The sequence below is a fragment of the Streptomyces sp. NPDC003032 genome (assembly GCF_053591415.1).
Genome location: NZ_JBSFTT010000021.1, coordinates 113,486 through 160,899 on the forward strand (window position 1 = coordinate 113,486; position 47,414 = coordinate 160,899).

At 71.1% G+C, this 47,414-nt stretch carries 35 protein-coding genes (1 of these 35 cut by a window edge); 19 read left to right on the forward strand and 16 right to left on the reverse strand.

What is annotated here, in order from left to right; all coding sequences use genetic code 11:
- From ACWDZ7_RS27110 to galE, 3 genes are all read left to right on the forward strand, one after another.
- Nucleotides 1–286, forward strand: partial view of a hypothetical protein gene (locus tag ACWDZ7_RS27110; protein ID WP_451800502.1) — the 3' end only. The gene continues 1,292 nt to the left of window position 1, outside the view; 286 of the gene's 1,578 nt are visible here — the last part of the coding sequence; its start codon lies off the left edge, out of view; the stop codon is at nt 284–286.
- A gap of 36 nt (nt 287–322) precedes the next feature.
- On the forward strand, nt 323–1,993 hold the full coding sequence (locus ACWDZ7_RS27115) for a glycosyltransferase family 2 protein (RefSeq protein ID WP_451800550.1): 1,671 nt from the start codon (nt 323–325) through the stop codon (nt 1,991–1,993).
- A gap of 126 nt (nt 1,994–2,119) precedes the next feature.
- Nucleotides 2,120–3,103 (forward strand): UDP-glucose 4-epimerase GalE, encoded by a 984-nt coding sequence (galE, locus tag ACWDZ7_RS27120; RefSeq protein ID WP_451800504.1) that lies wholly within the window; start codon nt 2,120–2,122, stop codon nt 3,101–3,103.
- Nucleotides 3,104–3,481: 378 nt separating this feature from the next.
- On the opposite strand, the gene ACWDZ7_RS27125 is transcribed toward galE, so the two are convergent.
- On the reverse strand, nt 3,482–4,102 hold the full coding sequence (locus tag ACWDZ7_RS27125) for a TetR/AcrR family transcriptional regulator (RefSeq protein ID WP_451800505.1): 621 nt from the start codon (nt 4,100–4,102) through the stop codon (nt 3,482–3,484).
- A gap of 159 nt (nt 4,103–4,261) precedes the next feature.
- Here ACWDZ7_RS27125 and ACWDZ7_RS27130 point away from each other — a divergent pair, with 159 nt between their 5' ends.
- From ACWDZ7_RS27130 to ACWDZ7_RS27150, 5 genes are all read left to right on the forward strand, one after another.
- On the forward strand, nt 4,262–5,182 hold the full coding sequence (locus ACWDZ7_RS27130; protein ID WP_451800506.1) for an ABC transporter permease: 921 nt from the start codon (nt 4,262–4,264) through the stop codon (nt 5,180–5,182).
- Nucleotides 5,175–5,981 (forward strand): ABC transporter ATP-binding protein, encoded by an 807-nt coding sequence (locus tag ACWDZ7_RS27135; protein WP_451800507.1) that lies wholly within the window; start codon nt 5,175–5,177, stop codon nt 5,979–5,981. The genes ACWDZ7_RS27130 and ACWDZ7_RS27135 overlap by 8 nt, the downstream gene beginning before the upstream one ends.
- A gap of 83 nt (nt 5,982–6,064) precedes the next feature.
- Entirely contained in the window at nt 6,065–9,703 is a 3,639-nt protein-coding gene (locus tag ACWDZ7_RS27140; RefSeq protein WP_451800509.1) for a CDP-glycerol glycerophosphotransferase family protein, read from the forward strand.
- Nucleotides 9,704–9,726: 23 nt separating this feature from the next.
- A complete protein-coding gene (locus tag ACWDZ7_RS27145) occupies nt 9,727–11,964 on the forward strand; it encodes a CDP-glycerol glycerophosphotransferase family protein (protein ID WP_451800551.1) in 2,238 nt (745 codons plus the stop codon).
- Nucleotides 11,961–13,637 (forward strand): glycosyltransferase family 2 protein, encoded by a 1,677-nt coding sequence (locus tag ACWDZ7_RS27150; RefSeq protein ID WP_451800510.1) that lies wholly within the window; start codon nt 11,961–11,963, stop codon nt 13,635–13,637. The genes ACWDZ7_RS27145 and ACWDZ7_RS27150 overlap by 4 nt, the downstream gene beginning before the upstream one ends.
- Nucleotides 13,638–13,717: 80 nt before the next feature.
- Here ACWDZ7_RS27150 and ACWDZ7_RS27155 read toward each other — a convergent pair whose 3' ends face one another.
- Nucleotides 13,718–14,122, reverse strand: coding sequence for an ATP-binding protein (locus ACWDZ7_RS27155; protein ID WP_451800512.1), 405 nt, complete (start codon nt 14,120–14,122; stop codon nt 13,718–13,720).
- Between the two features lie 154 nt (nt 14,123–14,276).
- Between ACWDZ7_RS27155 and ACWDZ7_RS27160 the strand changes: the two genes are divergently transcribed.
- Nucleotides 14,277–14,819, forward strand: a complete 543-nt coding sequence (locus tag ACWDZ7_RS27160; protein ID WP_451800514.1) for a GntR family transcriptional regulator — start codon at nt 14,277–14,279, stop codon at nt 14,817–14,819.
- The gene (locus tag ACWDZ7_RS27165) at nt 14,816–15,595 is read left to right on the forward strand and encodes a GntR family transcriptional regulator (protein ID WP_451800516.1); all 780 of its coding nucleotides are present in this window, start codon (nt 14,816–14,818) and stop codon (nt 15,593–15,595) included. Before ACWDZ7_RS27160 ends, ACWDZ7_RS27165 begins: the two co-directional genes overlap by 4 nt.
- 20 nt (nt 15,596–15,615) lie before the next feature.
- Here ACWDZ7_RS27165 and ACWDZ7_RS27170 read toward each other — a convergent pair whose 3' ends face one another.
- From ACWDZ7_RS27170 to ACWDZ7_RS27185, 4 genes are all read right to left on the reverse strand, one after another.
- On the reverse strand, nt 15,616–17,133 hold the full coding sequence (locus ACWDZ7_RS27170; protein WP_451800517.1) for a hypothetical protein: 1,518 nt from the start codon (nt 17,131–17,133) through the stop codon (nt 15,616–15,618).
- Entirely contained in the window at nt 17,117–17,662 is a 546-nt protein-coding gene (locus ACWDZ7_RS27175) for a GtrA family protein (protein ID WP_451800519.1), read from the reverse strand. Before ACWDZ7_RS27175 ends, ACWDZ7_RS27170 begins: the two co-directional genes overlap by 17 nt.
- The gene (locus ACWDZ7_RS27180) at nt 17,659–18,444 is read right to left on the reverse strand and encodes a polyprenol monophosphomannose synthase (protein ID WP_451800552.1); all 786 of its coding nucleotides are present in this window, start codon (nt 18,442–18,444) and stop codon (nt 17,659–17,661) included. Before ACWDZ7_RS27180 ends, ACWDZ7_RS27175 begins: the two co-directional genes overlap by 4 nt.
- Before the next feature lie 463 nt (nt 18,445–18,907).
- Nucleotides 18,908–23,851 (reverse strand): NAD-glutamate dehydrogenase, encoded by a 4,944-nt coding sequence (locus ACWDZ7_RS27185; protein ID WP_451800520.1) that lies wholly within the window; start codon nt 23,849–23,851, stop codon nt 18,908–18,910.
- A 577-nt stretch (nt 23,852–24,428) separates the two neighbouring features.
- Between ACWDZ7_RS27185 and ACWDZ7_RS27190 the strand changes: the two genes are divergently transcribed.
- Nucleotides 24,429–24,995, forward strand: coding sequence for a DJ-1/PfpI family protein (locus tag ACWDZ7_RS27190; RefSeq protein WP_451517770.1), 567 nt, complete (start codon nt 24,429–24,431; stop codon nt 24,993–24,995).
- Nucleotides 24,996–25,098: 103 nt separating this feature from the next.
- Here ACWDZ7_RS27190 and ACWDZ7_RS27195 read toward each other — a convergent pair whose 3' ends face one another.
- Together ACWDZ7_RS27195 and ACWDZ7_RS27200 are read right to left on the reverse strand one after the other, a co-directional pair.
- The gene (locus ACWDZ7_RS27195) at nt 25,099–25,770 is read right to left on the reverse strand and encodes an HAD family hydrolase (protein WP_451800521.1); all 672 of its coding nucleotides are present in this window, start codon (nt 25,768–25,770) and stop codon (nt 25,099–25,101) included.
- Between the two features lie 265 nt (nt 25,771–26,035).
- Complete coding sequence (locus ACWDZ7_RS27200; protein ID WP_451800523.1) at nt 26,036–26,611, reverse strand: DUF6912 family protein; 576 nt, start codon at nt 26,609–26,611, stop codon at nt 26,036–26,038.
- 315 nt (nt 26,612–26,926) lie between these two features.
- Between ACWDZ7_RS27200 and ACWDZ7_RS27205 the strand changes: the two genes are divergently transcribed.
- Nucleotides 26,927–27,397, forward strand: coding sequence for an Rv3235 family protein (locus ACWDZ7_RS27205; RefSeq protein WP_451800553.1), 471 nt, complete (start codon nt 26,927–26,929; stop codon nt 27,395–27,397).
- A gap of 170 nt (nt 27,398–27,567) precedes the next feature.
- On the opposite strand, the gene secA is transcribed toward ACWDZ7_RS27205, so the two are convergent.
- Nucleotides 27,568–30,426: a preprotein translocase subunit SecA gene (gene secA, locus ACWDZ7_RS27210; protein WP_451800525.1), complete on the reverse strand. Its 2,859-nt coding sequence runs from the start codon at nt 30,424–30,426 to the stop codon at nt 27,568–27,570.
- A gap of 272 nt (nt 30,427–30,698) precedes the next feature.
- Here secA and ACWDZ7_RS27215 point away from each other — a divergent pair, with 272 nt between their 5' ends.
- On the forward strand, nt 30,699–31,271 hold the full coding sequence (locus tag ACWDZ7_RS27215; RefSeq protein ID WP_451800526.1) for a GNAT family N-acetyltransferase: 573 nt from the start codon (nt 30,699–30,701) through the stop codon (nt 31,269–31,271).
- A 52-nt stretch (nt 31,272–31,323) separates the two neighbouring features.
- Nucleotides 31,324–32,487 (forward strand): winged helix-turn-helix domain-containing protein, encoded by a 1,164-nt coding sequence (locus ACWDZ7_RS27220; protein ID WP_451800528.1) that lies wholly within the window; start codon nt 31,324–31,326, stop codon nt 32,485–32,487.
- On the opposite strand, the gene ACWDZ7_RS27225 is transcribed toward ACWDZ7_RS27220, so the two are convergent.
- The 7 genes from ACWDZ7_RS27225 to mtnA all read right to left on the reverse strand — a co-directional run bounded on the left by ACWDZ7_RS27225 (nt 32,484) and on the right by mtnA (nt 41,361).
- A complete protein-coding gene (locus ACWDZ7_RS27225; protein ID WP_451517763.1) occupies nt 32,484–33,227 on the reverse strand; it encodes a response regulator in 744 nt (247 codons plus the stop codon). The genes ACWDZ7_RS27220 and ACWDZ7_RS27225 overlap by 4 nt on opposite strands.
- Nucleotides 33,228–33,423: 196 nt before the next feature.
- Nucleotides 33,424–34,116, reverse strand: a complete 693-nt coding sequence (gene hpf / locus ACWDZ7_RS27230; RefSeq protein WP_451800529.1) for a ribosome hibernation-promoting factor, HPF/YfiA family — start codon at nt 34,114–34,116, stop codon at nt 33,424–33,426.
- A gap of 314 nt (nt 34,117–34,430) precedes the next feature.
- Nucleotides 34,431–35,231: a ComF family protein gene (locus ACWDZ7_RS27235; protein WP_451800531.1), complete on the reverse strand. Its 801-nt coding sequence runs from the start codon at nt 35,229–35,231 to the stop codon at nt 34,431–34,433.
- A gap of 104 nt (nt 35,232–35,335) precedes the next feature.
- The gene (locus ACWDZ7_RS27240; RefSeq protein WP_451800532.1) at nt 35,336–37,084 is read right to left on the reverse strand and encodes an LpqB family beta-propeller domain-containing protein; all 1,749 of its coding nucleotides are present in this window, start codon (nt 37,082–37,084) and stop codon (nt 35,336–35,338) included.
- Between the two features lie 97 nt (nt 37,085–37,181).
- Nucleotides 37,182–39,263, reverse strand: a complete 2,082-nt coding sequence (gene mtrB / locus ACWDZ7_RS27245) for an MtrAB system histidine kinase MtrB (RefSeq protein ID WP_451800534.1) — start codon at nt 39,261–39,263, stop codon at nt 37,182–37,184.
- Between the two features lies 1 nt (nt 39,264).
- On the reverse strand, nt 39,265–39,954 hold the full coding sequence (gene mtrA / locus ACWDZ7_RS27250; RefSeq protein ID WP_189176211.1) for a two-component system response regulator MtrA: 690 nt from the start codon (nt 39,952–39,954) through the stop codon (nt 39,265–39,267).
- Nucleotides 39,955–40,203: 249 nt separating this feature from the next.
- Entirely contained in the window at nt 40,204–41,361 is a 1,158-nt protein-coding gene (gene mtnA / locus ACWDZ7_RS27255) for an S-methyl-5-thioribose-1-phosphate isomerase (RefSeq protein ID WP_451800536.1), read from the reverse strand.
- Between the two features lie 140 nt (nt 41,362–41,501).
- Here mtnA and ACWDZ7_RS27260 point away from each other — a divergent pair, with 140 nt between their 5' ends.
- The 5 genes from ACWDZ7_RS27260 to ACWDZ7_RS27280 are packed head-to-tail and all read left to right on the forward strand — an operon-like array spanning nt 41,502 to nt 47,292.
- The gene (locus ACWDZ7_RS27260; RefSeq protein WP_451800538.1) at nt 41,502–42,815 is read left to right on the forward strand and encodes a glycerophosphoryl diester phosphodiesterase membrane domain-containing protein; all 1,314 of its coding nucleotides are present in this window, start codon (nt 41,502–41,504) and stop codon (nt 42,813–42,815) included.
- A 4-nt stretch (nt 42,816–42,819) separates the two neighbouring features.
- On the forward strand, nt 42,820–43,548 hold the full coding sequence (locus ACWDZ7_RS27265; protein WP_451800539.1) for a DUF4129 domain-containing protein: 729 nt from the start codon (nt 42,820–42,822) through the stop codon (nt 43,546–43,548).
- Complete coding sequence (locus tag ACWDZ7_RS27270) at nt 43,545–44,993, forward strand: DUF4350 domain-containing protein (protein WP_451800541.1); 1,449 nt, start codon at nt 43,545–43,547, stop codon at nt 44,991–44,993. Before ACWDZ7_RS27265 ends, ACWDZ7_RS27270 begins: the two co-directional genes overlap by 4 nt.
- Nucleotides 44,993–45,982 (forward strand): AAA family ATPase, encoded by a 990-nt coding sequence (locus ACWDZ7_RS27275; RefSeq protein ID WP_451800542.1) that lies wholly within the window; start codon nt 44,993–44,995, stop codon nt 45,980–45,982. The genes ACWDZ7_RS27270 and ACWDZ7_RS27275 overlap by 1 nt, the downstream gene beginning before the upstream one ends.
- Complete coding sequence (locus ACWDZ7_RS27280; protein WP_451800544.1) at nt 45,982–47,292, forward strand: DUF58 domain-containing protein; 1,311 nt, start codon at nt 45,982–45,984, stop codon at nt 47,290–47,292. The genes ACWDZ7_RS27275 and ACWDZ7_RS27280 overlap by 1 nt, the downstream gene beginning before the upstream one ends.
- The last annotated feature ends 122 nt before the right edge of the window (nt 47,293–47,414 follow it).

A 47,414-nucleotide genomic window follows, 5' to 3' on the forward strand; every position in this document is an offset into this window, starting at 1 on the left:
CGCCCCCGCCTGGCCGGACGCCTCGCTCGACGAGGCCGTGCGGGAGCGCCGCCTCACGGCCGTGCGCACCTACCTCTCCCCCGCCTCCAGCCGTGCGCAGCGCTCGGCGATCGCCGGCCGCTACGACGTGCGGTGGCTGCTGCTCGCACCCGGCCAGAAGGCACCGCCGGAGGCCGTGGTCGTCGACTGGAGCCGGCATACGGGTGAGGTGCTGGCGCGGGTCGGCGACCCAAAACGCCCGCATCGGGACAGTTCCGCGCCCACGAATGCCCCACTAATCGGATAATTACCGGCAACCACTAAAATTTCCCCCGTGGACCGCATCCTGCCTCACCCGACTGCCCAGAACACACCCGCCACTAACCCCTCCGCCTCCCGGATCTCCGTCGTCGTGATCGGCTACAACGACGCGGCCCACGTCGCGGACGCGGTGCGCTCCGCGCTGGCCCAGGGCCCCGTCGTCCGCGAGGTGATCGCCGTCGACGACTGCTCGACGGACGGCAGCGGCGAGACCCTGGCCGCCCTCGCCGAGCAGGACCGGCGCGTGAAGGTGATCCGCCGCGGGAGCAACAGCGGCGGCTGCGGCACGCCCCGCAATGAAGGGATCGACGCCGCTTCATCGCCGTACGTGATGTTCCTCGACAGCGACGACGTCCTGCCGCCCGGCGCGGCCGCCGCGCTGCTCGCCGCCGCCGAACGGCACGGCTGCGAGGTCGCCTCGGGGCTGTGCCTGCGCCGCGAACTGCCGTCCGGACGCGAGGTGCCCTGGCAGCCCGAGCTGTACACCAAGGCCCGCCTTGTCGCCCGCCCCGAGCTGCGCACCCGCCTCGTCCACGACACGCTCTGCGTCAACAAGCTCTACCGCGCGGACTTCCTGCGCGAGCACGGCATCCGCTTCCCCGAAGGCCCTTTCATCTACGAGGACTTCGTCTTCACCGCGCGCGTACTCGCCGCGGGCCCGCGCATCGCGCTCGTCCCCGACACCGTCTACATCTGGCACGTGCGGCGCGCCGCCGCCAAACTGTCGATCTCCCTGGACCGCTCCGGGATCGCCAACTGGCAGGCCCGCATGGAGGCGCACCGCCAGTCCGTGGAGATCCTGCGGGACGCGCGCGGCACGGGCGGCAAGCGGCTCGCGCGTGCCGCCCGCGCCAAGTTCGTCGACCACGGGCTGCGGATGTACGCCCGTGAACTGCCCGCGCGCGGCCAGGAGTACCAGCGCGAGTGGTGGGCCCTCACGCGCGCGTACCTGACGACGTTCGACGCCGCCGACCTCGACGCGGCGCCCGCCCCCGGCCGCGTCATCGCCCGCGTCATCCTCGCCTCCGAACAGCCGCGCGACCTGGTCCGGCTGAAGCAGGTGGCGGCGCGCCCGGCGCGGCTCGCGCCGCCCTATCCGAGGACGGCCGACGCCACACCGGTCTGGGCGGCCGACCTCCCCCAAGTCACCCTCGACCATCTGCTCGTACGCCCCATGCGCCTCCTGCCCCTCGCGGTCGACGGCGAGCTGCGTCCGCGCGCCGGCGGCACCCGGCTCACGCTGCGGCTGCGCGAGCTGTACGGGCGGGTGGCACAGGCCGGCCCCGCCACCGTCGACGTCGAACTGGTCCACCGGCACAGCGGCCTGCCCGGCCTGCGCAGGACGGCGGCGTTCACCGTGGAGCGGCCCGGCGAGACGTGGACCGCCACGGCCCTGCTCGACCTCGGCTCGCTGGAGGGCGCCGTGTGGGACGTACGGCTGCGGGTGCGCTTCGACGACGGAACGTCACGCGACACGACCGCGCACGCCGTCGCGGGGCCCGGACTGCTGCGCCGCACCGTGGTGCCGAGCGCCCGGCGCGGCATCCTCCTCGTCCAGCCGTACGCCACCCAGGCGGGGAACCTCTCGGTGCGGCTCGCGCCCGGCGTGGGGGGCGTCGCCGGGGTCGCGAAACGGCGGCTGGCCCGGCTGGCCGGGCTGGTCCGCGCCGCGGTGGGCGGTTCAGGGCGCTGACGCGCCGCGTACACGCCCTCTGGAAGACTGCAACGCAATCACCCTCACAGAACACGCGAACACGGCACACCGCACAGCGAACACCGCACAGCGAACACACGCACGACAGGACGGGACACGACGACCATGACCTGGCTGATCACCGGCGGCGCCGGATATATCGGGGCGCATGTCGTCCGCGCCATGACGGAGGCGGGCGAGCGGGCCGTGGTCTACGACGACCTGTCCACCGGCATCGTCGAGCGCCTCCCCGCGGGCGTCCCCCTCGTGACGGGCTCGACCCTGGACGCGGACCTCCTGGCCCGCACCCTCAAGGAGCACGAGGTCACCGGCGTCGTCCACCTCGCGGCGAAGAAGCAGGTCGGCGAGTCGGTGGAGCAGCCCCTGCGCTACTACCACGAGAACATGGAGGGCCTGCGGGTGCTCCTCGAAGCGGTGGTGGCGGCCGGGGTCCCCTCCATCGTCTTCTCCTCTTCGGCCGCGGTGTACGGCATGCCCGACGTCGACCTCGTCACCGAGGAGACGCCGTGCCTGCCGATGAGCCCGTACGGCGAGACGAAGATGGCGGGCGAGTGGCTGGTGCGCGCCGTGGGGCGCGCGCACGGCCTGGCGACGGCGTCCTTGCGCTACTTCAACGTGGCGGGCGCGGCCTCGCCCGAGCTGGCGGACACCGGCGTCTACAACCTCGTCCCGATGGTCTTCGAGAAACTCACCGCCGGCGAGGCCCCCCGCGTCTTCGGCGCGGACTACGACACGCCCGACGGCACCTGCGTACGCGACTACATCCACGTCGTCGACCTGGCCGAGGCCCACGTGGCGACGGCCCGCAAGCTGGCATCGGCCGCGCCCGGCACGGACCTGACCCTCAACATCGGCCGCGGCGAGGGCGTCTCGGTCCGCGAGATGACGGACCTCATCAACGAGATCACGGGCTACGACACCCCCGCCGAGGTGGCCGCCCGCCGTCCCGGCGACCCGGCCCGCGTGGTCGCCGCGGCGGACCGCGTCACGGCGGAACTGTCCTGGTCGGCGAAGCGGGACATACGCGACATGATCGAGTCGGCGTGGGCGGGCTGGGTCCGGCTGCATCCGGAGACGGGACGGGAGTAGAACGGATCCTGGCGCGCGGCCCGGGGCGGGGCTCGGTGTAGCAGGCAGCCGGTCGCACCGAGCTGAGCGGGACGAGCGGGCGAGCTGAGCCGAGCTGAGCCGAGCGGGGCGAGCCGGGCGAGCCGGGCGAGCTGAGCCGAGCCGAGCGCGCCAAGGCGCACGCGCCGAGCCGGGTGCGCCGACCCGCACGCGCTGAGCCGCACGCGCCGAGCCGGGTGGTGTGCGTCACGGTGTGGTCGGGCCGAGCCCCCCGCATGGACGAACTGGCCCCCAAATACACGGGCCCGACCTACGCCGAGCACAACCCGGAGGCGGCCGCCACGCTTCCTGGCACGCCGCCGGGACGCCTGAACGCCCAGGGGCGCGAGCGCGCCCGCCTCAGAGCGCCCGCAGCCCCGCCGCCGTGGCCGCCGCGAGCCTGCCCAGATATCCCTTGGGCAGGTCGGCCCGCACCACCACCGAACGCCAGTAGAGCGGCCCCGACACCAGGTCGAGGGCCAGCTCCTGGTCGGCGCCCTCGCGCACCTCGCCCCGCTCGACGGCGGCCCGCACGATGCCGCTCGCGGCCCCGTGCTGCCCTTCGCGCAGCGCCTTCTGCAGGGCCTCGGCGATCTCGGGGTTGCGGGCCGCCTCCGCCTGGAGGTCGGGGATGACCTGCGAGGCGACGGGATGCCGCAGGGCGCGCGAGGTCACCTCGTACAGCAGCCGCAGGTCCCCCTCCAGCGATCCGGTGTCCGGCGCCGGGAGCCCCTGGACCGCTATGGCGGACACCAGGTCCAGTACGAGATGGAGCTTGGACCGCCAGCGGCGGTAGACGGCCGTCTTGCCGACGCCGGCGCGGCGGGCGATGCCCTCGATGGACATACGGGCGTAGCCGACGGAGGCGAGCTCTTCGAAGACGGCGGCCCGGATGGCCTCCGTCACGTCCTCGCGGAGCACGGCGGCTCCGGCGGGGGGCCTGCGGCGCGGCTTCTCGTCCTGTGGCCTGCTCGTCGTCATGCGGACAGCATAAGGCGTCACGACGATACGGTTGCGTTCCGACGTGGGGAGGTTCTACGCTCGGCGTTGCGACGATACGGGTCCGTCCCGACGTACGCCCCAGCCTCTTCGAAGGCCCCGGATGCCATCCCCCCGCCTCCCCGAGCGAAAGCCACGGACGTGAGCCAGGTCCTCGACGCACCACCGCCGCCCCGCACCGCCACGGCGGCCCCCCTCTCCCCCGCCGAACTCGCCGCCCAGTACGGCCTCACCGTCAGCGGCGCCCGCCCCTCCCTGCCCGCCTACGTCCGGCAGCTGTGGCAGCGCCGCCACTTCATCACCGCCTTCGCGACCGCCAAGCTGACGGCCCAGTACAGCCAGGCCAAGCTCGGCCAGCTCTGGCAGGTGATGACGCCGCTGCTGAACGCGGCGGTCTACTACTTCGTCTTCGGCGTCCTCATGGACACCAAGCGGGATGTGGAGGACTACGTACCGTTCCTGGTGACCGGCGTCTTCGTCTTCACGTTCACCCAGCAGTCCGTCATGGCCGGCACCCGCGCCATATCGGGCAGCCTCGGCCTGGTCCGCGCCCTGCACTTCCCGCGCGCCTCGCTGCCCATCTCGTACTGCCTGCAACAGCTCCAGCAGCTGCTCTTCTCCATGTGCGCGCTGATCGCGATCCTGCTCTGCTTCGGCGTCCCGCCCGCGCCGGCCTGGCTCCTGGTGGTCCCGGTCCTGGTCCTCCAGTTCACGTTCAACACCGGCCTCGCGCTCGTCATGGCCCGGCTCGGCAGCAAGACGCCGGACATCGCGCAGCTGATGCCGTTCGTGCTGCGGACCTGGATGTACGCGTCCGGGGTGATGTGGAGCATCGACGCGGTGCTCAAGGACCAGCGTCTGCCGCACGCCGTGCGGGTACTCCTGGAGTGCAATCCGGCCGCCGTCTACATCGACCTGACGCGGTTCGCGCTGATCGACAGCTTCCGGGCGGAGCAGCTCCCGCACCACGCGTGGGCCTGGGCGCTGGGCTGGGCGCTGCTCGCCGGGACCGGCGGGTTCATCTACTTCTGGAAGGCAGAGGAGACGTACGGCCGTGGCTGATCCGCGATCGACCGCACCCCCCACCGTCATCGTCGACCAGGTCGACATCGTCTACCGCGTGCACAGCGCGGGCGCCACGGCGGGCCGCGGCGCCGCCACCGCCGCGCTCGGCCGCATCCTGAAGCGGGGTGGCTCCGCGAGCGGCGTACGCGAGGTGCGCGCCGTCAAGAACGTGTCGTTCACCGCTCGCAAGGGCGAGGCGATCGGCCTGATCGGCACCAACGGGTCGGGGAAGTCCACACTGCTCAAGGCGGTCGCCGGGCTGCTCCCCGTCGAGCGCGGGCGCATCTTCACCGACGGCCAACCCTCCCTCCTCGGCGTGAACGCGGCCCTCATGAACGACCTGACCGGCGAGCGCAACGTCCGCCTCGGCGGCCTCGCGATGGGCATGTCGCGGGAGCAGGTCCAGGAGCGCTACCAGGAGATCGTCGACTTCTCCGGCATCAACGAGAAGGGCGACTTCATCACGCTCCCCATGCGCACGTACTCGTCCGGCATGGCGGCGCGCCTGCGCTTCTCCATCGGCTCCGCCAAGGACCACGACGTGCTGCTCATCGACGAGGCCCTGGCCACCGGGGACCGCTCCTTCCAGAAGCGCTCCGAGGCCCGCATCCGGAGGCTGCGCGAGCGCGCGGGCACGGTCTTCCTGGTCAGCCACAACAACAAGTCGATCCGTGACACCTGCGACCGGGTGCTGTGGCTGGAGCGCGGCGAGCTGCGGATGGACGGCGCCGCGGCGGACGTACTGAAGGAGTACGAACGGTTCACGGGCGGCGGCGGTCAGGAACGGACGAGATAGACCTATCCCTTACCTATCCCTTTTGTCGCATCAATACTCGCATCCCTACACTATGGGAGCGTTTAGCAACAGAAGGAGTGCGCGTGCAGCCACGGCTGAGTGTTGTCGTCCCCGTCTACAACGTCGAGCTCTACCTCGACGAGTGCCTGGAGTCCCTGGCGGCCCAGACCTTCAAGGACTTCGAAGTGGTCATGGTCGACGACGGGTCGACGGACGGCAGCGCGGCCATCGCCGAGCGCTTCGCGGCTGCCGACCCGAGGTTCCGGCTGATATCCCAGGAGAACAAGGGCCTGGGCGCGGCGCGGAACACCGGGGTGCGGGAGATGTCGCCGGACAGCGAGTACCTCGCGTTCGTGGACAGCGACGACACGCTGCCCGCGACGGCGTACGCGCTGCTGATCGAGACGCTCGACGAGACCGGATCGGACTTCGCGGCGGGCAACGTCACGCGGTTCCGCTCCGCCGGGTACGTGCAGTCGCCCGTGCACCGCGTGCCGTTCGCGGCGACCCGGCTGCGCACGCACGTATCCAGGTTCCGCCCGCTGCTGACGGACCGCACCGCGTGGAACAAGGTGTACCGCCGCTCCTTCTGGGAGAAGCACCGGCTCGCGTACCCGGAAGCCATGCTCTACGAGGACGCGCCCGTCAGCGTCCCCGCGCACTACCTCGCGGACTCCGTGGACGTCCTGAGCGAGCCGATCTACAACTGGCGCGAGCGGGAGATCGGCGAGCGCTCCATCACCCAGAACCGCACCAACCCGCAGGGTCTGATCGACCGTGTGAAGTCGATCCGCATGGTGCGCGAGTTCCTGCTCGCACGCGTCGGCGACGACCCGATGTACGCCGAGCACCTGCGGGTCTACGACCACAACGCGCTCGCCGAGGAGATCCCCCTCTTCTGGAAGGTGCTGCCCGGATCGGACGCGGCCTACCAGGAGGCGTTCCTGGAGCACGTGGGCCGCCTCGTCCGCGAGATCGGGCAGGACGCGGTGCGGGCGCTGCACGTGCCGCACAGGCTGAAGCTGTACCTGACCGTGCACCGGCGCCTGGACGAACTGATCGGCCAGCTGGAGTTCGAGAAGGAGCATCCCGGCTCGATCCCCGTCTCCGGGACGCTGCACCCGAAGGCCGACTACCCCTTCCTCGACCCGGCCGACCCCGTACCGGACGCGGTCCTGCGCCTCGGCCCTGAGCTGCGGCTGCGCAGCCGGCTCGACGAGGCCGCCTGGCACGACGGCAGGCTCTGGCTGTCCGGCTGGGCGTTCGCCCGCCAGCTCGGCGCCGAGTCGCGCGGCAAGGCGCTCAAGTCGCTGATCCTGAAGGAGAAGGGCAGCCGCCGCACGGTGCTCGTGCCGGCGCGCAGCCACGTCGACCCGGAGGCCACCGTGGCCTCCGGCGCGGAGTTCCGGCACGCCGACTGGGCGGGCTTCGGCGCGCTGGTGAACCCCGCGCGGCTTCGCCACCGCGGCAAGTGGGTCGATGGCCTGTGGTGGGTACGGATCGCCGTCGCCGGCACGGGCGCCACGCCCCGGCGCGGCCCGCTCCACGGCTCGGGCACGGGCTCCGGGCAGGCGCCGCCCGCGCACTGGGTCACCGAGGACGTCCGCGTGGCCCCGCAGATCCAGGACGGCGAGCTGGCCATCCGTGTGGAGACGGCGCACGCCCGCGCGCTGGAGGTCCGCGCCGATGGCCCCGACCGTCTCCTCGTGCGCGGCATCCTGCGCACGGCCCCGACGGGCGAGGCCCGCCTGCGCATGCGCCACCGCGAGTCCGGCACGATCCTCACGACTCCCCTGGACCTCGACGCCCCCGTGGACGGCCGCGTCCCCTTCACGGCCCTCGTCGACATGGCGACCCTGACGACCACCCGCGAAGACCACGAGCGCCTGCGCCCGACGCAGGCGGAACGCTCGATAGGCCGCTGGGACATGTCGGTGGAGGTCGTCGACGCCACCGGCGACGAGCCGAGGGCGACCCGCCTCGCCCTGATCCTGGACGACCGCGAAGGCTTCTCCGGCGCCCAGTTCCCCCACGCCGACCGCGCGGTCTACGCGCGCCGCAGCCCCGGCGGCTACCTCCAGCTCTGCGACCAGCCCGTCCAGCCCCTCGTCGACCGTGTCTCCGTACGCCCCGACGACACCGGCACCGGCACCGTCACCCTCACCGGCAGCTACCCGGCGCAGGGCGTCCACGACCTGGAGCTGGTCCTGCGCCAGACCTGGTCGGGCCACGAGTACACGTTCCCGGCGAAGGCGGCGGACGGCCGGTTCGAGGCGAGCTTCGTCCCCGCCCCCACCCACCGCTACGCCGGCGAGACCCCGCTGCGCGCGGGCTTCTGGTGGCCGTCCATCCAGAAGCCGGACGGCTCCCGCACCGCCGTCCAGCTCGCCCCGCCCGTCCACGCCCACCTCCCCCTGGAGATCACGGCACACGGCAAGCGCGTCGAGCTGCAAGCACGCCAGTACGACCAGCTGGCCCTGATGGCCCACTCCGAACTGCGCCCCGACGAGCGCAGCCGCTACCGCCAGACCCGCCTGCGCACCGAGGCCTACCCGGCCGCCCGCCACGAGCCGCTGCGCGAGGCCGTCCTGTACGACGTCTTCGGCGGCCGCATGTACGGCGACTCCCCGCGCGCCATCCACGAGGAGATGGTCCGCCGCGGCCTGCCGGTCGAGCACCTGTGGGTCGTCAAGGACGGCCAGTGCGAGGTCCCGGCCACCGCGAGGGCGGTCCGCGTGCACAGCCCCGAGTACTACGAGGCGATGGCCCGCTCCCGCTACATCGTCGGCAACACGCACTTCCCGCGCTGGCTGGAGCGCCGCGAGGGCCAGCAGATCATCCAGACCTGGCACGGCACCCCGCTGAAGCGGATCGGCTTCGACTTCGACAACGAGCACTTCGCGAGCACCCAGTACCTCACGGACCTGGACCGCGAGCGCCACCAGTGGACGATGCTGCTCTCGCCCAACCGGTTCAGCACGCCGATCCTGCGCAGCGCGTTCCGCTTCGGCGGCGACGTGGACGGCGAGCTGCTGGAGGCGGGCTATCCCCGCAACGACGTACTGATCGCCCCCGAGCACGCCGAGCACGCCGAGCACGCCGACCGCGCCGACCGCGCAGAGCGAGCCGCACGGGTGCGCCGGACCCTCGGCCTGCCCGACGGCAAGAAGGTCGTCCTGTACGCCCCGACCTGGCGCGAGGACAAGCAGCGCCACCGCGGCGGCTTCCTGCTGGACCTCCGTATCGACCTGGAGAAGGCCCGGCACGAGCTGGGCGACGACCACGTCCTCCTGGTCCGCCCGCACGCGCACATCGTGGAGCCGGTGCCGGGCGCGGGCGACGGCTTCGTGTGGGACGTGGCGGGCTACCCGGACATCATGGATCTCCTCCTGATCGCCGACGTCCTGGTCACCGACTACTCCTCGGTGATGTTCGACTTCGCCGTGACGGGCCGTCCGATGCTCTTCTTCACGTACGACCTGGAGCACTACCGCGACCGCCTGCGCGGCTTCTACTTCGACTTCGAGAAGCGCGCGCCGGGCCCGCTCCTGCCCACCTCCGACGAGCTGATCGCCGCGCTGAAGGACCTCGACGCGACGAGCGGGCCGTACGAGAAGGCGTACGACGAGTTCCGCGCCGAGTTCTGCGACCTGGACGACGGCCGGGCCGCGGCCCGCGTCGTCGACCGGATGCTCGCCCACCGAGGGACGGCCACCGCATGAGCACGCACGAAGGGGACGCCCCGATGCAGAAGCCGCAGCCGCAGCGGCAGCCGCAGCCGCCGGAGCTGAGCGTCATCGTCCACGGCCGCAACGTCCAAGGCCATCTCGCCACCGGGCTGGACGCCCTCGCCGCGCAGGCCTCCCCCGGCGTCGAGGTGGTCGTCGCCGCGGTGGGCGCCTCCGCGCAGGCCGCCGCCGCGGACCGCCCCGGCGTCACCGTCGTGCCGCTGCCCGAGGGCACGGGCGACGGCGCGGCGCGCGCCGCGGGCGCCGAGCGGGCGGCCGGCCGGTGGCTGCACTTCGTCCCCAGCAAGGACACCGTGCCGACGGGCGCGCCCCGCACCGTCGCGGACCGCGTGGCCGACCTGCCGGACGGCGTGGACGTCCTCGTCGTCGACCACGTCCGCTCGACGTGGCGGCACCAGGGGATGCCGAGCCCCGACGGCAAGTACCTCGCCAAGCAGGGCCGCCGGGACCTGCCGCTCGCGGACTGCCCGGACCTGCTGCGGGTCACGCCGTTGCTCGGCGACCGCGTGCTGCGGGCGGACTTCTGGCGGGCGCACGGCGAGCGGCTGGCCGGGGGCGACGAGACGTACGCCGCCTACGCCGCGCTACTCCTCGCGGACCGGATCGCCACGCTCGACCAAGTGGCCCTGAATGTAAGGGAGTTGCGTGCACAGAGCCTGCCCTCGGGCCCGCCCGAGGAGCGCTTCGCGGTCATCGGGCGCTACGAGTCGCTCCTCGCCCTGTGCGCCGACCTCGGCCTCCCTGCCGCACCCCGCGCCACCCTCTACGACGTGATGGTCGGCGACTGTCTGCGCGTGATCGCCCGCGAGCAGCTGCCCGACCCGGTGCGCAGGGAGTTCTTCCACCGCGCGTCGAAGGCCGCGGTCGCCTGGCGCCCGCCGGGCCATCAGCACCCGGGCGGCCTGGAAGGCATGCGGCGCCGCATCCTCGAAGAGGACGCGTACACGAAGTACCGCACGTTCCAGACCGCCAACCAGCAGCGGCGCAAGCTGAGGTCCGCGGTCGTCTCGCGCAAGCACAAGGTGGGCCTGAAGGTCCGCGACCTGCGCTACCGCAGGGAGCTGGAACGCCCCGTCGACCCGGACCTCGCCGTCTTCACGGCGTACTGGGACCGCGGCGTGGCCTGCAACCCCGCGGCCATCGCGGCGAAGCTCACCGAACTCGCCCCGCACATCCACGCGGTGTGGGTCGTGTCGGCGGCGAACGTGCCGCTGCTGCCGCCCGGCACCGACCACATCGTGCCCGGCACGCGCCGCTACTGGGAGGTGATGGCCCGCGCCAAGTACCTGGTGAACAACGTCAACTTCCCCAACGCCATCGTGAAGCGCCCCGACGCGATCCACCTCCAGACCCACCACGGCACGCCGCTGAAGCGCATGGGCCTGGACCAGCTCGACTACCCGGCGGCCTCCAAGGGCCTGAACTTCCACAACCTGCTGGCCCGCGTCGACAAATGGGACTACAGCGTCTCCGCGAACGCCCACTCCACCCAGATGTGGGAGCGCGCGTACCCCTCGCACTACACCTCCCTCGACTACGGCTATCCCCGCAACGACGTCTTCTACGGCGCGACAGCCGCCGACATCCGCGCGATCCGCGAGAAGCTCGGCATCGCGCCCGGCAGACGGGCCATCCTCTACGCGCCCACCCACCGCGACTACGAAGCCGCCTGGACCCCGCGCCTGGACCTGGCGACGCTCGCCGACCGCCTCGGCGAGGACACCGTCCTCCTCGTCCGCGGCCACTACTTCTACGGCGGCGCCGCCTCGCCGCTCGCGAGTCTGCGCAAGAGCGGCCGGGTCATCGACGTCTCGTCCTACGACCCGGTGGAGGACCTGTCGCTGGCGGCGGACGCACTGATCACGGACTACTCCTCGATCATGTTCGACTACGCCAATCTCGATCGCCCGATCGTCATCTACGCCGACGACTGGGAGACGTACGCGAAGACGCGCGGCGTCTACTTCGACCTGATGGCGCAGGCGCCGGGCCACGTGGCGCGCACGCAGGAGGAGCTGACGGCCTTGCTCGCCTCCGACGCGTGGCGCGACGAATCGGCCGCCAAGGCGCGCGAGGCGTTCCGCCGCCGCTTCTGCGAGTACGACGACGGGCGCGCCGCCGAGCGGGTCGTACGCCGCGTCTTCCTCGGCGAGAGCGAGGAGTCCCTGCCGCCCGTGACCCCGGTCGACGAGCGCACCCCGGCACCGACGCCCGAGGAGGCGACGACCCGATGACTCGGACCCCTGACGTGACGGTCACGGTGATCGTCTACAACGACGCGGACCGGCTGCCGCGCGCGGTGGCCTCCCTGCGCCGCCAGACGCACGCGAACATCGAGATCGTCATCAGCGACGACCACTCGACGGACAACACCCCTGAGGTCGCCCGGCAGTTGGCGGCCGGGGACGACCGCATCACGTACCTCCGCCTCCCCGAGAACAGCGGCGGCTGCAGCGCACCGCGCAACCGCGCGCTGGACATCGCGCGCGCCCCGTACCTGATGTTCCTGGACAGCGACGACGAACTCCCGGAGCGGGCGGTGGAGTTGCTCCTCGCGGCACACCGCGAGCGCGAGGTGGACTTCGCGATGGGGGCGGTGGAAAGGGTCCGCGTCGACACGGGCCGCACCTCCACCTGGATGCCGCACCTGGTGGCGGAGCGCCGCACGGTGGAGGGAATCGAGGCCGAGCCCTCGCTCCTCTTCGAACACCTGTCGACGAGCAAGATGTACCGTCGCGTCTTCCTGGACGGGAACAACCTCCGCTTCCCGGAGGGCATCCACTACGAGGACCAGCTCTTCTCGGCTCAGGCGTACTGCCTGGCGAAGTCCTTCACGGTGATTCCGGACCCCGTCTACCGCTGGTACATAGCGCCGTACGAGGCGGCGGAGTCGGCGTCGATCTCGAACCAGCGCCACAAGCTGACGAACGTCCGGGACCGCGTCCACGTCCAGCGTCTGATCGACGAGTTCCTGGTGTCGAGCGGCCACGCGGCGGTGCGGGAGGCCAAGGACTACAAGTTCCTGAAGCACGACTTCCGGATGTACGCGGGTGACCTGCCGTTCCGTGACGAGGAGTGGCTGAGGGGCTTCGCGGACATCGTCAACCCGTACCTGGCGGAACTGTCCCCCGGTGCGTACGCCCGCCTCCCTCGGGCCGAGCGGGTGGTCCTCCAACTGGTCCGCGACAAGCGCCTGGCGGAGGCGCAGCTGGCGGCGCGGGGCCTCGGCCACGGGGTGGCGCCGCGCGAGACGTCGATGGACGCGCAGGGCCGCGTGTACTGGGGTGGGCAGGTCCCGGAGACGGACCAGGCCCGCGTCGAACTGGACCTCTCGGACCAGGGGCTGGACTCGCGCCCCTTCCCCAGCGCGCAGTTCCGCCACGAGATCACGCGCGTGGAGCGGGGCCCCGGGGCCACGGTGACCCTGACGATCCGCACGTACGACCCGGGCCTGCGCCTCCCGGTGGGCCCGCAGATCGCCACGCTCCTCCTCGCCCCCGGCCGCCGCCGCATGAAGACCCCCTTCCGCCTGGATCCGATCCGCCCCGGCGTCTTCGAGGGCACGGCTCACCTGGACCTTGCCGCGGCGCCCCTCCCCCTCAACGGCTTCGAGGGCACCCGCCACCCGGTCCTGCAACTGACATCGGGCCACTTCCACAACACGTCCCTGCTCCTGGCCCCACTGACGTTCCCGACCCTGCGGGCCCGCATCGACTACCGCTCGGGCACAACCCCGCACGAGGTCACAGTGGAACCGGAAGGCCGCGCCGCGGGCCGCCTCCAACTCCGCTGGACCCCGGTGGGCATCACCTCGAAGGTCATACGCCCCCTGGCCCGCAAGGCCGCCACGAAAACGGGCTCACGAGCCCGAAGGGCGGCCCGCTTGCTGGCAAGCGTGACGCGCTGACCCCACCCCACCCGCCGCCCGCCGGCTCACCCCCGAGGTGAGCCGGCGACGAGCCTCCCCAGGCAGAGCCGCGACATGACCTAGCCCGCGCCTTCGACGGGTAAGCCGGTCTTGAAGACCAGCCACACGGTTTTGCCGGGATCGTGCGGCGTGACGCCGAAGTCATCGCCGAGAGCTCTCGCGAGGAAGAGCCCCCGGCCGCCCACCTCTTCGACCTCTTGGCACGGCACCTCCGGGCATCCGCCCCCGCTGTCACGCACTTCGACGCGGACAAGCGGCCCGTCGGCCACAAGCCGCAGGCTGAACTGCCGGCCCGGTGGGACACCGTGGAGCACAGCGTTGGTAGCCAGTTCGGAAACGCAGAGCCGAATGTCGTCCTGCCGATCGGTGACTCCCCACTCGGCGAGGGTCTCGACGGCAAAGCTTCGCTCCGCACCCACCGATCTGCGGGCACGGGGAAATCGTCGTTGGCGTGACAATGCCACGGTGAACCACCGCCTCGTTTTCGGGCTGCACGATCGCGAGGAACGTAGCGCTATTCGCGAAAAGCGGCAAGGTTTCCCCAAGGCGAGTACGCTCCGTGGTTCGCTTAATGTGTAAAGCGGCAAGGTCGCCGCATCGGCCAAGCAGGAGGACACCGTGAGCGACAGCACCTGGGTCAGCACCTCAATGCCCTACCTGACGCCACGCGAGAAGGGGCAGCCCGACGCCTGGGGTGCCGAGGCCGCCGCCCGGGGCGGAAAGGGCAGCCAGCGCATCGTGCATGCCGGTGAAGCGCCCGCGCCGGACGAGGTGGCCGACCTGCTCGGTGTGGCCACTGGTGAAGCAGTCGTCGTACGACGTCGCCTCATCCAACTCGACGACGAGCCCTGCGAAATGACGGACACCTACTACCCCGTGGAGATCGCCCGCGGCACCCGCCTCGCCGGCACGGGCAAGATCCGCGGCGGAGCCGTGACGCTCCTGGCCGAGCTCGGCCACGTCGGCGTTCGCGTCCGTGAGGACGTGACCGCACGCATGCCCGACGCCGCCGAGCGCGAAGCCCTGCACCTGGACGCGGACGAGCCGGTCCTGCGGCTGAGCAGAGTCACCCTGGACGGCGACGGCCGGCCGGTCCAGGTCGACATGATGGTCATGCCCGCACACCGCCAGCGGCTCCGCTACGAGATCAGGATCGGATGACAGTGCCCCACACCGACAACGGCACAGCAGACCCTCGCTCCCTGCATGAGCGGATCGCCGCCGACCTCAGGGACGAGATCATGAGCGGCGACCTCGCTCCGGGCTCGAAGCTGCCCTCCACGAACCAACTGAAGGAGCGTTTCGACGCGTCCAACGCCACCATCCAGAAGGCCCTGCACCTCCTCAAGGACGAGCGGCTCGTCATCGGCCGCGCCGGGGCGGCGGTCACCGTGCGCGAGCACCGGCAGCGGACGATGCGGCCCGCCTCGTACATGGCCCCTGCGCCTCCCGGAGAGCCCTACCGCTGGCTCACCGAGGCGGCCAAGCAGGGCGCGCGGGCGCACAGCACCCTGCTGGAAGTGACCGAGGCACTACCCCCGGCCGACGTCTCGGCCGCCCTGAACCTCGCCGATGGCCAGGCGGCCGTACTCCGCCGCCAAGTCCTCCACCTCGACGACGAACCGGTCGAACTCGTCGCGTCCTACTACCCGTTGAGCCTCGCCCACGGCACCCCCATCACGGGCAGACAGAAGATCCGGGGCGGCACCCCGGCCCTCCTCGCCGAACTGGGCTTTCCGCCCCGCCTGAGTGTGGACCGGGTCTCCGCCAGAGTCCCCACCCAGGAGCAGTATCAGGCGCTGCGCCTCCCGAGCGACCTGCCCGTACTGCGTACTCTGCGCGTCGTCTACAGCGACGACGGCCGCCCCATCGAGGCCACGGTCATGGTCAAGGCAGGCCATCTCTACGAGCTGCAATACGAGTTCGCCCCGGAGTGAGACAGCCGGGCCGTCGCCCCTCAACCCACCACCTCGTACAGCACCTGCGCCCTCGGCCCGGACCCCGCCACCCGCAGCGCGGGGTCGTCACGCCCCAGACCGCCGTCCCCCGGATACTCCACGATCCACCGCACCCCGTAGCGGTGCAGTATGTCCAGGCGCTCCGCGCGCGGCGTGCCCGAGGCGAAGTAGGCGCGCACCGCAGCCACCCGCGCCTCCTGGTCCGGCAGGAAGAAGTCCGGATAGCCGGGGGCCACCGTGTAGGGGCCGTAGGCCGGGATCTGGCGGGACGGGAAGGTCTTCGCCATCACCACGTCACCGTAGTGGACCTGCGCCGCCAGCCAGTTGTAGCCGGGCCACGGCGGCTCGTACTTGGCGGCCACCGGCCCCGGCAGGACCGAGCGCGGCACCACGTAGCCGAGCGTTCCCGCCTGGGTCCACGCGCCCAGCAGCAGGGCCCCGCCGAGCAGGGCGGCGCAGGTGCGGCGCACCGCCGGGCGTCCCGCCTCGAAGACCTCCAGCGCCGCCGCCACCTGCGCGGGGATCAGGGCCGCAGGCAGCACCCTCCCCCACGAGTAGTGGCCGGTCAGGCCGCCCGCCGCGAACATCGTCGCGCCGAGGGCGAAGAAGAGGCCCAGAGGGTCCCGGTGGTCCCTGCGCCAGCGCCGCGCCAGGGCCGCGACGCCCAGCAGGGCAAGGCCGAAGTGCGGCAGCAGGCCCCGGTACAGCGAGCGGTGGATCTCCTCCAGGCCGCCGGCCCCGAAGAGGCCGAAGAAGGAGTAGTACGGCCAGGCGGCGAGGATCAGCAGGCCGAGGGCCAGGCCGCCGGCCAGACGCACCAGCACCGCCCGCGTCGGCCACGGCCGCGCCCCCAGCACCATCGCGAGCGCCCCGAACGACGCCACGACCCCCGTGAACTGGTGGCTCAGGAGGATCACGGACCAGAGCGCGCCCAGGCCGAGAAAAGCGAGCAGGCCCCCGCCCCGCAGGGACTTCCGCAGCAGCGCCCAGAAGTGGAAGGAGACGCCGAGCGCGAACGTACTCGGGTACGAGATCGTCAGCGCGAGTGAGTTCAGGCCGAGGAACCCGCTCCAGCTGAAGAGCCCCGGGCCCCAGAGGAGGAGCAGGCAGAGAAGGGATAGCGGCGCCGCCCCCTTGCGCGTACTGAACGTACGTACGAAGTGTCGGACACCCGTCACCAGCAGCCCGAGGCCGACCAGCGCGGCCAGCCGCAGCACGACGAACGTGCCGAGCCCCGTCGCCTTGGCCAGGCAGCCGAGCAGCAGCGTCCAGGGGGAGTAGTAGGGGCTCGGCGTGTCCGCGTCGACCAGTGGGTCGCCGGGGCTCAGCAGGTCATGGCGCAGGCGTTCGATCGTCGCCGCGTGGACGCCGAGGTCGCCCGCCCAGGGCAGACGGACGATCACGCAGAGGAGCAGGACGAGGGCGAGCAGGAGGGGCAGGGCGAGGGCATGCGGTACGAAGGAGAGCCGTACGAGGGTGCGCGGGGCCCGTATGACCCCCTTAGTGGCGGCGCGCATCGTGCTGGAAGACCCACGTCCGGTAGACCAGGAAGCGGAACGCCGAGGCCAGGCCGATCGACAGTGCCTTGGCGAGGTTCGAACCGAGCGGTCCGCTCATGTCCGCGCCGTGGTACGCCGCGTAGAACAGGACGCTCTCCATCACGACGCCGATGCCGCTGAAGACGAAGAAGAGGGCGATCTGCCGCTTGGTGCGCGAGGCGCGGTCCCGGTACGCGAAGAAGCGGAAGCCGAGGTAGTTGGTACCCATGGCCACGCAGCTGGCCAGGACCGTCGACGTCATCGGGCCCGAACCCAGACCGTGCAGGAGGAAGTTGAAGACGACGAGGTTGACGGCGACGCCGCTGCCGCCGACCACGCCGAACTTCGCCAGCTCCAGGGAGAGCCTGCGCAGCCGCGCGAGGCCGGGGCCGGGCGAGGGGGCGGGGGCGGGCCTGGGCCTGGGCGTAGGCGCGGGCCCGGCGGATGGCGCCGGAGCGGGCGGGACGGAGGCGACCGGCGGCGCGTCCTTCAGGACGGGCGCCGTCATCCGCGCGCCCCCGAGCCGCCGAGCCCAGAGCCAGTCCCCAAGCCCGACCCCGACCCTCTCGCGTCAGCACGCGACCCCGCCGCCCCCGCGCCGAGCCGCAGCTTCCACGGCATCACGATCGACTCCAGCTGCACCATCAAGTTCATCTTCGATTCGCCGACCGTCCGGTCCTCGAAGTGGATCGGCACCTCCATGACGCCGAAGCCGCGCCGCAGCGCCCGGTACTTCATCTCGACCTGGAAGCTGTAGCCCGCGCTGTCCACGGAGGCCAGGTCGATGGCGCGCAGGGCGTCCGCGCGCCAGAGGTTGAAGCCGCCGGTGATGTCGCGGACGCGGGTGCCGAGGATCGTGCCGGCGTAGGCGTTGGCCCAGCGGGAGAGCAGCTTGCGGTGGGCGCCCCAGGCGTCGGAGAGCGTGCCGCCCTGCACGTACCGGCTGCCCATGACGACACCCGCGTCGGTGGCGAGGGCGACGCCGAGCAGCTCGGCGACCTTCTCGACGGGGTGGCTGCCGTCGGCGTCCATCTGAAGCACGTACCGCGCGCCCTCGGCGACGGCCCGCGTCATACCTGCCGCGTAGGCCCGGCCGAGGCCGTCCTTCTCGGTGCGGTGCAGGACGCTCATGCGGGCGCTGCCGTACCGCTCGGCGAAGCGTTCGGCGATGTCACCGGTGCCGTCGGGGCTGGAGTCGTCGACGACGAGGAGCCGCAGGCCGGGCAGCGGCAGCGCCATCAGGGCCTCGGCCATGCCGGGCAGGTTCCCCGCTTCGTTGTACGTCGGCATCACGACGGTCAGCGCGGTGGCGGCCCAGGCTTCGGGCAGCCGCGCGGCGAGGCCGTCGGGGAGGTCGTCGGAGAGGTTCTCCGGGGTGTTCACAGTCACGGCTCAAGCCCTTCGGTGGTCCGCGGTCGATGGGTGGTCCGGTTCCCTGCGCTATGGATCTCGTACCTCCGTCAGACAATCTCACCCACCTTAGACCAAATGCCCGAATTGATGGGGTATGGCGAATCTCATCACCCATTCCGCGCCACGCAGGCAACCAATCAGGCCAAGGAAAGCTCCGCCCGGAGGCACCTGAGGCGTCCCTACCTCCACGATCACCGAGCGGCAACAAGAGATCCGCTACCGAAGACGCCGCGACGTACACCCACGTTGCCCGGACACGCAGACGGGGGCGCCCCGAGCCACAAGGCCCGGGGCGCCCCCACCAGTCACGTACCGCGAGGAACGCCTACGGAAGAACCGCCTACGAATGCGTACGCAACAACGTCCGCATCGTCCGCATCGCCACCGACAGATTCGCCAGATCGAACGCGTCGGAACTCTGGATCTCCTCCAGCGTCGTCCGCGCCCGGCTCAGGATCGGCGCGTTCTTCTCCTCCCACGCCTTGAAGCGCTGCTCCGGCGTCGACTCGCCGTTGCCCGCCGCGAGGACGTCCGCCGTCAGCGCGGCGTGCGCCGCGTACAGGTCCTCGCGGATGGAGGCCCGCGCCATGGACTGCCAGCGGTCGGCCCGGGGCAGCTCGATGATGCGGTCCATGAGCTGGGTGATGCGCAGCCGGTCGGCGAGGTCGTAGTAGACCTCGGCGACGGCCATCGGCTCCTTGCCCACCCGGTCGGCGACCGCGACGATGTCGAGCGCCGGGAAGGCGGACGAGAAGCCCGCGACGCGCTGGGCGAGCGCGTCGGGAACGCCCGCGCCCGTCAGCTCGTCACAGATGCTCTGGTACCACTCCTGGTCCGAGCCGCGCAGCAGCCTCGGCAGCTCGCCCCAGACCTGGGCGACGCCCTCGCGGAAGAAGGCGATGGTCTCGGCCAGCTGGAGCGGCTGCGGCCGGTTGTTGAGCAGCCAGCGCGAGCCGCGCTCGACGAGGCGGCGCGAGTGCAGCCGTACGCGCGTCTGCACATCGGCGGCGACGACATTGTCGAGCGCCTCGACGGCGTCCCAGACCTCGCTCAGCCCGAAGATCTCCCGCGCGGCCAGCTGGGCCCGCACGATCTCTTCGAGCGAGGCGCCCGTCTCCTCCCGCAGCCGGTGCAGGAAGGTCGAACCGCCGGTGTTCACCGTGTCGTTGACGAGTACGGTCGTGACGATCTCGCGGCGCAGCGCGTGCCCGTCGACCTGCTCCGGAAACCTATCGCGCAGCGCCTTCGGGAAGTACGCGTGCAGCAGGCGCCGCAGGTAGGGGTCGTCGGGCAGCGTCGTCTGGATCAGCTCGTCGGCGGCCGTGATCTTCGTGTAGGCGAGGAGGACGGCCAGCTCGGGCTGGGTCAGGCCACGGCCGGAGTTGAGCAGTTCGCGGATCTGCCGGTCGTTGGGCAGGAACTCCAGGCCCCGGTCGAGGTGGCCCTGCTTGCCGAGCCGGCGCATGAAGCGCTGGTGGGCGTGGAGCAGGGAAGGCGACTGGGTGACGGCGTTGGCCAGCGCGGTGTTCTGCGCGTAGTTGTTGCGCAGCACCAGCTGACCGACCTCGTCGGTCATCTCGGCGAGCAGCTTGTTGCGCTGCTTGACCGTCATGTCGCCGTCCGTGACGACCGCGTTGAGCAGGATCTTGATGTTCACCTCGTGGTCGGAGGTGTCCACGCCCGCGCTGTTGTCGATGGCGTCCGTGTTGATGCGGCCACCGGCGCGCGCGAACTCGATGCGGCCCAGCTGGGTGAGGCCGAGGTTGCCGCCCTCGCCGACGACCTTGACGCGCAGGTCGGCGCCGTTGACGCGGATCGCGTCGTTCGCCTTGTCGCCGACGTCGGCGTTGGACTCCGCCGACGACTTCACGTACGTACCGATGCCGCCGTTCCACAGCAGGTCGACCGGTGCCTGGAGGATGGCCTTCATCAGGTCGGCCGGGGTCATCTTGGCGACGCCGGTCTCGATGCCGAGGGCCTCGCGGATATGGGCGTTGAGCTGGATCGCCTTGGCGGTACGGGGGAAGATCCCGCCGCCGGAGGAGAGCAGTCCCTTGTCGTAGTCGGCCCAGGAGGAGCGCGGCAGTTCGAACAGGCGGCGGCGCTCGGCGTAGGAGGTCGCGGCGTCCGGCTTCGGGTCGATGAAGATGTGCCGGTGGTCGAAGGCTGCGACCAGGCGGATGTGCTCGGAGAGCAGCATGCCGTTGCCGAACACGTCACCGGACATGTCACCGACGCCGACGACCGTGAAGTCCTCGGACTGGGTGTCGCAGCCCAGCTCCCGGAAGTGCCGCTTCACGGACTCCCAGGCGCCGCGGGCGGTGATGCCCATGCCCTTGTGGTCGTAACCGGCGGAGCCTCCGGAGGCGAACGCGTCGCCGAGCCAGAAGTCGTAGTCCTCCGCGACCTTGTTGGCGATGTCGGAGAACGTCGCCGTGCCCTTGTCGGCGGCGACCACGAGGTACGTGTCGTCCTCGTCGTGCCGGACGACGTCCACCGGGGGCACGACCGCACCGGTGACGAGATTGTCGGTGATGTCGAGCAGCGCCGAGATGAACGTCTTGTAGCAGGCCACGCCCTCGGCGAGCCACGCGTCGCGGTCCTCCGACGGGTCGGGCAGCTGCTTGGCGACGAAGCCGCCCTTGGCGCCGACCGGCACGATGACGGTGTTCTTCACCATCTGCGCCTTGACCAGGCCGAGGATCTCCGTACGGAAGTCCTCGCGCCGGTCGGACCAGCGCAGACCCCCGCGCGCGACCTTGCCGAAGCGCAGGTGCACGCCCTCGACGCGCGGCGAGTACACCCAGATCTCGTACGCGGGTCGGGGCGCGGGCAGGTCGGGGATGGCCTGCGGGTCGAACTTCATGGAGACGTAGTGGTGCGGCTCGCCGCTCTCCGTCTTCTGGAAGAAGTTCGTCCGCAGGGTCGCCTTGATGACGGTGAGGAAGGACCGCAGGATCCGGTCCTCGTCGAGCGACGCGACCTGGTCGAGCGCTCCGTCCAGTTCCTCCAGGAGCCCGTCGGTCAGCTCGGTACCGGCGCGCTGGTGGTCCGGCGACATCCGGGCCTCGAAGAGCGAGACGAGCAGCCGGGTGGTGTGGACGTTGTTGCGGAGGGTGTCCTCCATGTAGTCCTGGCTGAAGGTGGAACCGGCCTGGCGCAGGTACTTGGCGTAGGCCCGAAGGACCATCGCCTGACGCCAGTTGAGGCCCGCGCGCAGCACCAGCGAGTTGAAGCCGTCGACCTCGGCCGCGCCGGTCCAGGCGGCGGCGAAGGCCTCCTGGAAGCGCTCGCGGCCGTCGTCGCCGAGGTAGTCGTCGTTGCCGTTCGGCGACTTGGGCATGCGCAGCCCGAAGTCATAGATCCACGCGTGCGTACGGTCCGAGCAGCGCAGCTCGTACGGACGCTCGTCGGTGACCTCGACGCCGAGGCGCTGCAGGACGGGCAGCACCGCGGAGAGGGAGACCTGCTCACCGGCGCGGTAGATCTTGAAGCGGCGCTCACCGGGCGCGGCGCCCACCGGCTCGTACAGGGAGAGCGCGAAGTCCCTGGGCCCCTGCGCGAGCTGCTCCAGGTGCTGGAGGTCGGCGACGGCGGCGCGCGGCGTGTGGTCGGCCTTGTAGCCCTCGGGGAAGGCGGCACCGTAGCGGCGCAGCAGCTCGGCGGCGCGCTCCTCGCCGCACTCGGCGGTCAGCGCCTCGGCGAAGCCGTCGGCCCAGGAGCGGGCGGCGTCGACGAGCCGCCCCTCGATGCGCTCGATGTCGGCGTCGGAGAGGTCGGGGACCTCGGCGCCCTTCGGCACCCTGACCACGAAGTGGATGCGGGAGAGGATCGACTCCGTGTTCCAGGCGGTGAAGTCGACGCTGGCGCCGTTCAGCTCCTCCTTGAGGATGTCGATGATCCGCAGCCGGACGCCGGTGGTGTAGCGGTCGCGCGGCAGGTAGACGAGGGCGGAGTAGTAGCGGCCGTACTCGTCCTTGCGCAGGTAGAGCCGGAGCCGACGCCGCTCCTGGAGGTAGAGGACGCTCGTCACGATGGAGCGCAGCTCGTCGGCCGGGGTCTGGAACAGCTCGTCGCGCGGGTACGTCTCCAGGATCTGGAGCAGGTCGCGCCCGTCGTGGCTGTTGGCGGAGAACCCGGCGCCCTTCAGCACCTCCTGCACCTTGCGGCGGATGACCGGCACGCGCCGCACGGACTCGGTGTACGCGGCGGACGAGAAGAGCCCGAGGAAGCGCCGCTCGCCCACCACATTGCCCGCGGCGTCGAACTTCTTCACGCCGACGTAGTCGAGGTAGCTGGGGCGGTGCACGGTCGCCCGGCTGTTGGCCTTGGTCAGGACGAGCAGCTTGTGCTCGCGGGCCTTGGCGCGCGCGTCGGCGGGCAGCCGGTTGAAGGACGGGCTGACCGGGTGGTGGTCGTCGCCGTGCTGCGGGTCGGCGCGCAGGATGCCGAGGCCGGTGCCGGGCACGGCGGCCAGGGAGTCCTCGTCCGTGAGGTTGTACTCGCGAAAGCCCAGGAAGGTGAAGTGGTTGTCGGCGAGCCAGCGCAGCAGCTCGCGGGCCTCCTCCACCTCCTGGTCGCGCAGGTCGTCCGCGGTGGGCTCGGAGGGCAGCTCGTCGGCGATGCGCAGCGCGGCGTCGCGCATCTTCTCCCAGTCCTCGACGGTCTCGCGTACGTCGCTGAGGATCCGGAGCAGATCGGCGGTGATCTGCTTGAGGTCGGCACGGTCGGTCTCGCGGTCCATCTCGACGTGGATCCACGACTCCACGAGCGCGTCGTGCGGCCGCTCGGCGCCCGCCTCGCCGGGCAGCACCTCCAGGAGCTTGCCGGTCAGGTCACGGCGCACGATGACCTGGGGGTGGATCACCACATGGATGCCGCGGCCCTGGCGGGAGAGCTCGTTGGTGACGGAGTCGACGAGGAAGGGCATGTCGTCGGTGACGACCTCCACGACGGAGTGGCTGCACGTCCAGCCGTTCTCCTCGACCGTCGGGGTGTGGACCCGCACGTTGGCCGTGCCCTGGGGGCGGTTCTCCGCGAGCCGGTAATGGGAGAAGGCGGCACCGAAGACGTCGACCGGGTCTCGGTCGGCCAGATCCTCGGGGGCGGTGTGCAGGTAGTAGCGCTGGAGGAACGCGAGAGCCATGTCCTGATCCGGCGTGGCCTCGCTCGTCGTCCCAGTCGGTGCACCGCTCGGTAGGCGCCCCCCGACCGGGCTGTTCTCAGCTACCCGGGCGGCCCGCGCGAGCAGCTCGGTCTTGGCTTCGTCCAGCTTGGTCTGCATTGTCCTCTGACTCCTGCCGCGCGCCATTGCGCGACGTAGAAGGAAGTGATGTGACGTAACGCCGCAGCCCGGGGTCTCCGGCCGGAATCGACGTTATGCCGCGGTGGGGGAAGAGCGGTCGGCTTTCCGCCATTTTCAGCGGTTCCACCGACAGATGCAGCGGATGTGCTGACAGATGCGGCTGTTCCGCTGACAGGTGGCTTGCTCGGCCCGGTCGTCCGCACCGCGAAGAGGCGTCAGCGAGGGCCCGGGCACGGATGTCCTCCGTGTTTCCCGGGCGCAGGGCGGAGGCACCGATGCCTCCGCGGGATATCGCGCTGATCACGGGTCAAGGCTATCGCCCCGCACCCGGGAACCGTCATGAGCCGTATGTGTACAAAAGCAGGGGCAGAACCTGGACAGTCTGCACAGTGCGGCCGGGGCGCGGCCCTGCTGTCGACCCCCTTGGCAAACCGGACGCGGGGATGCACGTTGAGCGGGACGGACAACGGACACGCACGACGGACAGCGCACAGCGCACAGCGCACGACGGACAACGGACAACGGACATCCGTGACGACTCGGGAAGCGAGCACCGATGGCAGCCAAGATCCTGATAGTGACCGGCGACGCGGCGGAGTCCCTGGAGGTCCTGTACCCCTACCAGCGGCTGCGCGAGGAGGGGTACGACGTCCACATCGCCGCCCCGGCCCGCAAGAAGCTGCGGTTCGTGGTGCACGACTTCGAGCCGGGCTTCGACACGTACACGGAGAAGCCGGGCTACACCTGGCCCGCGGACCTGGCCTTCGCCGAGGTGGAGCCCGGTCAGTACGTCGCCCTGGTGATCCCGGGCGGCCGGGCCCCGGAGTACCTGCGCAACGACCCGGAGCTCCGCAAGATCCTCAAGTCCTTCTTCGACGCGGACAAGCCGGTCGCGCAGATCTGCCACGGCCCGCTCCTGACGGCGGCGATCGGCGGCCTCACCGGGCGCAGGGTCACGGCGTACCCGGCCCTGGAGATGGACATGCAGGCGGCGGGCGCGACCTTCCAGGACGCGGAGGCGGTGGTCGACGGCACGCTGGTCTCGGCCCGGGCGTGGCCGGATCACTCGGGGTGGATGAGGGAGTTCTTGACGGTACTGAGGGCGAAGGCACCGGTGACGTGAGGGGCGACGTACGCGGGCGCCTGCGGTAGCTGCGGATTCTGCCGGCCGTCTCTCCCCTGCGCCGTCTCGCCCACCTACTCCTCACGGAACCTCAGGGAACGTCTCAGGCAGCGAACCGCTCCGCCACGACCACGGCTTCCGCCAGACTGTCCACGACGGGCACCCCGGCCGCCTCCAGACTCCCCCGGCTGTGCGAGCCCCCGGTGTAGAGCACGGCCCGCGCGCCCACGTGCGCGGCGGCGACCGCGTCATCGACGGCGTCCCCGATCACGACGACCCGCTCGGCGGCGGCGACGACACCCTCCAGCGCGGCGAGGTGCCGCACCATCCGCTCGGCCTTGCCGGCATGCGAGTCGTCGGTGCGCCCGTCGATCCGCACGAAGTGCTCCTGGATTCCGTGCCGGCGCACGATCGGCACCAGACGCTCATGCGGAGCCAGCGACAACAACGACTGCGTACGCCCGTCAGCGCGCCGCTCGGCCAGCAGCTGAGCGGCGCCTTCGGTGAGCCCGCACCCCTCGGCCCGAGACCAGTAGTGCCGGTGGAAGACGGCGTCCATGACCCGCCACTCGCTCTCACTCGGCAGCCGCCCCATCAGCCGCTCGTAGAACCGCGGAATCGGCACGCAGTACAGCTCGCGATACCGCTCCAGCGTGATCGGCTCAAGCCCGATCTCCGCGAAGGAGGCGTTGGTCGCCTCGATCACCGCATGAATGTCATGCAGGAGCGTCCCATTCCAGTCCCAGACGATATGCGCCCCACGCGGTCTCCCCATCCCCAAAACCTACCCTTTCCGCCACTTTCCCTATCCCGCCAAGCGATACGCCCCGCCGCTTCGCGGCAGCCATCTCCCACCCACCCGTGCACCCCGGACCAGACCTCCACACAGGAACACCCCGCTCCTACCCGAGCCGCCCAACCCAGGGGCAAACGGGCGAGTGGGTGGCAGACATCCGCCGCGAAGCGGCGGGCCAGGGCGACCGGACCGGCAGACACCCCGCACACGCCCCCCAGCTCAGCCCAGCCCACCCCCAGGCCCCCTACCCAATCAGCCCAGGAATCTCCTGCGTAGCAAACCAAAGCAGCTCATGATCCTCCGCCCCATCCACCACGAACCGCGCATCAGCATCGCCCTGATCCGCCGCCCCCAACGCCGAGACCGCCGCCTCCACGTCCCCCTCCGCATCCTCCGCATCCACATGCACCGCCGCCGCCACCTTCCCCAAGGAAAGCCCCGCAGAGATCCGCACCTCCCCGAGCGCCGCCCCCGCGCCGAGCCCCCGGTCGGAATCGACGACGGTCACCACGGCCGCCCCGTCCGGCGCGCCCGCCCCGCCCGGCGCGCCCGCCCCGCCCGCCCCGCCCGGCGCGTCCGGCACATCCGCCGCGAGGACGACCCTCCGCCGCGCCGCCAACGGCTCCTCCGCCAGCATCCGCAGCGACGCCAGCGCCGCCCGGTTCAGCGCCGCGTACTCAAGCTCCTCGATGTCGTCCGAGACGTACCACTCCCGCAGAGCCGGAGTCACGGCGTAAGCGACCAGCGGTCCGGGCCCCAGCTCGCCCGCCTCGTACGCCTCGGCGAGCCGGGGCAGGGTCAGAGGAACGTAGACGCGCATGGCTGACCGCTTTCGTTCGTGTCCGTTCGAAGACGGACCTTCATGGCCGTAGAAGACCTTCAGGATACGTGCGGGAGTCCCCGATCGAGCTCAGCCCACCGTCCACGGAGCCGTCCACACCGGTCCACGGATTCACCCCCCACACCCCAGACGGCACCGCGTTCCCAGCCCCTCCGGCCCGCCTGATAGGTGAACCGACACCTCTCCCCCGCCCCACCCCTCAAGCCCTTGCGCACCCCGCCCCCATCCCCGTACAAGATCCCCAACACAAAAAGTTACTCCCCGGTAAAACGGAGGCACCTCATGCGCAAGGTAATGACAAGGCCCCGCCCGCGCCCTTCGGCAACACGCCCCTCAGCAACCCGCCCGCCCACAGGCCGCCCACCCACCCGCAAAGACTCACGGCGCCCCACGGACCGCTCCCCGGCCCACCCGCCAAGGACAACCAGGACGATCCCGGCCCAGCCACCCCCACACCCCACGGAACTCTTCGCCGAACGCCTCGTCCTGGTCCTCAGCGGCCAACGCCCCCTGTACTGGGTGGCCCGGCACATCGCCAACACGGCGTACGACGAACTGGCCCGCCTGGCAGAGCTCAGCCCCCTCTGCACGGACGGCCACCGCCCCACGATCCGCCGCATCGGCCACTACCAGCCGCACCCGGAGGCATACGAGGTCTTCGCCCGCATCGCGACGGGCCCAAGACTGCGCGCACTGGCGTTCCGCCTGGCCCTGGGCGCAGACCGGAAGTGGCGCTGCACAGCAGTGGAAATGGAGAAGACCTGACCGAGAAAACCCAAGCCAAAGGGGCCGGGGGAAACCCCCCGGCCCCTCTCACCTGGTCCACGAAACGAGGCTCAGCTCACCCAGGCAACCAGAACGAGGCTCAGCTCACCCAGGCCACAGACGAGCCTCAGCCCAAGCGCACCGCGATCCGCCCCGTCACAGCGACAGCGCTACTTCTTGCGCCGCCGCCCGCCCTTCTGAGCCTTACGCCGCTCCGCCCGAGTCATCCCGTCCGCCTCGGACCGCACACCCGCGCCATCTGTGGCGAAGTCACCCTCGTCGACGCCGCCCTCGGCGTTGGGCGCCTGGAAGTGCAGCCGGTCCGGCCGCTGCGGAGCCTCAAGCCCCTTGGCCCGGATCTCCGGCCGCGCCGGAGCGCCGCCACCCGCACCGGCCCCAGCCGGAACCGCGTCCTGCACGCCGTCCTTGGTCAGCGAGGCCGCACGCGCCCCGTCCTCGACCGGAACCTCCTCGACCTGCTGCTCGACCTGGACCTCCAGGTTGAACAGGTAGCCGACGGACTCCTCCTTGATGCCGTCCATCATGGCGTTGAACATGTCGAAGCCCTCACGCTGGTACTCGACCAGCGGGTCCTTCTGCGCCATGGCACGGAGGCCGATGCCCTCCTGGAGGTAGTCCATCTCGTAGAGGTGCTCACGCCACTTGCGGTCGAGCACCGACAGGACGACCCGCCGCTCCAGCTCACGCATGATGTCGGAGCCGAGCTGCTCCTCACGCGCCGCGTACTGCTGGTGGATGTCGTCCTTGATGGACTCGGAGATGAACTCGGCGGTGAGGCCCGCGCGGTCGCCCGCCGCGTCCTCCAGCTCCTCGACGGTGACCGCGACCGGGTAGAGCTGCTTGAAGGCGCTCCACAGCCGGTCCAGGTCCCACTCCTCGGCGAAGCCCTCGGCGGTCTCGGCGGCGATGTACGCGTCGATGGTGTCGTCCATGAAGTGCGCGATCTGCTCGTGCAGATCCTCGCCCTTCAGGACGCGGCGACGCTCTCCGTAGATGACCTCGCGCTGGCGGTTGAGGACCTCGTCGTACTTGAGGACGTTCTTACGGGTCTCGAAGTTCTGCTGCTCCACCTGCGACTGGGCGGAGGCGATGGCGCGCGTCACCATCTTGTTCTCGATCGGCACGTCGTCGGGGACGTTGGCCATCGACATGACCCGCTCGACCATCTGCGCCTTGAACAGGCGCATCAGGTCGTCACCCAGCGAGAGGTAGAACCGCGACTCACCGGGGTCACCCTGGCGTCCCGAACGGCCACGCAGCTGGTTGTCGATACGACGCGACTCGTGCCGCTCCGTTCCGAGGACGTAGAGGCCGCCCAGCTCCTTGACCTCTTCGAACTCCGCCTTGACGGCCCGCTCGGCCTTCTCCAGGGCGGCGGGCAGCGCGGCGGCCCACTCCTCGACGTGCTCGTCGGGGTCGAGGCCGCGCTGGCGCAGCTCTGCCTCGGCGAGGTCGTCGGGGTTGCCGCCGAGCTTGATGTCGGTGCCTCGGCCGGCCATGTTCGTGGCGACGGTGACGGCGCCCTTGCGGCCGGCCTGGGCGATGATCGGCGCCTCACGGTCGTGCTGCTTGGCGTTCAGCACTTCGTGCTGGACGCCCCGCTTCGACAGCTGCTGCGAGAGGTACTCCGACTTCTCCACGGAAGTGGTGCCGACCAGGATCGGCTGCCCCTTCTCGTGCTTCTCCGCGATGTCGTCGACGACGGCGGCGAACTTCGCGACCTCGGTGCGGTAGATCAGGTCGGACTGGTCGGCGCGGACCATCGGCCGGTTCGTCGGGATCGGCACGACGCCCAGCTTGTAGATCTGGTGGAACTCGGCGGCCTCGGTCATCGCCGTACCGGTCATGCCGGAGAGGCCGCTGTCGTAGCCCTCGCGCTTGTAGAGGCGGAAGAAGTTCTGGAGGGTGATGGTCGCAAGGGTCTGGTTCTCGTCCTTGATGTCCACCCCTTCCTTCGCCTCGATCGCCTGGTGCATGCCCTCGTTGTAGCGGCGGCCGGCGAGGATACGGCCGGTGTGCTCGTCGACGATCATGACTTCGCCGTCGATGACGACGTAGTCCTTGTCGTTCTTGAAGAGTTCCTTGGCCTTGATGGCGTTGTTGAGGTAACCCACCAGAGGCGTGTTCACCGACTCGTAGAGATTGTCGATGCCGAGCCAGTCCTCGACCTTGCTCACGCCGGACTCGTGGATGGCGACGGTGCGCTTCTTCTCGTCGACCTCGTAGTCCCCGGTCTCCTCGATGCCCTTGAGGGGGTTGCCGGGCTCACCCCTGGTGAGGCGGGTGACCAGCTTGGCGAAGTCGCCGTACCACTTGGTGGCCTGGTCGGCGGGGCCGGAGATGATCAGCGGCGTACGGGCCTCGTCTACGAGGATCGAGTCGACCTCGTCGACGATCGCGAAGTTGTGGCCGCGCTGCACCAGCTCGTCCTGCGACCACGCCATGTTGTCGCGGAGGTAGTCGAAGCCGAATTCGTTGTTCGTGCCGTACGTGATGTCGCAGCTGTACTGCTCGCGGCGCTGGGCCGGCGTCATATTGGCGAGGATGCAGCCGACGCTCAGGCCCAGGAACTTGTGGACGCGACCCATCATGTCGGAGTCGCGCTCGGCCAGGTAGTCGTTGACCGTGATGATGTGGACACCCTTGCCGGACAGGGCGTTCAGATACGCGGGAAGCGTGCCGACGAGGGTCTTGCCCTCACCGGTCTTCATCTCCGCGACATAGCCCATGTGCAGCGCGGCGCCGCCCATCATCTGGACGTCGTAGTGGCGCTGGCCCAGGACGCGCTTGGCGGCCTCACGGACCGTCGCGAAAGCCTCGGGCAGGAGGTCGTCGAGGGTCTCGCCGTCGGCGTAACGCTCCTTGTACTCCTGGGTCAGCGCGCGCAGCTCGGCGTCGGAGAGGCTGACGAAGTCCTCTTCGATGGAGTTGACCTGGTCCGCGATGCGGTGCAGCTTGCGCAGGATCTTGCCTTCGCCTGCACGCATGATCTTCGAGAGGACGGACACGGGGGTTGGTCTCCTTGCCGGTCGGGCCTGGCATGGTCGGTTTTACTCGTCGGGCAACGGCCATCGTATGCGAGGACCCGGCCGCCCCGGGAGGTCTGCCATGAGGTCAACGGACGAGGGGCGCCGAAGGTGCCGGGTCGCGCTCACGAGTGCCTCGCGAGTGGTGCTCGAAAGTGCCTCACGAGCGTTACTCGAAGTGCCTCACGAGTGGTGCTCGCGAAGGACGGCGAAAAACACTGGCCCCCAGGGCAACGCCCCCGCATCATCGCTTGATGGAGCCCGTCACACTCACCACCGAACGTCTGAGCCTGCGCGTCTTCGCCCCCGAGGACATCGACGAGACATACGAGGCCTGCCAGGACCCCGAGATCCAGCGCTGGACCACGATTCCCTCGCCGTACGCGCGCGCGGACGCCGAGAACTTCGTCCACCGCATGGTCCCGGACGGCTGGCGGGGCGACCAGGAGTACACCTTCGCCGTACGCCCCAAGGAAGGCGGCCCGCTGATCGCCGCCGCCAGCCTCCACCACCCGCGGTCGGGCACCTGGGAGGTCGGCTTCTGGACGGCCAAGGAGCACCGCGGCCGCGGCTACATGACGGAGACCGTGCTCGGCCTCGCCCGCTGGGCCTTCACCGATCTGCGCTGCCCGCGTCTCGAGTGGCGCGCGGAGGTCGGCAACACCGGGTCGCGGGCGGTCGTGGAGAAGGCCGGTTTCACCGTCGAAGGCGTGCTCCGCGCGGGCCTGCTGAACAAGGGCACGGTCCGGGACGGCTGGGTGGGCGCCCTGCTCCCCTCGGATCTCGGCATGCCGTCGTCGCTGCCGTACCTGCCCGCGAAGACCTGAGGCCGTGGGATATCCCACCCGACTGTCAGTGCCGCCACCTATCGTTTCGACCATGACGAGTCTGCCGCGCCCCGCCATCGAACTCTCCGCCGACGAGGCCCGCCGCATCGCGCTGCGCGCCCAGGGCTTCCTGGGGGCGCCGGACCGCAAGTCCGGGGTGCGGGGCGTCCTGCGGCACCTCGGCGCGGTCCAGCTCGACACGATCTCGGTCCTGGCCCGCTCGCACGAACTCATTCCGTACGCACGCCTGGGCGCCGTCGGCCGCGACACCGTCGAGGCGGCGTACTGGACGCAGACCCACGCGTTTGAGTACTGGTCGCACGCCGCGTGCGTCCTCCCCGTCGAGGAGTGGCCGCACTTCGCCTTCCGCCGCCGCGCCTACCGCGCCCGCCCGCACTGGCACCACGACCTGCCCGACGGCGCGTATGACCAGGTCATCAAGCAGCTCCGCGCCGAAGGCCCGCTCACCGCCACTGAATTGGGCGGCGCGAAGAACAAGGGCGAGTGGTGGGACTGGTCGGACGCGAAGATCGCCGTCGAGCGCGCGCTGATGTACGGCGAGGTGGTGTGCACGGAGCGCCGCTCCTGGAAGCGGGTGTACGACCTGGCGGAGCGCGCCATCCCGGACGCGCTGCTCCACGACGACCTGGGCGACGCGGAGTGCCTGCGCCGCCTGGTGCGCCTGGCCGGTGAGGCGCTGGGCGTCGGCACACGCGCGGACATCGCCGACTATCACCGCCTGAAGGGCGAGCAGTTCGACGCGGTCGTCGCGGACTCGGGTCTGGTGCCGGTGACGGTCCAGGGCTGGGACAAGCCCGCCTGGGCGGACCCCGAGGCCCTCCGGACGGCGCCCCGCGGCCGGCACCGCACGACGCTGTTGTCCCCCTTCGACTCCCTGATCTGGGAGCGGGCGCGCACGGAGCGGATCTTCGGCTTCACCCACCGCCTTGAGGCGTACGTCCCCAAGCCCAAGCGGATACACGGCTATTTCGCGATGCCGCTGCTCGCGGGCGGCAAGCTCCTCGGCCGGGTCGACCCCGCGCGCGAGGGCCGCACGCTGGTGGCCAAGCAGGTCTCCCTCGACACCCCGAAGGCGGTCGAGCCGATGGCCCAGGCGCTCCTGGAGGCGGCGTCCTGGGTCGGCTGCGATTCCATACGGGTGGAGCGGGTGAACCGCCCGGAGCTCGCGGCGCCGCTGATCGCCGCGGTCGGCTAGCGGATCTCCAGGATCTTCTCCCGCATCGCGTAGACCACGGCCTCCATCCTGGAATGCAACTGCAGTTTCTCCAGGATGTTGCGCACGTGGTTCTTCACGGTGTTCTCCGAGATGAACAGTTCCTTGGCGATATCGCGGTTGTTCATCCCGGTGGCGACCAGCTTCAGCACTTCCAGTTCGCGGTCGGTCAGCCGGGGCGCGGGCACGAGTCTGCGCTCGTCGGTGCGCTGGATCATCGACTTGAACTCCGTGAGCAGCTTCGATGCCATCGAGGGGCTGATCTGCGACTGCCCGTCGGCCACCGCGCGGATCGCGGTGGCCACCTCGTCCGTGGAGATCTCCTTGAGGAGATAGCCGGTGGCGCCCGCCTTGATCGCTTCGTAGAGGTCGGCCTCCTCGTCGCTGATCGTCAGCATGATGATCTTGGCGCTCGGCGCCACCTCCTTGATGGAGGTGCACGCCTCGATGCCGCCGCGTTTGGGCATGCGTACGTCCATGAGCACGATGTCGGGCAGCAGATCGGCGGCCTTGTCCACCGCCTCGGCGCCGTCGCCCGCCTCGCCGACGACCTGGATGTCCTCCTCGGCGGCGAGGACGATCTCCAGGCCGCGGCGGAAGAGGGCGTGGTCGTCCACCACGAGGACCCGGATGGGCTCCTTGCGTGGGGCACCGGCGTCCGTGCCGATGCCGATGCCGTCCGCGGCATCCCCGTGACGCATCGGTCCGAAGCTGTCCGCCATCGTTCCTCCCCCATGAAGGCCGTGGCCTGTTGTGCCTCTGCTGCGCCAACCCGAGGCGGCAGCACGCCGGTTGGTCGGCCCGCCCATGATTTCATGCCCGGCACCCGGTGCGGTGCGCGCACTGGTCGCACGATGGTGCCCCTGGGGTCGCACACACGCTCCAGGGGCACCACGACGGCGGTCAGGGGGCGGCGGGTCAGCCGCCGAGAGCCCCGCCCGCACCGGCCGTCTCGGCCTTGGCGACCATGGGATCGGTGTTGAGGCGGATCACGCCGTAGTCATAGGCGTGCCGCCGGTAGACGACGCTGGGTTCCTTGGTTTCGGAGTCGACGAACAAGTAGAAGTCGTGTCCGACCAGTTCCATCTCGTAGAGGGCCTGGTCGAGCGACATGGGTGCCGCGACGTGTGTCTTCTCGCGGACCACGAGAGGGCCTTCGCCCTGGATCTCCAGCGAGCCGATCCTCTTGACCGGCACGCTGTCCGGCTCTTCGTCGCGTGCGATGCTGCCGTCCCCGTTGAGGTACGCCGCGTCCGGGACCCGCTCCGCGACTTCGGCGGCGGAGAGCCTGCCGCTGCCGCGCCGGTTGTGGCGCTTTTCGTGCTGCTTGCGCAGCCTGGCGTCGAGCTTGGCGGTGGCCAGGTCGAGCGCCGCGTACGGATCGGCTGCCGCGGCTTCGGCGCGGATCACGGGTCCGCGCCCGCGGAGGGTGATCTCCACGCGGTCGGAACGGTCGGCCTGACGCGGGTTGGTTTCCTTGGACACCTCGACGTCGAGGCTGATCACCTTGCCGTCGAGCTTCTGGATCTTGTCCAGCTTCAGCTTCTCGGCCACGTGCTTGCGGAACCGCTCGGGCACCTCTGTCTTGCGGCCCTTGACGACGATGTCCACGCAGAACTCCGTTCCCGGATCGCTCCGCTTAGGCGGCGGAGCTTTCCCCTTTTGCACCAGACCCCGGTGACTCCCGGAGCCTCGGACTCGGTGACTTCCACCTCCTCCTCCCCCGCGGGCAAGATCTCCACCCCACCGGCCCGGGTGATTGCGGAAAACCCATGGACCGGCATTCCGATATGCGAGGCGCGGCGTTCGCCATTCCTCACAACCGAACATATCTCGCCTGGACGGATGTCGTCACCCTCTACTGCCACGTACCTCCATTCAGGTGTAACGACCCTCTTATCACCAGCAACGACGCAACTTCTCCATCAGTTCCGGTTTATTCCGAAAGAATCCGGTGACGCGGCGACAACGGCCGCGGTGATCGTGTTCCCCCGGCTCTCTTTCGTGTGCAGTTCACGTAATGCGCGCGCGGCCTCCGCCAATGAGGCGCCGGTGGTCATCAGGTCGTCCACGACCACGATCCGGCCCGCCCCCGAGAGCAGTCGGCCACCTCCGGCGGTCACCTGGAGGGCGCCCGCCAGGTTGACCTGCCGCTGCCGGGAGCCGAGCCCCGACTGGTCGGCCACCGCACGCCGTTGCCGCAGCACCGCGAGCACCCGGGCCGGGATTCCCGCCCGCCGCAGCTCACCCGCCGCGGCGAGCGCGATCCGCCGCGCCGGGTCATGACCACGCGCCCGCACCGAGGCACGCGCCGACGGCACGGGGACGAGCGACAACGGCACCGTGCGCCCCTGTGAACCGCCGTGGGTGCCGTCTACCCACGATCGCTCGCCCGTATCGCCCCACCCCCACGTCTCGCCCCCCGGACAGTCGCGCACGGCCCCTGCCAGCGCGGCCCCCGCGAGCGCGGCCCCCAGCGGTCCGGCGAGCCCCAGGGCGCCACGCTCCTTGTGCGCGAGCAGCACGGCCCTCACCGCGTCCTCGTACGCCGCCGCAGCGCGCACCACGGGCAGCCCGGGCGGCTCCGGGACCGGCCGCACCCGGCGCGGCACCGCCCCGCACAGGGCCGCCCGGCACTCGGCGCAGAGCGCCGTACGAGGCCTCCCGCAGCCTCCGCACTCGGCCGGCAGCACCAGATCGGTCAGGTCGTGCCACCACCCCCGCATGACCCCACTGTGCCAAGGCGCGGACCGCGCGACCACCCCTGTGGATAACCCCCTGTGGATAACCCTCCGGGGCTGGTCCACTCACTCTCCGGGGCCCCGCCCGCTCACCCCGGATAGACCGGAGCCGACCCCTGCTTCACCACCGTCTGCCACTGCGAACCTGCCGGCAGCCGCACGATCCCGTCGTCCGAGTGCGCCACCAGCGGCTGCTGCTCGCTCTCGGACGCCGCGATCTCTTTGACGCCCGTCAGCCCCGGCAGCGTGGTGCCCGAAAGCACCGATCCGTCGCACTGGACGTACCGCATCTGCTGCACCCCGCCGGACTCGCGCCCGACCACCACGAGGCGGCTGCCACCCGCCCATGACATGGCCGTGACCTCCTCCATCCGCGGCGCGGCCTGCCTGGGGTCGCGCACCGATATCGCGGGCCGCTCACCCTTGCCCCGCTCGACCCGGCCGATCCACAGGGACGTCTTGCCGTCCTTCTTCACCAGGAGTGCGATGCGTACGCCGTCGGCCGACACCCGCACCGCCTCGACACGCCCGTCGAGACCGGGCACCTCGACCGGGACCGGTTTTCCCTCACCCTGGCCGAGCCAGAGCAGCCGCGGCCGCTTCGGATCACGGTCGGCCACCCATAGGTCGCCCCTGCCGTCCCAGCTGGGCGTGGAGAGGCGGTCCTCCTCCGCCTTGGCCTTGCTGCGCACCTGCGCCTTGCCGAGCGTCTCCTCCAGCGTCAACGACCCCGTGTACAGCGACTTCCCGTCGAGCGACACCCCGGCCGCGCGCTTCTCGTCGCGCGAGACCGCCGCCGAGCGCAGCGGCTGGTCGCCGGTGCCGAGGATGCCGTTCACCGGCTCGGGGTCGGCGGTGCTCCCGGCGTTGGCGGGCATCCGGACCAGGCGGTGCTTCTCGTCGACGAAGTACTGGTAGTCGGGCCGGTCCGCGCTGCCGTGCGCCGCGACGCTCTCGGCGTGGCTCTGGCTCAGGACGCAGAGCATCGAGCCGTTGGAGCGCTGCAGAGTCACCTGCTCGACCCCCGAAGGCGTCAGGTCCTGCAAGGTGAAGAGCAGTTGCGCCGCCATCTCCCGGCATCTCGTCTGGCTGGCGTCGTCGGCCCTGCTGGTCAGCTGTACGGTCAGCCGGTTCTGGTCGTCCGGCGTCAGTGCCTCGCCCGGGTTCTTGAGCCGCGTACCGCCCTCGAACCGTGAGTCCACCACCCGGTCCAGCCAGTTGGTCGGCCCCTCCAGAAGTGCCTTCACCGTCTGCGTCATCGGGTCGATCCGCTGACGTATGTAGATGGGGTCGGCGACGAGCCCCGTCTGACCACCCGCGCCCGCCCCCGAAGGCCCGGCGAAGTAATACTTGTTGACGGACCGGTAGATGCGCTGGAAGTCCGATTCGCCGAGCACCACGCCCGGCGGCGGCTTGTCGATGCGCCACTCCTCGCGGCCTGGGCCGCCCACCTCGCTCAGGTGCACGGACTGGCTGTAGGAGGCGTCCTCGGGGTGGTACGCGTGCTGCTTGTCCACCGTCGCGACCTGCTGGCCTGTCAGGGTGAAACGGCGGGTGCCGTCGGCGTCGTTGCCGGCGTTGCCCGCGTCCGTGTTCGGGCCGTCCGCGAGCACCGTCGTGGACTCTTCCGGGCTCCAGTCCTTCGACGCCTCCTTGGTCAGATACTTGCGCGCCATCGCGAACTGCGGATCATCACTGGTCAGTGCTTCGAGGAAGCCCTGCACGATCTCCATGGGCCGCGCGCCCTCGCGCGGCGGCATCGCGTAGACCCGCACCTGTGACTGGGAGTCCGGCCGCTGCGAGGCGTCGACGGACTTCAGGTTTCCGCTGTCGGGCATCGAGGCACAACCGGCCAGGAGAGCCCCGCAACCGCCCAGCAGCAGCCCGGTACGCAGTGGACGCCTCCGGCGCGCCCCGGGGCCGCGCCCATCCCGGTCAGCGCCCACGTGTGCTCTCCCCTTCCCTCGCCGAACCCGTCCCGTACCCGGGCGCCCCCTCCGCCTTGGCGGCGGTACCTGTGGTCTCTCCACCCAGCTCGTCGTCCAGCGGCCGGCGCGGCACGACCCGCGACCCGCTGCCGGGCAGCGCCGTCGGGTCCACGGTCGCGGTCTGCGCGAGCCGAGGCGCTATCGGCCCCTTCGCGGGCACGGGCGGCGGCACTCTCTCGGAGACCGCGGACGTCTGCGCGGGAACGGTCGCGAGCTTGTTCGCACCCCCGAGCGGCAGCCCCGCGTCGTTCAGCCCGCGGTGGCGCCGCGAGTCATCGGGCTCCAGCGGGATCGGCGACCCCCGAAGCGGCTCGTCCGCCGTCCTCGGCAACGTAAGCCTGAACTGCGAGCCGCCTCCCGGCTCGCCCCACGCCTGCAGCCATCCGCCATGCAGCCGCGCGTCCTCCAGGGCGATGGAGAGCCCGAGCCCCGTACCACCGGTGGTACGCGCGCGTGCCGGGTCCGCCCGCCAGAAGCGGCTGAACACCCGGGTCGCCTCGCCGGGCTTGAGCCCCACGCCGTAGTCCCGCACCGCGACGGCCACCGCGCCGCCCGCGGCCGCGAGCCGCACCACGACGTCCTTGCCCTCGCCGTGCTCCACGGCGTTGACCACGAGGTTGCGCAGCACCCGCTCCACCCGCCGGGCATCGGCCTCGGCGACCACGGGCTGCTGGTCCCCGACGACCCGTATGTGCGAGCCCTTGCGCTCCGCGAGCATCTCCGCGCCGCCGACGACCCTGCGTACGACCTCACGGAGGTCTATCGCCTCCGCCTCCAGCGCGGCCGCCCCCGCGTCGAACCTGCTGATCTCCAGAAGGTCCGCGAGCAGCGACTCGAACCGGTCCAGCTGATCGGCGAGCAACTCCGCCGACCGCGCGGTGATCGGATCGAAGTCCACCCGCGCCTCGTGAATGACATCGGCGGCCATCCGCACGGTCGTCAACGGCGTACGCAGCTCGTGCGAGACGTCGGACACGAACCGCCGCTGCATCCGCGACAACTCCTCCAGCTGCTGGATCTTCAGCTGGAGGTTCTGCGCCATCTTGTTGAACGCCTCACCGAGGCGCGCGATGTCGTCCTCCCCGGTCACCTTCATACGTTCCTGAAGGCGCCCGGCGGACAGCCGCTCGGCGATGCCCGCGGCCATGCGCACGGGCGTGACCACCTGGCGCACCACCAGCCAGGCGATGGCACCGAGGAGCACCACGACGAAGAGCCCGGCGGTGGCGAGGGTGGTCCTGACGAGGTTGAGCGACTCCTCCTCCTGCGTCAGCGGGAAGAGGTAGTAGAGCTGGTACGGGTCGCCGTTGAGGTCGTTGAGGCGCTTGCCTATCACCAGGCCCGGCTGCGGCTCACGCCCGTCGTCGTAGACGATGCGCGTATTGGCCTGGAGGACCTCGGAGCCCTTGTCGACCCGGCCGCGCAACTCCTCCGGCACGCTCAGGATCGGCTCCACGCCACCGGAGGCGCGCGAACCGCGGACACTTCCCGCGTCGCTCGTGGACGTCAGCGTCACCACGGCGAACGCGTTCTGCCCGCCACTGGACAGCTGCTCGACGAGGTCGGACATCCACACGGCGGCGTTCCGCCCGTCGACCGTGCTGCCGTCCGGTCCCTGCCCCTGGCCCTGCTCGGTGCTCTGCCGCGCGGCGTTGACGCTGTCCTGGGCGGCCCGGAAACCTCCGTCGGCCTGACTCTGCGACGCCTTCACCTTGGCCTTGAGCAGGCCGTTGTTCACCGAACTCATGACGGCGAAGCCCAGCATGAGAACCACGCCGAGCGACATCAGCAGGGTCGTGACGACGACCTTCAGCTGGATGTTGCGCCGCCACAGCCGTACGGCGGGCAGCAGCGGGCGGCGCACCCAGCGTACGAAGAGCCGCAGCACGGGGCTGCCCTGCACTCCCCCCTGCAACAGCAGCCCGCCGTCGACGAGGCGCCCGAACCTGGACGCGCGCCGCGCCGGTCCAGTCCGCCCCGAGCGGGCCCCCGGACCGCCGGGCGCCGAGGAGGAACTGTCCCGGGACACGTCAGCTCGGTCCGGCCTTGTAGCCGACGCCCCGGACGGTCACCACGATCTCCGGCCGCTCCGGGTCCCGCTCGACCTTGGAGCGGAGCCGCTGGACGTGGACGTTCACCAGACGGGTGTCCGCCGCGTGCCGATAGCCCCAGACCTGCTCGAGCAGCACCTCACGCGTGAACACCTGCCACGGCTTGCGCGCCAGCGCCACCAGCAGATCGAACTCCAACGGCGTCAGCGCGATCGACTGCCCGTCCCGCTTCACTGAGTGCCCCGCCACATCGATGACGAGGTCACCTATGGCCAGCTGCTCGGGCGCGGGCTCCTCCGACCTCCGCAGCCGCGCCCGGATGCGGGCCACGAGCTCCTTCGGCTTGAACGGCTTGACGATGTAGTCGTCCGCCCCGGACTCCAGACCGACCACCACGTCCACGGTGTCGCTCTTGGCGGTGAGCATGACGATCGGCACCCCGGACTCCGCACGGATCAGCCGGCACACCTCGATGCCGTCGCGTCCCGGCAGCATCAAATCGAGCAGCACAAGATCCGGCTTGGCCTCCCGGAAAGCGGCCAGCGCCTTGTCGCCATCAGCTACGAACGACGGCTCAAAACCTTCACCACGCAGCACAATCCCGAGCATCTCGGCCAGTGCGGTGTCGTCGTCGACGACAAGGACTCGTCCCTTCATGCCTGACATCATCCCATTCTCGTAACAGTGACTGGGCTGCTGGTGAGAGAGGTCACTGACCTGTGACGATAGTCGTATCGGGCCAACACTGTCTGCGGTGATCGATCGCAGCCGAGGTCGGTAACGGACGCCGGGCGGGACCACCCGTGACACGTCAGCCCGATCCGGGCCCGGCGCCGACACACTTCCGGCCCCGACCCCGACTCCGGCTTCCGGCCCCGGCCCGAGGTCCCCGCGCCTACGGCGACCCCGTCCATCCCGTCACCCCATGGCCACTTGCCGCGACCTGGCGCACAGCTCGGCAAGGCCCTCCGCCGTCACAGGCGACAGAACGCCCTCCTCCGTCACGATCGCCGTCACCAACTCCGGCGGCGTCACATCGAACGCCGGGTTGTACGCCTGCGTCCCCAGAGGCGCCACCGGAATCCCTCCTCCCGCCTCCATCCCGATCACCGGCACATGCGGCGCCGTGACCTCCGTCACTTCATGACTCCCACGCTGCTCCACCTCGATGGACGCCCCGTCCGGAGTGCCCGGGTCCACGGTCGTCACCGGCGCCACCACGATGAACGGCACATGGTGATAGCGCGCGAGCACCGCGAGCGGATAGCTCCCCACCTTGTTCGCCACCGAACCGTCGGCCGCGATCCGGTCCGCGCCGATCAGCACGGCATCCACCTCCCCGGCCGCGAACAACGAACCCGCCGCGTTGTCCGTGAGCAAGGTGTACGCCATTCCGTTCCGCGCCGCCTCGTACGCGGTGAGCCTGGCCCCCTGCAGCAGCGGCCGCGTCTCGTCCACCCACAGCCGGCGCAGGCTTCCCGCCCGATGCGCCTTGAGCGCCACCGCGAACGCCGTGCCCTCCCCGCCGGAGACCAGCGCCCCCGTGTTGCAGTGCGTCAGGATCCGGTGCCCACCGCCCGGCATCAGCTCGTCGAGCAGTGCCAGACCGTGCGCCGCCATCCTGACGCTGGCCCTGGCGTCCTCGGCGTGCAGCGCCCGCGCCGCCTCCAGCGCGGCGGCGGCCGCCCGCTGACGCCCGGCACCGCCCACCGCCGCCGTGCGGTACGCCGCCTGAGCCCGGCGCGCGCCGTACGCGAGGTTGACCGCGGTGGGCCGCGCTCCCGCCAGCGAGTCCGCCGCCTCGTCCACATCGAACCCGCGGGCCGCGGCGAGGGCGACGCCGTACGCCCCCGCGATACCCAGAAGCGGCGCCCCGCGCACCGCGAGCGTGCGGATAGCCTCCATCAGTGCCGGTGCGTCGGTGCACACCAGCTCGATCTCCTCGCCCGGCAGCCTGGTCTGGTCGAGGAGGACCAGGACGGGGCCTTCAGGTGGGTCGTCCCAGCGGATCGCGGGGATCGCCGGGGTCTCGGTCGGCCGTATGTCCTCGCTGGATTGCGCGTACTGATCAGCCATCCGCCCAGTCTGCCCCGTACCCGGCGGACAATTGAAGGTGTCCCGCCGCTACGGCACCCGGTCATCCGGCCGGTGCCCCGTGGCACGATGGCTGGCAACCTGCCGCCGCACCCGCGGACGGGCACCGTGAAGGAGCGACGATGAACGACACTCCGGGCTGGGCTTCGCCCGGATCCGCCCCCTCCGACGGACAGGACTCCGGCAAGCCGGACGCCGCCGAGCCCGCGGACGCCGGCCGGCAGAGCGGCCCGTCCAAGTGGTCCAAGGAGCAGCCGCCGCCCACCCAGTGGTCCCCGCCCACCAACCCGGGCCAGGACCAGACCCCGCCTCCGCCGCCCCCTCCGCCCGGCCAGGGCGGCGGCTGGGGCTGGGGCGGACCACCCTCCGCAGGCCCCGGCGCCCCGGGCGGCCCCGGCGCACCCGGCGGCGGCTACCGCGGCTGGGGCTCCTGGCAGGGCCCACCGCCCGCCGCCAAGCCCGGCGTCATCCCGCTCCGCCCGCTCGGCGTCGGCGAGATCCTCGACGGCGCGGTGTCGACGATGCGCGCCCACTGGCGCACCGTCCTCGGCATCTCCCTGACCGTGGCCGTGCTCACGGAGACCATCGTCGTCCTCCTCCAGGGCCTCGTCCTGAACGAGTCCGTCGACACCGACGCCCTCAACGACCCGAGCGCCACCGTCGGCGAACTGACCCGCGCCATGGGCGACACCATGCTCAGCTCCGGAGTGGTCCTCGTGATCACCCTGCTCGGCACGATCGTCGCCACAGCCCTGCTCACGATGGTCACCAGCCGCGCGGTGCTCGGTAAGCCGGTGACCACCTCCGAGGCATGGCGCGACTCCCGCCCCCAGCTGGCCAAGCTGTTCGGCCTGACCCTGCTCATCCCGCTCATCGGCGCCGCGGTCGTCGCCGTCGGCATCCTGCCCGGCGTCCTGATCGCGGTGGGGGGCGCCTCCGACGCCGGGGCGAGCCTCGCCGTACTCGGCGGCCTCGCCGCGGGCGTCGCCGCCATCTGGCTCATGATCCGCTTCTCGCTCGCCTCCCCGGCGCTCATGCTGGAGAAGCAGGGCGTCAGGAAATCGCTGACCCGCTCCGCCAAGCTGGTCCGAGGCTCCTGGTGGCGGGTCTTCGGCATCCAGCTGCTCGCCGCCATCATCGCGAACGTCGTGGCGTCGATCATCGTCATCCCGTTCACCTTCATCGCCGGCGCACTCAGCGGCGAAGGCGTCACCAGCTTCCTCAACAGCACCGGGGAACTGGGCTGGACGTTCCTGATCGTCAGCGGCGTCGGCGCCGTGATCGGCTCCATGCTGACGTTCCCGATCACGGCCGGAGTCACCGTGCTCCTCTACATCGACCAGCGGATCCGGCGCGAGGCCCTCGACCTCGAACTCGCCCGCGCCGCCGGCATCCCCCGCCAGGCCACCGGCCCGTCCGGCACGCCGGGGAGCTGATGCGGTGACCGCGGCGGGGGCAGTGCTCATGGGGTTAGGAGCGGCACCGCTCCTGCCGCGCACCGGCGACGAGCCACCGGTGACGATCCCACGCGACCCCGCACGTGAGGCGGCCGAGCGCGAACTGTCCAAGCCGATGTACCACGAGAACGACCCCAGCCTCTTCCAGCGCGCCCTGGACCGCTTCTGGGGCTGGGTCGACGCCCTGTTCTCCGCCGCCTCGGGGGCCACCCCGGGCGGCGGTTTCGGCCTCCTCGTCATAGCCCTGGCGGTGGTGCTCCTGTCCGTCGCCCTCTGGTGGCGCCTCGGCACCCCGCACCGGTCCCCCGCCTCCGCGCCGGCCCTCTTCGACGACCGTCCCCGCAGCGCCGCCGAACACCGCGCGGCCTCCGAGGCCCACGCCGCCCAGGCCCACTGGAACCAAGCCGTCCAGGAACGCATGCGTGCCGTCGTCCGCGCCTTGGAGGAGCGCGCCCTTCTGGACCCACGCCCCGGCCGCACCGCCGACGAAGCCGCCGCGGAGGCGGGCCGGACCCTCCCCGCCCACACCGGCCGACTCCGCACCGCCGCCCACGAGTTCGACGACGTCACGTACGGCGGCCGCACCGTCGGCGAAGCCGCATACCTCCGCCTGGCCGGACTCGACCATGACCTGCAACGCACCAAACCGGACCTGACCAGCACCGCCCACACCACAGCGAGCAGCGACAGCGCCCAGGGAGCCGCCGAATGACCGGCTCCCCTCACGCGGCCGAACCACCCGAGCCCACCGAGCCGCCCGCCACCACACGGCGGCCCGCCACCACGCCGCACCCGGCCTCCCCCCGACCCGAAACCGCGCCCCTCTCGACCTCGGCCTCGCCCACGCCCCTCCCGGCCTCCGCGCGGCCCAACGCCACACCCCAACAGGCCTCCGCGCGCCCCGAAACCGCGCCCATCCCGGCCTCTGCCCGGCCCGAGGCCACGCCCATCCCGGCCTCCGCACGCCCCGAAACCGCGCCCCTCTCGACCTCGGTCTCGCCCACGCCCGGCCAGCTCTGGACCCGCTCCCGAGGCATCGTCCTCGCCCTGGTCGTCCTCCTGGTGGCGGCCGTCGCCATCGCCGCGATCCGCTCCGGCGCCCAGCACGGCCGCCTCGACCCGCGCTCCGCCGACCCCCACGGCAGCCGAGCCGTCGCCGAACTCCTCGCGGACCAAGGCGTGTCGACCCGCGTGGTCACCACCACCGAAGAGGCCCGAGCCGCGGCCGGCCCCGATACGACCCTCCTCGTGGCCGCCCCCGACCTGCTCACCGACGGCCAACGCGCCCGCCTCCACGCCGCCACCAAGGACTCCGGCGGCCGCACCGTTCTCGTCACACCCGGCACCCCGTCGATCGGCGCCCTCGCCCCCGGGGTCACCGCGAACGCCACCCCCAGCGCCCACTCCACCCTCGCCCCCGGCTGCTCCCTCCCGGCCGCCCGCCGAGCCGGCACCGCCGACATGGGCGGCATCCGCTACGACACCCTCGCGCCGAACGCCGAGCCCTGCTACCTCAGCGACGGCCTGCCCAGCCTTCTGCATCTCCCCGCCCCCCGCGGAAAAGGCGACACCGTCGTCCTCGGCGCCCCCGACATCCTCTACAACGACCGCCTCGACAAGCAGGGCAACGCATCGCTCGCCCTCCAACTCCTCGGCCCACGCCCCCACTTGGTCTGGTACCTCCCCTCACTCTCCGACGACCAGGCAGCCACCGGATCCGAGCGCCGCGGCTTCTTCGACCTGATCCCCTCCGGCTGGCGCTGGGGCACCCTGCAACTCGCCATCGCCGCCGTGCTCGCCGCCCTGTGGCGCGCCCGCCGCCTCGGCCCCCTCGTCGCCGAACGCCTCCCGGTGGCCATCCGCGCCTCAGAGACCGTCGAAGGCCGTGCCCGTCTCTATCGCAGAGCGAACGCCCGCGACCACGCGGCCACCGCGCTGCGCACCGCCACCCGCACCCGCCTCGCCCCCCTCGTCGGCGTATCCCCCGCCCAGGCGCACGCACCCGAGACCCTGATCCCCGCACTGTCCACGCGCCTTCGCGCCCCCGGCCAAGACCCGCATCCCCTCCTCTTCGGACCACCTCCGGCCAACGACGCAGCACTCATCGCCCTCGCCGACCAACTCGACGCCCTCGAAAGAGAGGTACGCCACTCATGATGGACCCGACCACTGACAACGGGCCCACCGGAGATCCCGGCACCAGCTCACGCGCTTCCCTCGAAGCCCTGCGCGCCGAGATCTCCAAGGCCGTGGTCGGCCAGGACCCCGCCGTCACCGGCCTCGTCGTCGCCCTCCTGTGCCGCGGCCACGTCCTCCTCGAAGGAGTCCCCGGGGTGGCCAAGACACTGCTGGTCCGCACTCTCGCCGCGAGCCTCGAACTCGACACCAAACGCGTCCAGTTCACCCCCGACCTCATGCCGAGCGACGTCACGGGCTCCCTCGTGTACGACGCCCGCACCACCGAGTTCTCCTTCCAGCCCGGCCCCGTCTTCACGAACCTCCTTCTCGCCGACGAGATCAACCGCACCCCGCCCAAGACCCAGTCCTCGCTCCTCGAAGCGATGGAAGAACGCCAGGTCACGGTCGACGGCACGCCACGCCCGCTCCCCGAGCCCTTCCTCGTGGCGGCCACGCAGAACCCCGTGGAGTACGAGGGCACGTACCCCCTCCCCGAAGCCCAACTGGACCGCTTCCTCCTCAAACTGACGGTCCCTCTCCCCTCCCGCCAGGACGAGATCGCCGTCCTCACCCGCCACGCCGAGGGCTTCAACCCACGCGACCTGCGCGCCGCCGGCGTACGCCCCGTAGCGGGCCCCGCCGACCTGGAAGCGGCCCGCGCCGCGGTCGCCAAGACGTCCGTCTCCCCGGAGATCACCGCCTACGTGGTGGACGTGTGCCGCGCGACTCGCGAATCGCCCTCCCTCACCCTCGGCGTCTCCCCCCGAGGCGCCACGGCGCTGCTCTCCACCGCACGCGCCTGGGCCTGGCTCACCGGCCGCGACTACGTCATCCCCGACGACGTGAAGGCCCTCGCCCCGCCCACCCTCCGCCACCGCATCCAGCTCCGCCCGGAGGCCGAGATGGAGGGCGTCACCGCGGACTCCGTGATCGACGCGATCCTCGCCCACGTCCCGGTCCCCCGCTGATGGCCCTCACCGGACGCGCCGCCCTCCTGGCAGCCCTCGGCACCCTCCCCGTAGGCCTCTGGGACCCCAGCTGGACCGGCATCCTCGCTGTCAACACCCCCGTCGCTCTTGCCTGCGCCTGCGACTTCGCCCTCGCCGCCCCGGTTCGCCGCCTCGGCCTGACCCGCTCCGGCGACACTTCCGTACGCCTCGGAGAAACCGCCGATGTCGACATCACCGTCACCAACCCCTCCGGCCGCCCCCTGCGCGCCGACCTCCGCGACGCCTGGCCGCCCAGCAGCTGGCAGCCCGGCACCGAAGTCGCCGCATCCCGCCACGGCCTGACGATCCCGGCCGGCGAACGCCGCCGCCTCACGACCCGTCTGCGCCCCACCCGCCGCGGCGACCGCCACACCGACCGCGTGACCATCCGCTCGTACGGCCCCCTGCGCCTCTTCACCCGTCAGGGCACCCACAGAGTCCCCTGGACCGTGCGCGTCCTGCCGCCCTTCACCAGCCGTAAGCACCTTCCCTCGAAGCTGGCCCGCCTGCGCGAGCTCGACGGCCGCACCAGCGTGCTGGCCCGCGGCCAGGGCACCGAGTTCGACAGCCTGCGCGAATACGTTCCAGGCGACGACACCCGCTCCATCGACTGGCGTGCCACGGCCCGCCAGTCCACCGTCGCGGTCCGCACCTGGCGCCCGGAACGCGACCGGCACATCCTGCTGGTCCTCGACACCGGCCGCACCTCAGCCGGCCGCGTCGGCGACGTGCCTCGCCTCGACGCCTCCATGGACGCCGCGCTGCTTCTCGCAGCCCTGGCCTCCCGCGCCGGTGACCGCGTGGGTCTCCTCGCATACGATCGGCGAGTACGCGCCCTGGTCCAGGGCCGCTCAGCAGGCGACGTGCTCCCCTCCCTGGTCAACGCCTTGGCAACCCTGGAGCCCGAACTCATCGAGACGGACGCGCGCGGCCTGACATCGGCGGCCCTGCGCACAGCGCCTCGCAGTTCTCTGATCGTGCTGCTCACCAGCCTCGACACGGCTCCCGTCGAAGAGGGCCTGCTTCCCGTACTTTCTCGTCTCACCAAGCGCCACAAAGTCCTGGTCGCATCGGTGGCCGACCCTCATATCGAAGAGATGGCGACCGCCCGGGGAACGGTGGAAGCGGTCTATGACGCGGCAGCAGCAGCCCAAACGAAATCGGAACGACACCGCACGGCGGAAAAACTCACGCGCCACGGCGTCACAGTCGTCGACGCCACCCCAGACCACCTGGCCCCCGCCCTGGCCGACGCATACCTTGCCCTGAAGGCAGCCGGCCGCCTTTAAGAGATAAGAGAAGAACGAAGGGGCCCAAACGCAGAAAACCCCCGCACCGAATGGTGCGGGGGTTTTCTCTACAATTAGTTCGGCGGCGTCCTACTCTCCCACAGGGTCCCCCCTGCAGTACC

Bases quoted from the DNA above. Each gene is read 5' to 3' on its own strand.
- ACWDZ7_RS27195 (WP_451800521.1), bottom strand. From the start codon at position 25,770: ATGGGGAGACCGCGTGGGGCGCATATCGTCTGGGACTGGAATGGGACG.
- mtnA (WP_451800536.1), bottom strand. From the start codon at position 41,361: ATGGCTGATCAGTACGCGCAATCCAGCGAGGACATACGGCCGACCGAG.
- ACWDZ7_RS27205 (WP_451800553.1), top strand. From the start codon at position 26,927: ATGACAAGGCCCCGCCCGCGCCCTTCGGCAACACGCCCCTCAGCAACC.
- mtrA (WP_189176211.1), bottom strand. From the start codon at position 39,954: ATGATGTCAGGCATGAAGGGACGAGTCCTTGTCGTCGACGACGACACC.
- ACWDZ7_RS27270 (WP_451800541.1), top strand. From the start codon at position 43,545: ATGACCGGCTCCCCTCACGCGGCCGAACCACCCGAGCCCACCGAGCCG.
- ACWDZ7_RS27225 (WP_451517763.1), bottom strand. From the start codon at position 33,227: ATGGCGGACAGCTTCGGACCGATGCGTCACGGGGATGCCGCGGACGGC.
- ACWDZ7_RS27170 (WP_451800517.1), bottom strand. From the start codon at position 17,133: ATGCGCGCCGCCACTAAGGGGGTCATACGGGCCCCGCGCACCCTCGTA.
- ACWDZ7_RS27125 (WP_451800505.1), bottom strand. From the start codon at position 4,102: ATGACGACGAGCAGGCCACAGGACGAGAAGCCGCGCCGCAGGCCCCCC.
- ACWDZ7_RS27185 (WP_451800520.1), bottom strand. From the start codon at position 23,851: ATGCAGACCAAGCTGGACGAAGCCAAGACCGAGCTGCTCGCGCGGGCC.
- ACWDZ7_RS27180 (WP_451800552.1), bottom strand. From the start codon at position 18,444: ATGCCGACGTACAACGAAGCGGGGAACCTGCCCGGCATGGCCGAGGCC.
- ACWDZ7_RS27280 (WP_451800544.1), top strand. From the start codon at position 45,982: ATGGCCCTCACCGGACGCGCCGCCCTCCTGGCAGCCCTCGGCACCCTC.
- ACWDZ7_RS27275 (WP_451800542.1), top strand. From the start codon at position 44,993: ATGGACCCGACCACTGACAACGGGCCCACCGGAGATCCCGGCACCAGC.
- galE (WP_451800504.1), top strand. From the start codon at position 2,120: ATGACCTGGCTGATCACCGGCGGCGCCGGATATATCGGGGCGCATGTC.
- ACWDZ7_RS27175 (WP_451800519.1), bottom strand. From the start codon at position 17,662: ATGACGGCGCCCGTCCTGAAGGACGCGCCGCCGGTCGCCTCCGTCCCG.
- ACWDZ7_RS27150 (WP_451800510.1), top strand. From the start codon at position 11,961: ATGACTCGGACCCCTGACGTGACGGTCACGGTGATCGTCTACAACGAC.
- ACWDZ7_RS27240 (WP_451800532.1), bottom strand. From the start codon at position 37,084: ATGCCCGACAGCGGAAACCTGAAGTCCGTCGACGCCTCGCAGCGGCCG.
- ACWDZ7_RS27215 (WP_451800526.1), top strand. From the start codon at position 30,699: ATGGAGCCCGTCACACTCACCACCGAACGTCTGAGCCTGCGCGTCTTC.
- ACWDZ7_RS27200 (WP_451800523.1), bottom strand. From the start codon at position 26,611: ATGCGCGTCTACGTTCCTCTGACCCTGCCCCGGCTCGCCGAGGCGTAC.
- ACWDZ7_RS27235 (WP_451800531.1), bottom strand. From the start codon at position 35,231: ATGCGGGGGTGGTGGCACGACCTGACCGATCTGGTGCTGCCGGCCGAG.
- ACWDZ7_RS27190 (WP_451517770.1), top strand. From the start codon at position 24,429: ATGGCAGCCAAGATCCTGATAGTGACCGGCGACGCGGCGGAGTCCCTG.
- ACWDZ7_RS27260 (WP_451800538.1), top strand. From the start codon at position 41,502: ATGAACGACACTCCGGGCTGGGCTTCGCCCGGATCCGCCCCCTCCGAC.
- ACWDZ7_RS27145 (WP_451800551.1), top strand. From the start codon at position 9,727: ATGCAGAAGCCGCAGCCGCAGCGGCAGCCGCAGCCGCCGGAGCTGAGC.
- ACWDZ7_RS27220 (WP_451800528.1), top strand. From the start codon at position 31,324: ATGACGAGTCTGCCGCGCCCCGCCATCGAACTCTCCGCCGACGAGGCC.
- ACWDZ7_RS27165 (WP_451800516.1), top strand. From the start codon at position 14,816: ATGACAGTGCCCCACACCGACAACGGCACAGCAGACCCTCGCTCCCTG.